Here is a 57,671-nt window from a genome sequence, read left to right as displayed (position 1 = left end):
GAAGATTGTCGTTACTTTCTCTCTTTACTCTGTAGTTCATGGAGATTTTAGAGTTGGGTGAGCTGTCATCATTCGGTCCAAACATCATTAAAGCCGGCCACCAGAAACGGTTTAGCGAAGCCTGAGCCATTTCTTTCTGTTGTTTGGTACCACGACAAAGCGCCATCAGGATCTCATATCCTTGTCTTTGGTGGAAAGATTCTTCTTTACAGATTTTCACCATCGCTCTTGAATAGGGACCATAAGAATTTCCCATCAGCATTACCTGGTTCATGATGGCTGCACCATCTACCAACCAGCCGATGGCACCGATATCTGCCCAGCTCAACGTCGGATAATTAAAAATACTTGAGTATTTCGCTTTCCCTTCCAACATATCTTCGTAAGTAGCATCTCTATCCGCTCGGATTGTTCCGTTTCCTAATGTTTCAGTGGCAGAATACAGGTATAAACCGTGCCCTGCTTCATCCTGAACTTTAGCCAAAAGAGCCATTTTCCTTCTTAATGAAGGGGCTCTGGAAATCCAGTTGGCTTCCGGCAACATTCCAACAATCTCAGAATGGGCATGCTGTGAAATCTGACGAACCAATAATTTTCTGTAATCATCAGGCATTACATCTTTGGGTTCTACTTTATTTTCGTCGTGAACGTATTGAACAAATTTTTCTAAGTCCATTTCTTTTGTTTTTTGTACTAAAGTAAAATGTCAGCTGTACAATGTATTTTCGATCTACTTTTTACATTATACATTTTACACTTTACAAAAAATTAAACATCATAATTAAGCATCACCACATTCGTTGTCGGGTGACATTGACAGGTAAGAACGTAACCTCGGGCTACTTCATCTTCGGTAAGCGCGTAGTTTTTCTCCATAAAAACTTCTCCTTCTAAAACTTCCGCCTTACACGTACAACAAACTCCTCCTTTGCAAGCAAAAGGTACTGGAAGATTGTCTTTCAATGCTTTATCTAAGATACTCTCTTTTTTAGAATTTAAGTGGAACGAATATTCATCATCATCGATAATGACCGTTACCATACTTTCAATATTGGCAATAGCCTTAAATTCGTCACTCATCTCCTCCGTATTTTCTTCGTCAGGAGCCGTGAAGTATTCAAATAAAACCTGGATAGCAGGTACTTTTTTATCTTTTTTAAGGTAATCGGCAATTCCTTTAATCATTTCTGAGGGTCCACAAATAAAATAAGTGGATTCTTTTACATCAATATCGGTGTATCTCTCAAATAACTGATCTAGTTTTTCGGCAGAAATTCGTCCTTCAAAAACGGGATCTTCATGCTTCTCACGGCTTACCAGGTAAACGACCTTAAGTCTTCCGTTAAAATGCTCAACTAATTTATCTATTTCCCCTTTTCTCAAAACATGATTCATGCTTCTGTTACTGTAAAACAAATAGGCATTACTGTTAGGTTCCTGATAAAGGCTTTCTTTAATATTGGATAAAACAGGAGTGATCCCGCTTCCCGCTGCAAGACCTACATAGGTTTTCACATTGGTAGGATGATAAGAAGTATTAAAACCACCCATCGGAGGCATTACTTCCAGCATTTCATCCATATGAAGATGTTCGTTGAAATATCCTGATACCTTTCCGCCTTCTAATAATTTCACCAAAACTTCCAGCGTATTGCTTTTTTCACTTGGAGCATTACAGATAGAGTAAGAACGTCTTTCTTCGTTTCCGTTGATCACCATTCGGAAATTAAGGTACTGTCCCTGTTTGAATCTGAACTTGTCTTTCAGTTCTTCAGGAATTTCCACAGCCACATTGACGGCTTCCGGAGTATCTTTCTGAACTCTAACTGTTTTAAGTTTATAAAATGAATTCATTATTTTTTTAGTATTCTATTAATTTTTCCACCTTCGCACTTCGGCAAACTGTCCTGGGTATGAACTTTTACTTTTGTAGTAATCCCTACCCGTTTTTTTATTTCGCTTTCTATATTTTTTCCAAAGGTCCCGACAAATTTAAAATATTCATCGGTATTTGTTTCTAATCTTTGATCTTTTACAAAGTCATCATCAATTTCTATATCAATATCCAGTGCTACGCACATATGTTCCTTTTCAATAGGGGTCAGATAATAATTAGGAACAACTCCTTTTACATATGAAAATGCATCTTCAATCTGGCTTGGATAAACATTTACCCCTCTTACAATCAGCATATCATCTGCCCTGCCAACAATTGGTTTCATTTTCACCATTGTTCTTTTGGCATTTTCATCATAGTAAAGACTTGTAATATCATTGGTCCAGTAGCGTAAAAGAGGCATTGCTTTTTTCGTTAACGTTGTAATCACCAATACTCCTTCTTCACCGAATGGAACCGGTTGTTTGGTCACCGGATCTAAAATTTCAGGATAAAAATGATCTTCCCAAATATAAGAACCTCCTTTTTCCTCAAAATCTTCCATTGAAACTCCGGGACCTATAATTTCACTTAACCCATAAATATTCGTGGCATGAACTCCTAACCTCTCTTCAATATGTCCTCTGATAATTTCTGTCCAGGGCTCTGAACCCAACACCGCATATTGAAGACTGATTTCATCGGCTGATATTCCCCTGTTGGCAAATTCATCAGCAATAGTGAGTGCATAAGATGGTGAACAACAGATTACTTCCGGTTTAAAATCCATAATCAGATCTACCTGTCTGGCTGTCATTCCTCCTGAAATGGGAAGAACACTCATTCCCAGTTTCTCAGCCCCATAATGGAGGCCAAGCCCTCCTGTGAAAATCCCATACCCATATGCATTATGCAACTGCATCCCTGGTCTGGCACCTGCAGCATACAGAGATCTTGCTACGACCTCACTGAAAAGATCTACATCTTCTTTGGTATACCCCACAACAGTAGGTTTTCCTGTAGTTCCGCTTGAACAGTGGATTCTCTGCAGTTCATTTTTAGGAACCGTAAACAATCCAAACGGATAATGATCTCTCAAGTCCTGTTTGTACGTAATAGGAAGTTTCGTGATATCTTCTATTGTCCTTATATCCTGCGGAGATATTTTTAATTCATCGAATTTTCTTTTATAAAATTCTGACTTCTCCTCAAGATAACCCATTAACCCTGTTAACCGGTCGGATTGAAGCTGTCTCAACTGACCCAGCTCCAGATATTCAACTGAAAAACCCATAAAACTAACTAACATTTGTTAGGTGTAAATTTAAAAAGATTTTGTTAGCTGACAAAATTTTTATGATTTTTATCATATTTTGAATGATTCTAAATAACAACACACGAATGATTCCCTTTATTTAGACCAAAAAATTACAGAAGTTTTGAATATTAAAGCTTTACCAAGACAAAATAGACCATTGAGAAGAACATTATAAGCTTAAAAAAAATAAGGAGTAGTAAAATAAATATTGCTATTCAGAGCGAGACGAGTAGAAAGACGGAATTTATCTCCTATTTTTTCCAGCTCTAAACTCCTGTAGAGTTACAAAGATCCATTGATCAAATATGTAAATAAAGGACAACTATTGTTTCTGGTTACCTAATAGCCCAAAAAGTATCTTCTCTCTGATTTCATCTATAATTGCATCGGTAGAATCACTGTTTCTTTTGAACCAGAAATAAGAATTGTTGAGGGTGTGGAGAATAAATCTCGTGGTAAAAGACGGAGATTTCAGCTCCCAGTTTTCAGCCTGGTAAATTTCAGAAATAAGTTCCTCCACTTCCTGTTGATAGCTTCTTCTCAATTCCACAAACTCAGGAAGTCTTTCTTCAAGATGTCTCCATTCGTTGGAATAAATATGGGTCACATCACGGTTCTCCAGGACCACCGACAAATGTTTATCCAGAAATAGGTTAAGCTTTTCTTTAGGAGGAATATTTGTATTTTTTACTTCCTGAAGCTCATCGAAAAATTCTTGGGCAATGCCAAAGCAAATCCATTCCAAAATTTCTTCCTTTGAACGGATATGTGCATACAGTGATGCGGCCTTAATATTGAGTTTTGTAGCCAGATCTCTTACTGAACTGCCCATATATCCTTTCTCTTTGAAAAGTTCTACAGCTACGTTTAATATTCTTCTTTGTTTTTCTTTAAGCTCCATCTGGTAAAATGCAAAAGTAGTTATTCTCAAAATAATACGCCGGAATTTAACACAGACATCGGATAAATAAGTAGATTTTCCCATCGATCTTTAAAGATATTCCACTCCCGGTATGACGTATTGTTCACCATTCCAAAGAAAAATATGAAGGATCGGAAATTTTGTCAAGTTAATTTTACGTTAAAAATGCCGAATTCGGAAATTTTGTCCTATTTTTTTGTAAATTTAATAATTGAACGATTTTTGTGATACAGTCATCGAATAAATGATTAAATAATTGATGGCATTAAGAAGCCAAGCCTTAAAATTTGGTTTCTTGATGTTTTTTAGAACTTAACTTTAAACGAATCAACCAAAAATATACATAGAATATGAACTTAAACCAATATACTGTAAAATCACAGGAAGCCATTCAGGCAGCTCAACAAGTTGCTCTGGAATTAGGCAATCAAAGTATCGAACCTCAACATATACTTGAAGGGATCTTTCAGGTAGATGAAAATATATCACCTTTCTTACTAAAAAAATCTGAAGCAGATGCTAATCTGGTAAGAGAGCGTAACCGTGAAAATTTAGAAAAACTTCCAAAAGTACAGGGAGGAAACATTTACCTTTCTCAATCTGCAAATAAAGTATTGCTGGACGCACCCAACATCGCCAAAAAAATGGACGATGAATATGTAACCATTGAACATTTATGGCTCTCTCTTTTAGAGACGAGCTCGGAAGTATCCAAAATGTTGAAGGATATGGGTGTTACCAAAAAATTGCTGGAAGGAGGTATTAAAGAATTAAGAAAAGGGAGCAAAGCTACTTCTGCCAGCTCGGAAGAAACATACCAGTCCTTAAATAAATATGCTAAAAACTTTAATGAATTAGCAGCTGAAGGAAAACTGGACCCGGTGATCGGGCGTGATGAAGAAATCAGAAGGGTTTTACAGATCCTTTCCAGAAGAACAAAAAATAACCCAATCCTTATCGGTGAACCGGGAGTTGGTAAAACAGCCATTGCTGAAGGGATCGCTCACAGAATTATCAGTGGTGATGTCCCTGAAAATCTAATGGATAAAACATTATTTTCACTGGACATGGGAGCATTGATCGCCGGAGCCAAATATAAAGGTGAATTTGAAGAGCGTTTAAAATCTGTAGTAAATGAAGTCAGCAAATCTGACGGACAGATCATCCTTTTCATCGATGAGATCCACACATTGGTAGGTGCCGGAGGTGGCGAAGGCGCAATGGATGCTGCCAATATCCTGAAACCGGCTTTGGCAAGAGGAGAATTGAGAGCTATCGGAGCCACTACCTTAAATGAATATCAGAAATATTTTGAGAAGGATAAAGCGTTGGAAAGACGTTTCCAGAAGGTAATGGTAGAAGAACCGGATACAGAATCTGCAATTTCCATTCTTAGGGGTATTAAAGATAAATATGAGGCGCATCACAAGGTAAGAATCAAAGATGAAGCGATTATTGCTGCTGTGGAAATGTCTCAAAGATATATTTCAGACAGATTCTTACCGGATAAAGCAATCGACCTTATAGATGAGGCTTCTGCTAAATTGAGAATGGAGATCAATTCCAAACCGGAAGAACTGGATGTACTGGACAGAAAATTAATGCAGATGGAAATTGAATTGGCAGCCATCTCAAGAGAAGGCAATGAGACCAAAATCAATCATTTGAAAGAGGATATTGCTAAAATTTCTGAACAGAGAAATGAAATCAATGCCAAATGGCTGAAAGAGAAGCAGAAAAGTGAGGATTTAACTCAGGTTAAAAAAGAGATTGAATCTTTAAAATTAGAAGCGGAAAGAGCGTCCAGAACTGGAGACTATGCAAAAGTAGCGGAAATACAATATGGAAAACTCCGTGAAAAAGAAGAGCAGCTGGAAAAACTGGAACTTGAAATGCAGAATCATCAGAATGAGCTGATCAAAGAAGAAGTCACCGCTGAAAACATTTCTGAAGTCATTGGAAAATGGACAGGAATCCCTGTCACCAAGCTATTACAATCGGAAAGAGCTAAATTATTGAATCTTGAAGCTGAACTTCACCATAGAGTTGTAGGTCAGGATGAAGCGATCCAGGCTGTAGCGGATGCCATCAGAAGAAACAGAGCAGGATTGAGCGATGACAAAAAACCTATCGGATCATTCTTATTCTTAGGAACCACAGGTGTTGGTAAGACTGAGCTGGCAAAAGCATTAGCAGAATTCTTATTCGACGATGAAAACAACATGACCAGAATTGATATGAGTGAATATCAGGAACGTCACAGTGTTTCAAGATTAGTGGGAGCGCCTCCGGGATATGTAGGTTATGATGAAGGAGGACAGCTGACAGAAGCGGTAAGAAGAAGACCTTATTCTGTAGTGCTTCTGGATGAGATAGAAAAAGCACATCCTGATGTTTTCAATACCCTGTTACAGGTTTTGGACGATGGACGTCTTACAGATAATAAAGGCCGTGTAGTGAATTTTAAAAACTCTATTATCATTATGACCTCCAATTTGGGTTCACATCTGATCCAGGAGAATTTTGAAAATATTACAGAGGAAAACCAGGACGAAATTGTAGATAAAACGAAAGACGAGGTCTTTGATTTACTGAAACAAACTTTACGCCCGGAATTCCTGAACAGAATTGATGAGATTGTACTCTTCCAGCCTCTAAGAAAAAAAGAGATCGGAAAAATCGTTCAGTATCAGCTGAGAGGATTCAATGACATGCTGGCAAAACGTAACATCATCATGACATTCACTCAGGATGCGGTTGATTATCTGATGGAGAAAGGTTACGATCCTGCTTTCGGAGCAAGACCTCTAAAAAGAGTTATCCAACAGGATGTACTGAATAAACTATCTAAAGAGATCCTTGCCGGAAATGTAAATGACGGAGATAGAATCACATTAGATTTCTTTGAAGAAACAGGTCTTGTTTTCAGACCTACCGAACAATAAAGTAGTTTTTTTTCATATACATTATTTTTGTAAGTAAGTGCTGTAGAATTCTCTGCAGCACTTATTTTTTTATCCTGGTTTTGATCTAATTTTATTATCTTCAACAACCAAATACTAATGATTAATTTAAGCCCAATCTAAGAATCTGTAAAATATTTTCACATCATACATGACAATTCCCCAAATACTTTATGAAACCATCCTTTGGGTAGAAGGAGCCACGGCACTCATCGCACTATTCTATTATCATCGTGAAAAAGAGCAGCATTGGAAGTATTTTTGCCTCTATCTTATCATCATTTTCCTGTGTGAGGTGTTCGGAAAATACAGTCCACGTTTTATAGACTACGACAGTCCAAAATTTTATAATTATTTTGTGATTCCTCTGGAGTTTATATTTTTTTATTGGCTCTATGCAGCAAAGACTTTTGGAAAACCCAAACTTTTTTATATCCTATCTCTGCTCTACCTGCTGTCATTTATCCCCAATGAAATTTTTCTTGATACCAAGAAGGAAATCTTTTCCATCAATTATACGCTTGGGTGTCTTATTTTAATGATTCTTGTGATTATGGAATATTATCATCAGGTGAATTCTTCCGAGATTATCAACTTTAGCAGAAACAGAATGTTTTACATCAATCTGGGAGTTACTTTATTCTACATCGGAACCATGCCATTCTGGACTTTTTACGCTCAGATAAGGCAGTATAAAGAAATCTGGGATATTTATTATTCTTACTTTCAAATTTCTCTTATTATCATGTACATCCTGTTTTCGGTTTCGCTGATACGGGGAAAACAGAAACCTGGCCTCTTGTAAAATCACAGGGAAAGATCAAAAAATTATCTTTTTGTTTATTTTTATCCAAATAATGTGAATTATCATTACATTTACCATAATAATCTAACTAAACCAAAATCAACATGAAAAAATTAAAAAGAGATGAATTAAAGAAAATTGACGGTGGAGTCCTTACATCCATCATCATGTGTGACGAATTCTGGAATTGCCCTACCGGTTTATGCTGCACGGCAGGACTGGTTTGCAAGGACCGAACGAAATATCCTTGTATATAAATCTAAGCCGGAGATTACCTCCGGTTTTTTTGTACCCTTATGAGAACTTCGATATTTATTTACGCATAGTATCATTCATATGCAACCCGTAAAAACACGGTAAAAATAACAGTATAATCCCTTATTTATTAGTATTTTTTCTACCATATTTTTTCCGAAATTTGCAGATACACTAACATTTTTTATAAATACTAAGTTATGGAAGCAGAATCTACTAATGAATATGGACCAAAATCCGGCAGAATGTCAAATGGTTTAATTAAGACTTTAATAGAGAATTACCGCCAGAATCATTTGAGTGCAATTAACGAGACTTTGGGGATACAAGATGCCCATTCAATCTGGTTTGACCTTCCTAAATTAAAAAAGTTCATTGCAATGATAGAAGAAGAAGCCATGAAAAAGACTCCCAATGCAACTGAGGAAGATTTAGGAATCAGATTTTATTATGCCGCTTATCCAAAGCTTGAAAACTGGAATATAATGGAATCCCATCCCGTATCTGAAGAGTATGCCGGAAGACATACCCTGGTCATGATTCCTACGGTAAAAAAAACAGATGAAGAAGGAGAAATCCACCACTATGATTTCAATACCTTGGATCAATCTATCAATTTAGCATTAACTGCCAGAAGAGGGGGTAAAGAGGAAGATCCTATTGGAGAAAATAACGGACAACTTATTCCTCCATCCAATCCAATAGCTGAATATTTTTAATACTTAATTGATGATTTTATAGAATATGACCGATTTCCAAGAATTTGTAAGCAAAAGTATGCTTTGGGCCGAAGGACTTGCTGCGGTGGTATCGCTTTTGTATTATAATCGTGTAAAAAACCAATATTGGATTTTCTTCATATTCTATTTGGTTTTTATTTTTCTTGGAGAAGCCTATGGTAGATGGGGAAAGTTCCCCTATTTTTCCAAATCCTACTATTATAATTACTTTTTGATGCCTATCCAGTTTATATTTTTTTACTGGTTATATGCCGCAAAATCTTTAGGAAAGCCCAAATTATTTTTTGTATTATCCGTTTTATACCTGCTTTCATTCATCCCCAACGAATTGTATTTTTCGGGAAGTAAAATAGTATTTGCATTTAATTATACCTTTGGTTGTCTTATTTTAATGCTTCTTGTAGTGATGGAATATTATAAGCAAATTAATTCACAGGACATTCTTAATTTTAGTAAAAACAGGATGTTTTATATTAACCTGGGGGTAACACTTTCCTATATTGGAACATTACCTTTCATGGCCCTGTTCTCTGTTTTGATTAATTATATGGAAATCTGGAATATTTATTTCAGTTATTTTCTGATCTCAGGTGTAGTAATGTATCTTTTATTTGCAAGTTCATTTATATGGGGAAAACAGAACTCTTAATCGTCATTATTTTATTTAATATATTTTTTGTGATGTTTATCGTTGCAGTGGCTATCTATATCAGAAATTACAGGCAGCGTAAAAAAGAATATCTGAATGAAATTGAAATAAAAAATGAGATCCATCAAAAGGAGCTTCTGGCTACCCAGCTGGAAATCCAACAGGCCACTATGCAGCAGATCGGAAGAGAACTTCATGACAATATCGGTCAAAAACTGACATTGGTAAGTCTCTATACCCAGCAAATGCTTTATGAGAATAAAGTTCCGGAAGCCAGTGAAAGAATTGAGCAGGTTTCCCAGATTATCAACCAGTCTTTACAGGATCTCCGCAGCCTTTCCAAAACATTAACGGATGATAATATCAACCAAAAAGAAATAAAAACCTTAATCCAGGAAGAGGTAGACATTACTAATTCTTTTAAAAAATGTACGGTAAGTTTTAACTACAACTTTGATCAGCTTGATTTAGGTTTTGTTCACAAAAATGTACTGCTCAGAATCACTCAGGAATTTATTCAGAACAGTATAAAACATTCGGACTGTAAAAATATTTTTATTACATTAAATACTTCCGAAGATATCCTTTGGGAACTTTCCATTCATGATGATGGGATTGGATTTGACACCAGCCAGACAGCATCTAATGGGATTGGCCTCACCAACATGAAAAACAGGGCAAAAATCATCGGTGCCGACTTTCATTTTGAAAGCCAGAAAAACACAGGAACGTATCTTCATATTATTTTAAAAAAGCAATCATGAAAAAAACAATTGTAATTGTTGATGACCATATACTTATTGCCAAAGCACTGGAAGGTATTATTGGTAATTTTAATGAGTTTGAGGTCATCTATGTCTGTGAAAACGGAAAAGACCTGATTCAGAAATTTGAAGAAGGCAACAAAATCCCCGATATCATACTGTTAGATATCAGTATGCCCATTATGAATGGTTTTGAAACCGCTACCTGGCTTACGAAAAACCATCCTGATATCAAAATAATGGCCCTCAGCATGCAGGGTGATGACAATAGTGTCATTAAAATGATTAAAAGTGGCGCAAAAGGCTATCTGCTAAAAAACACACATCCAAAAGATCTTGAAACAGCACTTATAAGGTTAAATTCCGACGGCTTCTTCTATCCGGATTGGGCTTCAAAAATTATATTCTCTACGCTTAATAAAGATATGAGCTCAGAAATCACTATAAAAATTAGCGAAAGGGAGAAGGAATTCCTGAAATACACGGTTACCGAGCTCAGTTACAAGGAAATTGCAGACAGAATGTGCTGCAGCCCAAGGACAGTAGAAAGCTACCGTGATCAGCTTTGTGAAAAACTGGATTTAAAAACCCGTGTAGGACTTGCCGTTTTTGCGATCAAAAATGGTTTTGGCAGCTAAGGCAAAATAAAAATATTCTTTCAAATAAATAATAATGACAATTATTTACATTAAAAACACCCCATCTTGTGAAATATAAAAAACGCAATACTCTATTTTGGTTAAAATTCAACAAAAAGCCGATTTGAAGATTAAATACACAATTAAAATAGCGATTAAATAACGATTTATTAAATAATCATCAAAATAATTTGCATATCAATTTCAAATAATATAATTTCACATCCTCAAACAAAAAAGACGATATGAAAAAACTATTATTCGGAGCTATTGTACTAAGCTTCATGTCAGCCTGTAACAGTGACAACATTTCAAACCAAACAGAAGAATCTCAAAATTCAGCAAATTCTTCAGCCCCAACAGCATCAAAAAGATTTTGTCCTTCAGAAGAAATGAGACAGGAAGCATTGCAAAAAGACCCGGCACTCAGACAAAGAGTTGCAGATATTGAAGCTAATGCAGAAAAATTTGCAGCTAACCTAAAATTAGGAAAAGTTCTTGCAGACGGCTCTGTTGAAATCCCTGTAGTAGTGAATGTTTTATATAAAACTGCAGCAGAAAATGTTTCAGATGCCAGAATCGCAGAGCAAATTGCTGTATTAAATGCTGATTACAGTGGTACAAATACCGATATTTCAAAAATACCTACAGAATTTCAGACTGTAAAATCCGGAGATGTTAAAGTAAAATTCAAACTGGTAAATACCATAAGAAAATCTACTACCAAATCTTCGTGGAGTGCTGCAGACAGAACAGCAAATACTATGAAAAAAACGTCTACAGGAGGTATTGATGCAACTAATCCTACTAACTATTTTAATATTTGGGTAGTAGGCAGTATGCCAGATGGTCAATATCAGGTTCTAGGATATGCAACTTTTCCTGAATCAGCAGGTCTCTGGAATGATGGTGTAGTAATCGCCGCTCCTTATTTTGGAAAAACAGGAGCTTCTTCTCCTTTTAACCTAGGAAGAACTGCTACTCATGAAGTAGGACACTATTTAGGACTTAGACACATTTGGGGAGATGCCAATTGTGGAAATGACCTGATTGCCGACACTCCAACTCAAACCAGAGATAATGCAGGAAAACCAACCTATCCGCTTTATAATACTTGTGGCGGAGTGCAAAGATCTGTAATGTTTATGAATTATATGGATTATGTAGATGATGCAGCCATGTTTATGTTCTCAGCAGGCCAAAAAACAAAAATGCAGTCTGTAGTGGCATCATCAGGTCCAAGAACAGGATTAAGAGTTTTATAATAAAATAAATCTAAATACCATTCTAATTAATATTTGTAAATCCATCTCAATTGAGATGGATTTTTTATTTCAAGTGATTTAAATTCCTAAAAACCACAATGATAAAAAAGTCATTATCCACCAGCTAAAAAATGTAGATAATGATCATGACAAACTTTACGGAACAATTAGCTTCCTTTCCAACAGTATGAAATGAATCTACCATGTGATTAAATTTTCAATAAAAAATCAAAAACAATAGTATTTTTTTTAGTTAAAAAACACAAAAAAGTGAAATATAAAAACGAAATTATTAAAATTGATTAAAATTCAATTTTAATTAAATTTAATTAAGATAATCACAACCATTAGAAGTAAAGATTAATGATAATTAAATAAATTAAGAAATAATTTGCACATTAAGTTTATTTAATATAAATTCACAAACTCAAAACCAAAATAATATAATATGAAAAAACTTCTTTTTGGAGCTGGAATTCTATTTCTGGCTTCTTGTAACAACGATGTCAATTCTGTAACAGAACAACAGGACACGCAACCTCAGGAAACTGCCAACAGAAGATCCTGCCCTTCCGATGAAATGAGAAACAAAATTCTAAGTACCGATCCTGCAGCCAGAGCGAGAGTTAACGCTATTGAAGAGTTTACAGAACAACGTCTTAACGATATAAAAGTAGGTAAAGTATTAGCAGATGGCACTGTAGAAATCCCTGTAGTTTTCAATGTTGTATACAACACAAGCAGTGAAAATGTATCCGATGCAAGACTACAATCCCAGATTGATGTACTGAACAGAGATTACGGAGCTACGAATGCAGATAACAGCAATACCCCATCAGAATTCGTTCCTGTAAAGGCCGGAGATACTAAAATCAGATTCAGATTGGCTAAAACAGTGAGAAAACAAAGCAGTACAACGCTTTGGAATCCTGATGACAATAAGATGAAATCGGCAAGCACAGGGATTGCAGCTACTACTCCGGACAACTATCTAAACATTTGGGTAGTAAATAAAATGACAGGGGGTACTCTTGGATATGCTTATTATCCGGGAACTATTACAGGTTCTTTAGATGGTGTAGTAATAGCTGCTCCTTATATAGGAACTGGTTCAGGAACCTCAGCACCTTTCAATTTGGGAAGAACAGCCACTCATGAAGTGGGGCATTATTTAAATCTCCCTCACCTTTGGGGTTCTTCAGATGCAGGCTGCCAGACAGATTATTCTAATGACACTCCTGTTTCGCCTGGTCCAAATTACGGAACACCTTCTTATCCTCTTAGCCGTGCTTGTGGTGGAGTAAGCCGTTCTCAAATCTTCATGAACTATATGGATTATGTAGATGACAAGATCATGGTAATGTTTACAACCAATCAAAAACAAAGAATGCAGGCTGTAGTTTCAGCATCAGGACCAAGATCAGGTTTAAGACTGTACTAAATTATCAATATATTAAGATTTGCTTAAAAAAAATCTATCCCAATTTAGGGATGGATTTTTTTTTTACTTTTATGCGGTTTTAAACTTCAGGACAAATAAGGATGAAAAAAATAATATCAGCAGCGGGTCTGTTTTTACATTTGTGTTGTTATCATGCACAAGATACTGTTCAGTCCAGAAATCTTCAAAAAGATATTTCATTAATCAGTTCCGATATACCTGTTGACAATAAAACGCCATTTTTCAAGAAAGAATGGGTGAAAAAATCTGTAGCTCCGGCCATACTTTTTACAGCGGCGGCGGCAACCTGGGGAGAGAAAGAAAATATCCGCGAAGTCCGAAACCGCTATCTTCCAACATTCAAGGCAAAGTACGATGATTATTTGCAATATGCCCCCGCCGTAGCCGTTTACGGACTAAAACTTTCCGGAGTAAAGGGACGGAATAATATAGGAAGGGCTACACTTTCTTATGTTACCAGTTTAGCCATTATGGGTATAGTAGTAAACTCCATCAAATATACAGCAAAAGTGGAACGACCGGACGGTTCTAAAAACAATTCATTTCCATCCGGCCACTCTGCAATGGCTTTTACCAATGCAAGCTTTCTGCATAAAGAATATGGAATGGTAAACCCTGCGTACAGTATTGGAGGATATAGTGCCGCTACCCTTACAGCACTTGGACGGAATTTAAACAACAGACATTGGCTCCCTGATGTATTGGCAGGTGCCGGAATAGGTATTATATCTACGGAATTAGGCTACTTTTTTATAGATAAAATGTATAAAAACAAAGGGGATAATTTAAGTCTTTTATCGAGGATACAGGGAAATGACTACCCTTCTTTTCTAGCTATAAAATTGGGTACAGCACTGGGTACAACAAATTTCCTGAAAGAATCTGATCTTGACAATAAAAAACAAGTAGGTTTTGAAGGCGGATTGGAAGGAGCTTATTTCTTTTCAAAAAAATGGGGTATCGGAGCCGACATCAGCTTTAGCAGTTTTCCTGTGAAGCCCCTGAGAGAAACTTTAGATGACGGAGAAAATTTTGGAGATTATAGTATCATTACCCAATCTTTAGGTTTTCTGGGTGCCGGGATAGGGCCTTATTTTTCTCATGAGTTTTCAGACAAATGGCAATTTACCCTAAAAGCGACTGCCGGATATGCAGCCACTGCAAGCGGAAAAGTATTTATAAAAAGCGACAGCATAGATACTCCAACTCATGAGCTTCCTATTGCCCGCTATAAACCTAAGCCCGCTTTCCGGTGGAATGCAGGAACTTCCCTTACCTATAAATTCAATCCAGGAATAGGGCTTACATTATATGCCGATTACAACCAGATAAAATCTACCATCAGATATCATTTTAGTGATGACATAAAAGAGAATGATGAATTAAATGAAGAGCTTAATCATGTTATTGCTAAAGAAAGAATCAATTATATCACGTTAGGTTTACGGTTAACAGCGTATTTTTAAAATAAAAAAGCCTTCAATAATATGAAGGCTTTTACTTTTATAGTGTTTTACTGTTATCTCCCGGAGTGTAATCCATAAAAAGATCTCCATCCAGCTGTACCGATTTTACTTTTTTCTTGATCGGAATCACAAGATCAGTCAGCTTTTGGTCTTTCTCCCAAATGGAAGGTGAAAAATGCAGCTTCTCTGTTGTTCCATCCTCATAAGACAGAATAGCATCAAACGGAATAGCAAATCCTCCTATATTGATAACATTTACAGTAAGCAGGTCATTCATCTGGGAAACGCCTGCCACTTTTAGATCTATATAATTATTGGTATAAAACCAGTTATGGAAAAACCAGTTCAGATTTTTTCCGGACCCTGTGTTCATAGAATTAAAATAATCCCAGGGAACAGGGTGTTTACCATTCCAGTTATCCATATAATGAAGCAATGCTTTTTTAAACAATTCGTCTCCCAGATAATCTTTTAAGGCAAGATAGGATAAAGACGCTTTTACATAAGAATTATTCCCATAGCCAGAACCGCTTACCTGTGTACTCATTGTGATCACCGGTTGATCCTGCTCTGCGGAAGGATCATTAATCCACCTTTTTACACGAAAGTTTTTATAAAATTCTTTTGCTTTCCCTTCACCGTTTTCATCAATCCCGATAAGATATTCCAGTGTTGTTGCCCATCCTTCGTCCATAAAAGCATATCTCGTTTCATTAATTCCCATATAAAAAGGAAAATAGGTATGAGCAATTTCATGATCGGCTGTAAGTCTTGCATCCTGAAGGTCATCTGGGATACTGGTATCATTAATCATCATTGGATATTCCATATCAGCATATCCCTGAATAGCAGTCATGACATTATAAGGATATTCCACTCCTGGCCATTTTTTCGAAAACCAGTCCAGGTTATAGCGCATCCATCCCACATATTGTTCGAAATCTTTTGCTCCGGCTTTGTATCCTGCCTGGACACTCGCTCTTTTTGTTTTCAGCTGAACACTGGCCGCATCCCATACATAATGATTACTTAATGCAAAACAAAAATCAGTAATATGATTCGCTTTAAACTTCCAAACATTCCATTTATTCTGTCTGGTTACTTTCCCGGACTTCATTTCCTGCTCTGTTGCAATATGTATCAGCTTATCACTCTTCAGGGAAGCTTTATATCTTTTTAAATATTCCGGCTGAAGGACAGCATCGGGATTCAGAAAATCCCCGGTTGCCCAGACTACATAATTTTTGGGTGCTGTAATAGCAAAACTATAGTCATTAAAATCATTATAAAACTCCTGCCTGTCTGAATGGGGAAGCATATCCCATCCATTATAATCATCATATACAGAAATTCTTGGGAAAGAATAAGCTACATAAAAAGTTTCAGGATCTATCTGTCCCTCTCTTCCACTCTGTACTGAAAGCGGGTATTCCCATTCTATTTTAACTTCAGCTTTAGCCTTTGATTTTAAAGCTGATTTCAATTTCACTTTTTCAACAGTTCCCCAATCATCACTATCAATATCATACTTTTCACCATTTACAATAAATGATTTGATCTTGAGTCCGGAAGATAAAAAATCCTTAGAGACTGTTCCGGATCTTGGAGATTGTGGTTTATGAAGGTTATTAACAAACCTGATAGCCAATTCATTAAGGTTATCCGTGCTATTATTAGTATAAACAATTGTTTCTTTTCCTGAAACTGTTTTTGTATTGGCATCTACCTTTACTTCAACATTATAAATCCCTTTATTCTGCCAATAGTTTTTACCCGGCGCTCCCGAAATGTCGCGCGTTCCTTTTTCGTAGGCTTTCTTGATATTTCTCGGCATATATAACTCCTGTGCAGAAAGCTGGAACAATGAAACCACCACCATCACACCGGAAAAAATTCTCTTCATAACTATCTTTTTTAAGATTGGTATCAAAAATAGCGAAAATGTGACATAGAGCAGCAAATTCTTTAATAAGAATATCTAATAATAACCGCATATTGTTTAATTATTTACAATCTCTCCTGTTCTTCTGTCTTCTTAATTGTCTTAGCATTCTTTACAGACTGGTTTCCAAAATTGAACTTCAAAGAAAAAGTAAAACCTTGTGTATCACTATAATCCAGGAAATAATTATCCTGATTAGCATATTGAGTACTCACTTTCTGCCCCATAGTTCTGAAGATATCATTGAATATAAAACTGGCATCAAGCTTTTTGTTAAAGAACTTTCTGTTCATTACAAAATAAGCAGTCCAGGCATTCGAAATTCTAAAGGTTCCCTGTATTCCCGGAGAATAGTAACGGTGACCTACTTCCAGCTTCCAGTCATTGCTTTTATCCAGTGTGAAGCTTGTAGAAACATTGGAAACCCAGTTCCATACCTTATTTTTGTACAGTATTCCGTCGGTACCTTTAAAATAATTTTCATTATGTTCCAGATTTTCGGACAGAATAAGATTCCACCATGGTTTTATCTGAAAATTCTTATATAAACTCAGTCCGAAAGCTTCCCCTTTTTCAATATTGGTAAAATAGTAGATCAAACTGTTGGTACTGGGCTCCTGGAAGGAAATTTCCATAGAAGGATAGATCTCTTTTCGGTAGTATAGATCGAGATTCCATTCTTTCCAGGAATAGGTAAAGTTAAGATTATGAGTAATGGTTGCCTTTAATTTGGGATCTCCCTGATAATAAGAGAAAAGATTATAATAAGACTTTGCAGGATTCAGCCATGAATAGGTAGGCCTGCTGATGCGTTTGCCGTAGGAAAATCCAAATTCCTGTTTATTTTCCGTAGTATATTGTGTATAAAAAGTGGGGAAAAGATTCCAGTATTTATTTTTATTCCGGTCATAAGGTTCAGAAACAATTCCCTCCAGATCGGTCATTTCTGCACGAAGTCCGGCTTTGAAGTTCCATTTTCCGATAGTGTATCCCAAAGAAGAATAAACGGCAAAATTGTGTTCCTTATAATCAAAAATACTGCTTTTATCTGGCCTGTACTGCAGCATTCCATTTTCATTATCGGAAAAATCCAATCTGCTGTTTGTTTTTACAAAACTGTATTTCACTCCGGATTCCAGGTCAAATTTTTCATTTTTCCAGTGATAATCTGCCTGTGTGGAATACAGCTGAACATCAGTTTTATTTTGAGTCATAAAATTCTCTTCTCTCGGAGACTGTCCTGCAAAATTCAGGGAAGTGATCACATTTTGATACTTATCGGCATTGTTTCCTGTAAAATAATTGATCCATGAAAGGCTGCTTTTTTTGTTCAATTTCCTATCCACCTGAAAGCTTAAAGAATTATTAATACTGCGGTTTTGGTGATCATTGATTGTGGTATAATCAGATTCAGCAATATTCTGATTATTATAGATTATTGTAGGGACATTGTATATTCCGTGAGATTTTGGAGAGAAAAACCCTGAATAGTTGAGGCTTAAGCTGGTCAAACTGTCCAGCTCATATTCCACATTAAAATTCAGGGTATTCTGGTTATAGTTTTTATCCTTCCTGTTCATCGTACTTACCCATCTCTTCTGGCTTTCCAGATAATTGACATAATCTGTTCCTTCCCTATAGTAAGTACCCATCCCTTTATAATAACTCGCCATCACGGAGAGTTTATCTTTTTTATAATATTGAGAAAGTCCGAAAACACCTTTTGCGTACTGTGTCTGCACATATTTTGAAGAGAGAATTCCCCGGTAACCTTCAATCTTGTTTTTTTTCATAATAATATTCAGTACCGCACTCCCTGATGCCTCATACTTTGCAGGCGGATTAGTGATTACTTCTACAGACTTCACCTCATCTCCCTGCGTATTTTCCAAAAGATTTTTCAGTTCATCACCGGTCAGCATCACCTTTTTATCATTAATAGTCACCAAAATCCCGGTACTCCCCTTTACAGCAAGTACATTATTATTAACCGTTACATTAGGTGTATTTTTCAAAATCTCCCAGGCATTGAGTGATGAGATATTACTGTTCTCCACATTAAACTCCAGACGGTCTACTTTTCTTTTCACCAAAGGCTTCCGCTTGGTCATCACCACCTCTCCTATTTCTTGAGACTCTTTTTTCATGATGATATGTAGCGGCTCAGGCTTTTGCAGATCCAGTTTCTTTTCAAATAAAGAGTATCCTTCATTTTTTATTACCAGTCTCACATATTGTTCAGAGATATTTTCCAGCGTAAAATTACCGTTACCATCCGTCTTTAAAGTTTTGATTAATTCATTCCTGGAATTATACAGTTCCACCTGTACTGTGGAAAGCTTTTCATTTTCCGTGTTCTCAACCGTTCCCAAAAGTTTTTGCTTTTGAGCCAGCATCAACATGGGCAAGCACAGAAAAAAAAGAAATTTATACATGATAACATTTAATTTAAAATGATATAAAACAAGATTGTCCTATTGTTTTATGGGACAAAACTCCGAATTGAGCAGGGAAATTTCGGTTAACAGGAGGTTAATGATGGGTTAACGGTTATTTTTCTGTTTTCCTCTTTACAGGAGGCACGAAAAACACACTGAATCATGGGTTAATGAAAGGTTAATATCAAAATATATATCCCCGAAAATAGCTAAAGCTTTATCTTTGTTTTAATGATGTCCAAAAGCAAATACCTTATTCCTCTATTCGCTACGTTGTTCCTGATTTTATTGGGAATCCAGGTGTTTTTTATTTACAAAACCTATCAGGTAAAAGAAAGGGATATCTATAGGTCTATTCAGGAAGGCTTATCCAATTACACCGATAAACTGGAGGATGTCAGTACAAAAGAGATGAAAGATGATTCTCTTCAGAGTATTATTATCAAATATCATGATAAGGAAATCAGCAAAAAAGAGTTTTTAACCCATTTTTTGGCCAACAGACAACCTACCAGAGAAAAGCTAAACCGTTATATCAGCAGCCGTTTCAAAAAAGAAGGCTATGACATTTCTGCAAAAATTCAATACTATTCCATCATACATCTCCCAGACAGCACCAAAATAATTGATCAGCCTATCGTTATTTATGAGACAAAAAATAAGGTTAAAAATTCTAAAATCTCAACAACCAGCAGCTGGGAAACCTCTTCTACCCAAAGGAATGACAGTAACAATAAAGAAATTGAAAGAAAAAATACTTTCCTGGTCAAAAGCAAAACTGAATTTGAAATTGCCAATATCAAGATTATTGTTTTTAAAGAACTTACTTTATTGATTATTTGCTGTATTATCCTGCTTGCAAGCGTTCTTCTGCTGTATATTTTCACCGTTAAGAACCTGATCAGACAGCAAAAACAGGTAGAGGTACTTCACACCGTAGTAGACAATATCTCACACGAATTCAAAACCCCAATTGCCACCTTAAAAATAGCCGCTAAAACCCTAAAGAAAGATTGGAACCCGGAAACGCTTCCCCTTATTGACCGGCAGATTTACAGACTTGAGACCCTTATGTCCCAACTTCACAAAGATGAAATACCGGATAAAGTGACTGCTGTAAAGCCTGAAGATTGGAACTTCTTTATTCAGGATCTGGCCTTCACCTATTCTACTGCAGATTTTACACTTGAAAATAATATATCACAGGAACTTCCGTTTGATAAAAATCTGATGGAAACCGTTATTAAAAATCTCTGTGAGAACAGTGTAAAGTATGGTGCCTCCAATATAAAAGTTAATATCAGCAGTTCTCAACAGCATTTAGAAATTGAGGTTTCAGACAATGGCTTTGGTATGGAAACGAAAGAATTAAAAAATATTTTCGAAAAATTTTACAGAATACAGGCCAATAATATCCATAACAATAAAGGACTGGGACTGGGGCTGTATATCGTCAAAAGAATTGTTACCGAATATCATGGCAAAGTACAGGTTTCCAGCCAGCCTAAAGTGGGAACTACTTTTAAAATATCTATTCCTTATGAAAACTAAAATCCTTTTAGCAGAAGATGATCCAGATTTCGGAATGATCCTTAAACAATATCTTGAACTTGAAGATTTTGAAGTCAGCTGGTTTCAAAACCCTGAAGATATCGTACAAATTCTCCCTTCCGGACTTCCCTTCCATATCGGAATTCTGGATATTATGATGCCTAATATTGATGGTTTTTCTTTAGCCAAAATGATCCTGAAGGAAAAAAGTGACTTTCCACTGCTCTTTTTAACCGCCAAGAATCAGAAAATAGACCGGTTAACCGGATTGAAAATAGGAGCAGACGATTATATTGCCAAACCCTGCGACCCGGAGGAACTAACTTTGAGAATAAAAAACATACTGAAAAGAACCTTACCTACTGCTGTAGAAACATATATTAAAATTGGAGAATACTCTTTAGACACCAGTAAACTTCTACTTTCACACAGCGAGGGGAATATACGCCTTACCGTTCGGGAACAGGAACTTCTTGTCTATCTTTTGAAGCATAATCATACCACGATAACAAGAGACAATATCCTGGATAGCCTCTGGGAAACCAATGATTATTTTACAGGAAGAAGCCTTGATGTATTTATCAGCAGACTCAGAAAATATTTCAGCCATGACCAGGAAGTAAAAATCCAATCCCTTAGAGGAATTGGATTTGAAGTTGATTTTCCAACATATTAATTTTAGAAAGAAAGCTCAGTAATCACCGGAAAGTGGTCCGATGGATACAGCAGGTTCTCTCTTCTGTCATTGATGTGTCTATTTGATTTGATTTTGAAACCTTTTGTAAAAATATAATCAATCCTTTCTTTAGGTACTTCATTGACATTAAAGGCTGTAAAGGTTCCTACCGGGCCATAATGTTTTGTTTCCGAATGATAGAAACTGTCTTTCATATGTTGAGAAAGAATCTTAATAGGTTCTGTATCATCTGTCAGGTTAAAATCTCCACTTAAGGTGACAGGAAGGTTTTTTGGATTAAGTTCTTTGATCTTTTTTATAATTAATTCCGAAGACTTAACCCTTGCCACATTACCAACATGATCAAAATGAAGATTCATTGCTAAAAATTCTTTTTTAGATTTTCTATCCCTAAACACAGCATAAGTACAGATTCTGTTCAATGCTGCATCCCATCCTTTGGAAGGTTTCTCCGGAGTTTCAGATAACCAGAATGTTCCGGATTTTATCACATCCAGCCTGTTGGTATCATAAAAAATAGCAGAAAACTCCCCCTTTTCTTTTCCATCATCTCTTCCTACCCCGATATAGTCATAATTCTTCAATCCGCTTTTAATATCTTTCATCTGCTCAGGAAGTGCTTCCTGAACTCCAAAATAATCCGGGTGATAGTAGGTTAGTAAATCTGCTACATCCTGCTTTCTCTGAGGCCACGCATTCTCTTTATCCGATTCTACATTAAGCCGGATATTAAAACTCATCACTGTAAGATCCTGTGAAAATCCCAATACAAAAAGCATTAGGAGCATAATTGAAAATCTGAAATTCATAGTTTATTTTATCAATAAGAGACAAAAATAAGACTTCTCTGTGACAGGGAAGTCTTATTCGTATGATAATATTGTTAAATTAAGATTATTCTTTATTGAATTTGAATTCTCTTCCTCCTTCTGTAAGCGTAATCATCTTTTTATCTTTACTGAAAACAACGGTCAGCTCAGCGGGGTCAAAAGTGAATTTATTATCCCCTACATATTCAAAAGGAAATTCCGGCTGCCCCATTACACTTCCCAAAAGTTGTCCGTTCTTCTCCACAAATGTGATCTTAAAATTGATCTCTTTGCTTGCATATGATCCTGTAAAATCTTTTGCATTAATTTTTTCCACAGGTTTTGCATCAGAAGATGCCCAAGTATTGTTTTTCGCATTAATATCGGGAACCACAGCATTCGGATCCAGTTTTACCTCATCTATTTCCTTCGCAGCCTCTACTTTGAAAGTCCATTCTGTATTTCTTTTCCAGACTTCCACAGGTATTTTTACCGTTTTCAGCGTTCCATCCTTGAATTTTACCTGAACAGTAGTAGGCATGGGTAGCTGTCCTAAATTTTCGACAGTCACCTCAGCCCCGTTCTTAAAATCGCCATTGATATATTTTACATTTTTAACCGCCTGATCAATTTTCCACTTATTAAAAAACCAACCTCTCCAAAACCAGTTCAGCTCTTCTCCGGAAACATTCTCCATCGTATGGAAGAAATCCCAGGGAGTAGGATGTTTAAAAGCCCAACGGTTGATATAAGTTCGGAATGCCTTATCAAATTTTTCAGGCCCCAAAATGGCTTCTCTTAAAACTGATAATCCTGTACCTGGTTTATAATAGGCTAAAGCGGCAATATTTCTTTCCTTCATATTATCCGGTCCCACCATTATAGGCTCCAGATTATCACCCATCAGATAGCTTCCTGAGCGGGCAAGGTTTGGTTTTTTATAATATTCTCCTTTATTAAAAGCTTCCGTTGACAGTCCGTTGATGAAAGTATTAAACCCTTCATCCATCCATGCAAATAATCTTTCATTAGAACCTACGATCATAGGAAACCAATTATGTCCAAATTCATGATCGGTAACCCCCCAAAGACTTTCTCCTTTTGAATCCATATGACAGAATACAATTCCGGGATATTCCATTCCGCCTTCATTTCCTGCAACATTAGTAGCTGCCGGATAAGTATATTCGTACCATTTATTTGAGTAGTGCTCTATAGCAGCCTTGGTATATTCCGTAGATCTTCCCCATGCTTTATCTCCTGCGCTTTCTGCAGGATATGCAGAAATAGCCAGTGACTTCTTCCCGCTTGGGAGATTGATTCTTGATGCATCTATGATAAACCCTGAAGATGATGCCCAGGCAAAATCCCTTGCCTGTACAATTTTAAACTTCCATGTTTTTGTTCCGGCCGTTTTATTTTTGCCAATTTCAGATTCAGAATGAATCATTACTGTTTTATCACTGTTTCTGGCTTCATTCCATCTGTTGATTTCCTCCTTAGTATAAACTTCTTTCTCATTAAGAAGCTCACCGGAGGCGACCACATAGTGATTAGCAGGTACTGTAATATTCGCTGTAATATTTCCATATTCCAAATAAAACTCCGATGCTCCAAGATAAGGCATCGTATTCCATCCCAATACATCATCGTAAACGCACATTCTTGGATACCACTGTGCCATGGTAAATATTTTACCATTTTTTGTATCCTGAACCCCCATTCTGTCTGACCCGTATTCCGGAGAGATAAAAGAATATTCAATGGCAATTTTTGCTTTACCTCCTTTTGCTTTCAGTTCCTTAGGAAGGTCAATCTGCATTCTTGTATCTGTAATGGTGTATTGTACTTCTTTACCGTCCAGTTTTACCGATTTAATATGATATCCTCCATTCAGTTCCTCACCATGGGCTCCGTTTCGGCTTCCTGACATAGGAACTACTCCATTTCCCCGGGAATCTTTTGCAAATAAATTCTGATCCAGCTGTAACCAAAGAAAATTCAATGCATCAGGACTGTTATTCGTGTAAGTGATTTCAGCAGTACCTGCAATTTCTTTTTTATCTTCATTCAGACTGACATTCATATGATAGTCTGCTGAATTCTGCCAATAAGCATGACCGGGCTGACCACTTGCAGAACGGGTTTCCGTACCTGTCTGAGGATAAAAAAATGGCTTAAAGGCCTCTACATAATCATATTTGGGGGCTTCCTGTGCATATACAGATCCTGAAAAAAGGAAAAATGCAACTGCAGAAACCAGGGTTGGAAGTTTACAATTCATTTAATTATTTTATACATAGGTAAAAAAAACTCCTGAAATTGTTACAAATTCAGGAGTCTTTTATTTATTTTTTTTATTTAATTTGATTTTTTAGACTTAATCATGGCTTCTAAAGCATCCCACATTTCCTGAGGAATATCTTCCAGCATATTAAACTCTCCTGCTCCCTGAAGCCATTCGCCACCGTCGATAGTTACCACTTCACCATTCATATAAGCAGAATAATCTGAGACAAGGTAGGCTGCCAGGTTTGCCAATTCCTGATGCTCTCCCACTCTTCTCAAAGGTACTTTTTTCCTCATATCAAATTTTTCCTGTAAATCACCAGGCAACAGTCTGTCCCAGGCACCTTTTGTTGGGAAAGGTCCAGGCGCTATCGCATTAAAACGGATTCCATATTTCGCCCATTCTACAGCTAAAGATCTCGTCATAGCCAAAACACCTGCTTTAGCACACGCGGAAGGAACAACATAGGCAGACCCCGTCCAAGAATAAGTGGTCACAATATTTAAAACAGTCCCTGCATGTTTAGTATCTATCCAATGTTTGCCCACTGAAAGTGTACAGTTCTTTGTTCCTTTTAAAACGATATCTAAAATAGAATCAAAAGCAGAATGCGTTAATCTTTCTGTTGGAGAGATAAAGTTTCCGGCCGCATTATTCAAAAGGATATCTATTTTACCAAACTCTTTCAAGGTTGCCTCTTTCATTGCTTCCACTTCATCCCAGTTTCTCACATCACAAGCTACACATAGAACTTTCCCTCCTGTTTCCTCTTCCAGCTCCTTGGCAGTAGTCTGAAGTTTTTCAATATTTCGGGAAGTGATCACCACATTGGCTCCTAACTCAAGGAAATATTTAGTCATGGCTTTTCCAAGGCCACTTCCTCCTCCCGTTACAATCGCTACTTTATCTTTCAGTGCGCCTTCACGCAACATTGGTTGTGTATATAAATTCATGTATAATATTTTTCTAAAAATAATAAATATTGAACGGATTGTCCCTAAATTAAATTTATAAATAATGCCATAAATAATATTCTTTATTTTTTTAATTAATTTTAGGCCCTAATAATATCGTTGCTCATGAAAAATCCGGGAACTGTTCTTGTTCTATCATTGTTATTTTGTAGTTCAAACTTTAGTGCTCAAAAGTTTGAAAAGTTATACCAATATGTAAATCCGCTCATCGGAACTGAAAAAATGGGACACACTTATCCCGGTGCAACTGCACCGTTCGGAGCAGTGCAGCTAAGCCCGGAAACCGATACCATTTCCTATGAACTCAATGGAAAATACAATGGTGATGTTTATAAATATTGTGCAGGATACCGCTATGAAGACAAAACAATTACAGGATTCAGTTCCACACACTTCAGCGGAACAGGACATTCTGATCTCGGAGATTTCCTTATCATGCCTACCGTCGGAAAACTGCAATTGAACCCCGGAACATCTTCTCATCCTGAAAGCGGTTACAGAAGCAGGTTTTCCCATCAGAATGAAAAAGCAGAAGCTGGATATTACAAAGTAAAACTCGATGACTATAATATTCTGGCAGAACTAACATCGACGACAAGAACCGGAGTTCACCGCTATACATTTCCTAAATCGGATCAATCCCACATCATCCTGGATCTAATGGCCGGAATTTATAATTATGACAGTAAAAATGTCTGGACTTATGTTCGGGTAGAAAATGGGAATACAATAACAGGATATCGTCAGACAAACGGCTGGGCAAGAACCAGAACTGTTTATTTTGCGATGACATTTTCAAAACCTTTTAAATCATATGGTCAGAAAAATTATGATGGAACACAGGTGTATAAAGGATTTTGGAGAAAATTTAACCAAACGGAAAACTTTCCGGAAATCGCTGGTAAAAATCTGAAAATGTATTTTGATTTTGACACCAATGAAAATGAAGCCATCGAAGTAAAACTGGCTATTTCTCCTGTAAGTCAAGTTAATGCCCTGGAAAATCTGGAAAAAGAAACCGGAAATTTATCTTTTGATCAGGTAAGAGCAAAAACTCAGGAAGATTGGAATAAGGAATTAAACAAGATTGTCATTCAGGGATCTGAAACTGAAAAAACTAACTTTTACACTGCCATGTACCATACTTTCATTAATCCGACAGTCTATATGGATGTCAACGGAGAATATAAAGGATTGGATCAGAATACTCATAAGGCAGAAGGTTTTACAAATTATACCACTTTCTCATTATGGGATACCTATCGCGCCCTTCATCCTTTTTTCAATATCATTCAGCCTAAGCGAAATAATGATATGGTAAAATCGATGATAGCCCATTATGACCAGTTTTCGATGAAAATGCTTCCCATATGGTCTCATTATGCAAATGACAACTGGTGTATGAGTGGCTATCACAGTGTAAGCGTTGTCGCGGATGCCATTATTAAAGGAAATTATACAGGTAATCCTAAAGAAGCTCTTAAAGCCTGTGTGGAAACTGCCAATAAAAGGAATTATGAAGGTATAGGTCAGTATATTGATTTGGGGTACATCCCAGCTGAAAAAAATGGAACTTCAGTTTCAAATACATTAGAATATGCTTATGATGACTGGGCAATTGCTCAGCTGGCAAAACATTTGGGTGAAACAGAAATTTATAATCAATTCATCAAACGTTCTGAAAACTGGAAAAATAATTTCGACGCAACCATCGGGTTTATGCGTCCGCGTCTGGCTGACGGAAGTTTCAAAAAAGATTTTGATGTATTAAGTACACATGGACAGGGTTTCATTGAAGGGAATTCCTGGAACTACAGCTTCTTTGTTCCCCAGAATCCTGATGAACTGATTAAAATGATAGGAGGCAGGAAAAAATTTGCCTCAAAACTGGATGAGTTGTTCACAATGCATTTGCCGGATGCATTTTTTGCAGATACGGAAGATATTACCCGGGAAGGAATCATCGGAGGATATGTACATGGCAACGAGCCGGCACACCATGTTGCCTATTTTTATAACTGGGCAGGACAACCCTGGAAAACTCAGTCACAAGTTCGACGTATTTTAGAAATGCAGTATAAAGCTACTCCTGATGGACTGGGAGGTAATGACGATACGGGGCAAATGAGTGCATGGTATATTCTGAGCTCACTTGGCTTTTACCCTGTTGCTCCCGGTTCAGAAGATTATGCAATCGGAAGCCCGGCCGTTGACCAGGCAGTCTTACATTTGGAAAACGGGAAAACCTTTGAGATAGAAGCAGTCAACCAAAGCCAAAAGAATGTATATGTTCAGAAAATTCTTTTAAACGGAAAAGAAATTAAAAATTTCACCTTAAAACATGCCGAGATCATGAATGGAGGGAAACTTACGTTTTATATGAGTAATAAAGCAAGGAAGTAACCGTTTCATAAAACCATCTATTATTCGTGGTTAATAAGTACAAACGTTCTCAGATTAAGCGAATTGAGTAGATGATTGTAAAAAATACACAGGCTCTTACCCTGTAAAAAAGGCTGCATTTAGCAGTCTTTTTTTGATTTTATATTCTGGGCTATCGCAGGTTTGGGCTAAAGCCAATGGATATTATAAAATTAAAAAGCGGGCTAAAGCCCGCTTCTATTGATATATTTATCACTAAATATCTTTCACAGTTTTACCTTTGGGGTATTACTTCTGAACTTCAAAAAGCAAACGCTCTCCAAACTTTTCTTCTGCAATTTTTCCGTTATCATACACCAAATGTCCGTTGACAAAAGTATGAGTTACCTTGGAATGGAAATTCATCCCTTCTAATGGGCTCCAACCGCATTTGTACAATAAATTATCTTTAGCAACCGTCCAGTTTTCATCCAGATCCACTACTACCAGGTCTGCTTTATAACCTTCTTTCACAAAACCTCTCTTCTCAACTCTGAAAAGGATAGCTGGATTATGACACATTTTTTCAACAATCTGCTCAAGAGATATTTTACCATTTCTATAATTCTCCAGCATCACTACCAATGAGTGCTGTACCAAAGGTGCTCCTGAAGGACATTTTGTATATACATTCTGTTTTTCTTCTGCAGTATGCGGTGCATGATCGGTAGCAATCACATCAATTCTACCATCCAATAAAGCCTCCCAAAGACCGTCTTTATCTTTTTGTGTTTTTACAGCAGGATTCCATTTAATTAAACCTCCTCTTGTTTCATAATCTTCATTGGTAAAGGTTAAATGATGAACACAAACCTCAGCGGTAATCTTCTTTTCTTTTAATGGAATATCATTTCTGAAAAGACTCATTTCCTTAGCTGTTGAAAGATGGAATACATGAAGTCGGGCTCCTGTTTTCTCTGCCAGCTCAATAGCTTTTGAAGAAGATTTATAACAAGCTTCCTCACTTCGTATCAAATGATGAAATTTTACAGGAATATCCTCCCCATATTCATCCAGATATTTTTGTGTATTAGCTCTGATAGTGGCTTCATCTTCACAATGAACAGCAATAAGCATTTTTGTGTTGCTGAAAATATTTTCCAGTGTTTCAGGATTATCAACCAGCATATTTCCTGTGGATGAGCCTAAGAATAGCTTAATTCCGGGAACATTTCGGGGATCGGTTTTTAAAACTTCTTCAAGGTTATCATTAGTTCCTCCCATCATGAAACCATAATTCGCATAAGCTTTCCGGGAGGCAATTTCATATTTATCAGCTAATAATTCCTGTGTAACAGCATTGGGAACGGTATTCGGTTGATCTATAAAACTGGTTATTCCACCGGCAATAGCTGCTCTCGATTCACTTTCTATATCTCCTTTATGAGTCAGCCCCGGATCACGAAAGTGTACCTGATCATCAATAACGCCCGGAAGAAGATATTTTCCTGAACCGTCAATGATCTGATCTGCATCTTCAGAAATACCAGTGCCTATTTTAGAAATTAAATCATTTTCTATTAAGATATCGCTTTCAAAGACCTGGCCTTCGTTGACGATTTTTACGTTTTTGATAAGAACTTTCATTTCAATTTATTTCCCGGTAAAATTAAGATTTTATGTTTTAATTACCTTCAAAATCACAAAACGAATACTTAAAGTTTTACATTTGTAAAAAATTTCGACTTTGTACAAGAAACTATTAGGACAAACAATCATCTACGGAGCAGGAGCTATAGCACCCAGAATAATTCTATTCATCCTTAATCCACTTTTGATCTATAAAATTCCCAATGAAGGTTTTGCAATTTTCACACAGCTTTACGCATGGATTTCATTTGTTAATATTATCCTTTCTTTCGGTTTTGAAACAGCGTATTTCCGATTTTCGGCTGAAGAAGGTAATGAAAAAAGAACCTTCAACACTTCGTTTTGGTTTTTGTTTTCAACTTCCAGCATTTTTCTGCTGCTATGTTATTTATTTAACCAACCGATTGCTGATTATTTAGGGTATCATGATAACCCTGAGTATATTAAATGGTTTGCTTTAATTGCTTTCTTCGATAATTTGCTGGTGATTCCTTTTGCATGGCTGCGTTTCCATAACAAACCTATCAAATATTCTGCAGTAAGAGTTGTTCAGGCTATATTCCAGGCTGTTTTTACAGCGGCATTATTCTTCTGGATTCCGGAAAACATATCAAAAAGTTTTGGTCTGGACCAAAATGTCGATTATCCGTTCTTTAGTAATTTAGCAGGAAGTGCTTTAGGTTTTTTATTATTATTTCCCATTATTCTAAAGGTAAGATTCCAGTTCGTAACCTCTTTGTTTGGACGTATGATTCGGTATTCATTTCCACTTATGTTAGCCGGTTTGGCTTTTATGGTCAATGAAAACTTTGATAAGTCAATTCAAAGAAATCATATTTCGGATGAAGAAGCCGGTGCTTATGGCGGCTGTTATAAATTGGCTGTACTGATGACATTATTTGTTACAGCTTATCGTATGGGTATTGAGCCTTTCTTCTTTAAACAAATGGATAAAGGTGATGCTAAAAAAACCTATGCTAAAGTAGCCGAATACTTTGCCTTTTTTGCCTGTGCTGTAGCCTTAGGAATTATTGCCAATATTGCATGGCTGAAAGATGTTTTTATCCCCAACAAATCTTATTGGATCGCAATAGACATTATCCCGATTATTGTCGTTGCCAACCTTTGCTTCGGAATATATTATAACTTTTCCACCTGGTATAAAGTAACAGACAGAACCAGCGTAGGAACCATAATTTCATGGATTGGAGCGTGCATTAACATTGCTTTAAATTACCTGGCACTAAACTATTATCACAGCATGATTGGCTCTGCATGGGCAACTTTTGGAGCCTATGTCATTATGATGATTATTTCTTATGTATTAGGTCAAAAATACTATCCGATACCTTACAGAATGAAGAAAATGTCGTTCTTTTTGATACTACTTGGAGCTTTTAGTTTTATCATTGTAAGATACCTCAACTATAATATCATCACAAGCAATTTATTATTTTTGATCTTCGTAGGAATTTTACTGTATTCTGAAAAAAATATTATTTTATCAAGAATCAGAAAGAATTAAACTTTGGTCTCTATTTTGATGCTTACAAAGCCTGAAAAACATTAAACAAAGCCATAAGCATGATAAATATTACGTTATAAAAACGTTTTAATTATTATCTTTAGCAAAAGGAATAAACTTAAACAAAACTTACTTATATAATTTATGAAAATTATTGTTCCAATGGCTGGACGTGGTTCCAGATTACGTCCACATACACTGACTGTTCCAAAACCTCTTATTCCTATTGCAGGAAAACCTATTGTACAGAGATTGGTAGAAGATATTGCTAAGGTAGCAGGAGAAGATATTGAAGAGGTAGCTTTTATCATCGGAGATTTTGGTCCTGAGATCGAAAGATCCCTTATTCAGATTGCTGAAAAGCTGGGAGCAAAAGGAAGTATATACTACCAGAATGACCCTCTGGGAACAGCACACGCTATAAAATGTGCTGAACAGTCTATGCAAGGAGATGTAGTGATTGCATTTGCAGATACTCTTTTCCGTGCAGATTTCCAGCTGGATAAAAACTCTGACGGGGTGATCTGGGTGAAAAGCGTAGAAGATCCATCTGCTTTTGGGGTGGTAAAATTAGATAATTACGGTTTCATTACTGATTTCGTTGAAAAGCCACAGACTTTTGTTTCAGATCTTGCCATCATTGGGATCTATTACTTCAACAGTGCTGAAAAGCTAATGAATGAAATCAATTATATCATGGATAATGATATTAAAAATGGTGGTGAATACCAACTGACTACAGCTCTGGAAAACCTTAGAGCGAAAGGGGCCAAGTTTACATTAGGAAAAGTAAACGACTGGATGGACTGCGGAAACAAGAATGCTACAGTAGAGACCAACAGTAAAATCCTAGCCTATGAAACTGAGGCAATGGCACACCATCCTGCTTCAGCAAGCATTGAAAACTCATTGATTATTCCACCTTGTTTTATTGGAGAAAATGTAAAAATTTCTAACTCTAAAATAGGACCTGGTGTTTCGTTAGGAAACAATACTGTAATTGTAAACTCTAATATTGAGCATTCCCTTATTCAGGAGAATACAAAAATCAACCACGGAAACCTTTCGAATTCTATGATTGGTAATTCTGCTCAGTATTTCGGGGTAGCGAGAGAAATTTCCTTAGGAGATTATTCCGTTTTGGATTTTCTATCTAAATAAATAAGATCAGAAATTATTTAACATAAATATAATATCATCAAACCACACAAAACATCTTGTGTGGTTTGGCGTTAATATTGCAACGTATTTTTTAATTGAAAAGATAAATACATGAAAAATTGGATTCCACTCCTTTTATTACTTCTTGCCTTATCATCCTGTAAAACAAGAAATGCCATTAAAAATAATAATGGCAACGCACAGGACAGTATTACCACTGCAGAAAATAATAAAAGTCCAAAAGATGTAAATGAACCGGTGAGCGATAAACTCACTTTTTTCGAGCATGTATTAATCCCACCAAAGTTTGAGCAGATCAAGATCGACAGTAAAGTCCGTGTAGAAACCGGAAGTTTTATACCTACCCTGGATGCAACCGTATATATCGAAAATGATAAAAAAGTATGGATGAACTTAAGGGCTGTATTCCTGAATGTGGCAAGAGGAATTGCCACTCCGGAAGGGATAAAAGGTCAGGATAAAGTAAACAAGGTCTATATTGATTCTGATTTTGATTATCTTAATAATCTATTGAATGTTAATTTCATCGACTATAAATCTTTGGAGAAAATACTGATGGGCAGAACTTTTGTAAAGATCAGTGACTCACAATTTACCCTGACTCAAAATGCACAGGGATATAAAATGGCCTCCAAGGTCAATCAGAAAATTGTCACTGACGAAAAAAACAGGGAGTATAAAATTGTCCTGCAATATGACACGAACTATGATTTACTGAGCGTAAACCTTAAAGATGTTTTATCTCCGGATGAGCTGGAAATTTCTTACAGTGACTGGAATGAATATGAAGGAATCCGCCTTCCAAAAAATGTTAAAATAATTATAAAAGGCTCAAAATCTAGTCAGATTTTAATGGAAAATACGAAATTTGACTTTTCGAGGATGGAAACAGCTTATTCTGTACCATCCAGTTATAAGAAAATTGAGATTAAATGATTAAAAAATTTAGCTTTTTAATAGGTATTTTGGTGTTCGGACTGCACCAGGGACAGCAGAATAAAGAACAGCTGCAAAAACAGAATGCCGAACTTAAAAAACAAATTGCACAAATAAATTCAGATTTAGCCAAAACCCGAAGCGAATCTAAACTTTCTTTAGCCTATCTCACCAACGTTAATCAAAAGTTAGTTTTAAGAGAAAAGGTTTACAATAATACCCAGAAAGAAAAAAGATTTATCGAAGATGATATCTACCTGCGCCAGCTGGAGATCAATCGTCAGAATAAGGAATTGGCAGTTCTGAGAAAAAATTATGCTGAAGTTCTTGTAAATGCTTATAAAAACAAAGGTGTACAAAATAAAGTAACCTTTATCCTTTCTTCCAAGAATTTAGGAGAAGCTATACGTAGAGTACAGTACCTGAAACAATATTCTGATTATCAGGATAAGAAAGCTGCCGAAATCACTGATGCAGCCAATCAGATCAAAAAAACAATTGCACAAAGACAAAACTCGGTAAAAGCAAAAGAAAATCTGTTGATCAACCAACAAAAAGATCTTGCAACGATTAATGCAGAAAGGGCACAAAAGGAACAGCTTGTTACTGAATTCAAAAAGAACGAGTCGAAACTTACGGTTGAGCTTAAACAAAAACAGGTTCAGTCTAAAGCCCTTGAAGGACAGATCAGAGCAATTATTGCTGAGGAAATAAGAATAGCAAAGGCTGAAGAAGAAGCAAGAAGAAAAGCGGAAGCCGAAAAAATCCGTTTAGCCAAAATCGCTGCAGAAAGAGAGAAGGCGAGAATTGAAGCCGAAGCTAAAGCCAGAGCCGAAGCGCTGGAAAGAGAAAGAAGATTGGCTGAAGCTGAAGCTAAAAGAGCTGCTGAGTTAGCCGCAAAAAGAGCTGAAGAAGAAAGAAAGCGTAATGAAGAGGCCGCCAAAGTAGAAGCCAGTGCGAGAGATGAAGCTAAAAGATTAGCCGCTAAAAAAGCATCAGATGAAGCTGCTGCTAAATCACGGGAAGCTGCCAATAAGCTGGCTGCCGCAAAAGCAGCAGAAGCTGCTCTTGCCAAGAGAAAAGAAGAAGATAAAAAAGCTGCGGAAACAAAGGCCATGACAAGCTATGGGGTTTCTACTTCTACCGGAAGCAGTTTTGCAGACAACAGAGGAAGACTTGGTTATCCTGCAGACAGAGCGGGACAAATCACCCACCGTTTCGGAAGACAGCCACACCCTGTTTTCAAAAATATTACAGAAGAAAATAACGGAATAAAAATTTCTGTTCCTGCCGGTACGCGTGCTAAATCTGTGTACCCAGGGTCAGTATCTTCAGTACTGGCAAACAATGATGGAACCAAAACTGTTATTGTAAAACACGGAAGCTATTTTACTATTTATTCCAACTTAGGAAATGTAAGCGTTTCTAAAGGACAACAGGTTTCTTCAGGGACTCCTGTAGGCACAGTAGCCCAGGATTTTGACGGTTCCTATACCCTTGATTTCCAAGTATGGAACGGAAGTACACCAGTTGATCCATTAGGTTGGATTTCATATTAAAAAAAGCTTAACTTTGTAAAAATTTTAAGAGATGAATACAATAACAATACTAGCCTTATCTTGGCAGCATATCCTTATCGTAGCAGTACTTTTGGTATTACTATTTGGAGGAAAGAAAATTCCGGAATTAATGAGAGGAGTAGGTTCAGGAATCAAAGAATTTAAAGATGCGGTAAAAGAAGAAGATAAACCAGGTTCTGAAAATAAAACTTCTTCTACAAATAATAATTCTTCCAGTAACTAATATTCCTTACGATTAATGAATTTCACTGAGACTGCATGGAAAGTCTTCAATCAATGTATTGAAGACTATCACGTGTCTGATAACGTTAACTCTCTAATTAATAACCCGTTCGAAATAGATAGTTTGGAACGGATTTTGTATGCAAAGAACTGGATTGATACCGTTCAATGGCATTTGGAAGATATAATTAGGGATGAAAATATTGATCCGGCTGAGGCTCTTCAATTGAAGAGAACAATAGACGCCTCCAATCAGAAAAGAACTGATCTGGTAGAATATATTGACAGTTGGTTCCTTACAAAGTTTGAAAATATAACTCCTAAACCTGAAGCAAAAATAAATACAGAAACTCCCGCTTGGGCAGTAGACAGATTATCAATTCTTGCTCTAAAGGTTTATCATATGTCACTGGAAGCGAATAGAGAATCTGCTTCTGACGAGCACCGCAAAAATTGCCAGGCTAAACTGGATGTACTGCTTACTCAGAGAGAAGATCTATCAACTTCCATAGATCAGTTGCTTGCTGACATTGAAAACGGTAATATTAAGATGAAAGTGTACAAACAAATGAAAATGTACAACGATGAAAGTCTTAATCCAATCCTTTATCAAAAAGGGCAACAGAAATGAAAAAACGATTTTTTTTTGGAGTACTAATTATAATAATAACTTCTTCCTGCGCAACGGAAAAGCTTAACCTTTCCCCGCTGTCGAATAATTTTTATAGTGAAACAAAAGGTTCTGATTCTGACAGAGGCTCAAAAAAGAGTTTCAATATCAATATCAAGGAAAATATAAACGCTTCTGAAATTTCAAATATAATTTCAACCTTTCCTAAATTTAAAAGTAATGGGTTGAATGATGAAATAACAAGCTTGAAATACAGCCTTCAGAACTATTTATATGCCATTGATGCGAATAACTCTGCCGGAAAGAGCAGAGCCCTTAAAAGCTTCGAAAAATCATATAAGAAAATACAAAAGCAAAGACAAAATCTTGATAGAGATGATGATGAGGTTCTCAACAGATACCTGGTTCGTTTAAAAACCAATATTTCTGTTATTGAAGATGCTTTACCAGGAAGTTAAAACAATTAACTATTAATGATCAAAACTCAGGCGGAGGCCAATGTTCCTACCGAACATGGCAATTTCCGAATGATAGCTTTCTCTGAAAATGAAAACGACTGGATGCCTCACATGGCTATTATCGCAGAAAACACAGATTTTTCAAAACCTGTTAATGTGCGTTTCCATTCAGAATGTATTACAGGAGAAGTTTTCCATTCAAAAAAGTGTGAATGCGGCCAGCAATTAGACGCCGCTATGAAATATATCCATGAAAATGGAGGAATTATTGTCTATCTTCGTCAGGAAGGCAGAAATATTGGAATTATCAATAAACTAAAGGCGTATTCATTACAGGAAAAAGGTCTAGACACTGTTCAGGCCAACCTTGAACTAGGACTTCCTGCTGATGACAGAAACTTTGGAGTAGCTATTGAAATCCTGAATCTATTAGAGGTAAAAGATATCAACCTGCTTACCAACAATCCTGAAAAGGTAAAATATGTGGTAGACAGTAATATTCACCTTAATTCACGGATTCCTTTACAAATTCCGGCTAATGAAATAAGCAAAGGCTATTTACAGACTAAAAAAGATTTCTTTGGACATCTCCTTGATGACAATGATAATTAAGATAAAACAGGCTTCAGAATCTATCTGAAGCTTTTTTATTTTTCTAAGACATACCTTATTTCATCACATGAGGCTCTGCACCTTTTTTGAGGAGCTTTCTGCCAACAAAAAAGAAATAGCTACACTTGGCTTCATCTTATTAGAGTTGATCCATTTTTCATATAAATCAAAAGCTCCAGGATTTCTCCCAGAGCTTTCTTTAATTATAAAAAACTGAAAAGATATTTCTTAATTTACTCTTGTAGATGAAACATTAGAATCATTAAGATTATAATATTTTACTACTGCGTTATAATCGCTATAATCTACAGGTGGAGTTGCATTAGCTGATTTTAGGTTATTACCTGAAACAGCTGGAACTAATACAATTCTGAATCTTTGGTTATTTAACCAGTTGGTTTTCTCTGTAGAAGTTGTACCAGTAGTTAAATCAAAGTTCCAATTTTCTAATCTTACCTGTACATTCTGAGTATCAAAAACAAAATTGTATTCAAATACTCTATTCGTAGGCATGCCTGTTACATTGTCTAACACTACCGTTTTAGGAATTTGTTGCCATGCACCTCCGGCATCTCTATAAACCAGTACTACATCTGTATTCTGAATAGCAATACCTTGCTTGAATGCAAAATTATTACTGCTATTAAATGTACCTGTAACATCTTTTATCTGGGCATTGACCGTATTTTGTACGACAACATCATCTTTGTTATCACAACTGAAAGACAAAAAGCCAACTCCAGCTAATAATATAAATGGAAGAATTTTTTTCATTTCTATTTAAAGTTTAGTTATTATTTATATTGCGTATTCAAATCATATACCAAAAATTTAAAAAACATTGTTTTCGTCATTTTTTTAATTGTATTTTTGTTCTTATTCAAAAAGTCATGAAGAAAATAGTATATACTTCACTCTTTATTGTTGCACTGATAAGCCCAAAGATTAAAGCTCAGTATCAGCCCAAAAACACATCTCAGGAAGATTTGAAAAAGGCACAGCAATGGGTAGAAAAAACGTATAAAAATCTTTCTCAGGATGAAAAACTGGGACAACTCTTTATTGTTGCATTATATACTAATAAAGGAGAGGATTATATCAATCAGGTAAGAAATATTGTTACAGCTGATAAAATAGGTGGTTTGATCTTAATGCAGGACGATGCAGCTAGAGAAATCAACCTTGTCAATGAGTTTCAGCAGAAGTCCAAAGTTCCGTTGATGATCGGAATGGATGCTGAATGGGGGCTGTTCCAAAGAATAGCAACTGCCCACAAATTTCCTTGGGCAATGACATTAGGGGCAATTCAGGATAAGAATTTAATTTACCAGATGTCTGCAAAAATTGCAGAAGATTGCCACAGGATGGGTATTAACTGGGATTTTGCTCCGGTAGTAGATGTCAATACGAATCCAAACAATCCTATCATTGGTAACAGAAGCTTTGGATCAGAAGTCAATAATGTGATTGGATCTGCTCTATCCTATTCTAATGGTCTTCAGGACAACAATATATTAGCTGCAATCAAACATTTCCCCGGTCATGGTGACACCAATACAGATTCACACCTTGATCTTCCCGTTGTTTCTCATAACCTCAGCAGGCTTAATACTATAGAATTAGCACCATTCAAAGCATTAATGGATAAAGGAATCGGTGGTGTAATGGTTGCTCATTTATATGTTCCGAGTTTAGAATCAGGGAAAGGAATTCCAGCTTCAGTCTCTAAAAATATCATTACAGGTTTATTGAAAGACCAATTAGGGTATAAAGGATTAATCATCACAGATGCTCTCAATATGGGTGCTGTAGCCAATAAATACAAACCGGGAGAACTGGATGCCATGGCCTTCAGCGCAGGAAATGACATTATGCTTTTCTCACAGGGCGTCTCTGAAGGTAAAAAACTGATTCAGAAAGCCATAGATAAAGGAGAAATCCCTCAATCCCGGGTGGAAGAAAGTGTAAAGAAGATTTTGCTTACAAAATACTTTTTAGGACTGACTCAATACACCCCCAAAAGTCCTGATAACATCAATGCTGACCTGAATAATGATTCTCATAAAACATTAGTTCAGAATTTATATGCCAATGCCTTAACTTTATTAAAGGATGATCAAAAACTTCTTCCTGTTGCCGGGAAACAGATTTATTATGTTCCTTTGGAAGAAGCCCCTTACCAAACTTTTGCCAATAGAATGGGGTCAAATGTCATTATAAAAAAAGCAAGCGAAATCAATACAATTCCGGCAGGTTCTACTGTAGTTGTAGGCTTTCATAAGGACAACTCTACGGCTTACAAGCCTTACAAAATATCAGCAGAGTCTAAGAAAACGCTTAGTGATCTGACAAGAAATCAAAAAGTAATCCTCAATGTATTTGGAAGTGCTTATGCTTTAAAAGACATTGATATTTCAAAAGTATCAACGGTTCTTGTTTCTTATGAAAACAATGATGATTCTATGAATGCGACAGCCGATGCTTTGAACGGAAAAACAAAAATATGGGGAAGACTTCCTGTACTGGTAAATGACCAATTACAACCAGGCATGGGTATAGATCTTACCCCTACTCTATCTTTAACAACATCAAAACAACAATAATCTAATGAAAATAGGCATACTTTGCTATCCAACATATGGTGGAAGCGGAATTGTAGCAACAGAATTGGGAATGTCACTTGCCAATAAAGGATATGAAGTGCATTTCATCAGTTCTGCACTTCCTGCAAGATTAGACATTACCAATCCAAATATTTTCTTTCACAGGGTAAATGTTCAAACTTATCCCCTTTTCCAATATCAGCCTTATGATATTGCGTTAAGTTCTATGATCTACCGGGTTGTCAATCTTTATAAGCTTGACTTGCTTCACGCTCATTATGCCATTCCTTATGCCTATGCAGCATTTACAGCTAAACAAATGCTTCGTGAGGATAATAATGATATTCCTTTGGTAACAACTCTTCACGGAACAGATATTACCCTTGTGGGGCAACATCCAAGTTATAAACATGCTGTAGAGTTTTCGATCAATCAGTCGGATGCAATTACTTCGGTTTCCGAAAGTCTGAAAAAAGATACCCTTCAGTTTTTTAATATCAAAAAGGAAATACAGGTTATTACCAATTTTATTGACAATTCTGAATTTGATGACTGTTCTGAATGTCAAAGAACACAGTTTGCAAATCCGGATGAAAAAATACTGATCCATGTCTCAAACCTTCGTCCTGTGAAGCGTGTAGAAGAGGTACTTCAGATTTTTAAAAACGTAAATAAAAAGGTAAAGTCAAAACTGATCATCATTGGAGAAGGTCCTGATATGGAAAAAGTAAACCAATTTCTGGAAGAAAATCCTGATCTTATCTCCAAAATACGTCTTTTAGGTAAGGTTAATGATCTTTATAAAATATTACAGCTTTCAGATGTATTTTTACTGCCTTCGGAGCAGGAAAGCTTTGGGTTAGCCGCTCTTGAAGCAATGGCAGCTTACACCCCTGTAATCAGCTCCAATGCCGGAGGAATTCCTGAAGTAAATATTCAGGGTGAAACCGGTTATTTAGCAGAAATCGGGAATGTGGAAGCTATGAGTAACTATACCATTAAGCTATTGAGTAACGACGATCTTTTATCCCAAATGAAAGAAAATGCAAAAGAACAGGCTATAAAATTCGATTTGAAAAACATACTTCCTATTTATGAGGAAATGTACAGAACAACCATAGAAAATTTTAAAAAGGAACTAACGAAAGTATAGTATTCTTTTAAAAGGTATGTGGACATATAAATTAAGGCTCAGATGATTATCTGAGCCTTTTATATGGACTATTTCTTTATTTATTTTTTAGTATGAATTATCTATCTGTTTGCAAATAAGGATCCTTATAATCTTTAACTAAAATGAAGGAAAAAATATAAAAAAACAAGTAAGGAATTTCTTTTATAAATATATTTTCTACACCGCTTTAAATATATAGAATGCCTGTCATAAATTTTAAAAAGGAGCTGATAAGAGTAGTATTTTTCTGCTATATTTATTGTTATACTTATGGCAGAAAAATTACTTCAATATCTTTGGAACTATAAGATTTTCCAAAATTTTGACTTCAAGGATATTGAGGGGAACTCTGTTGAGATCATTAGTTTTGGAAAATGGAATAAAGATGCTGGTCCGGATTTTCTGGATGCTAAAATTAAGACAAACGGTCTGGTTATCGCCGGGAATATAGAACTTCACGTCCGTTCTTCTGATTGGATTTTCCACAACCATTCTCCGGATCCCAATTATCAAAATATCATACTTCACGTTGTTTTCCAGCATGACCTGGAGATCAGCGAACATACTGAAAAAAACGTCCCTACCTTAGAACTGAACAAGTATATTGATGAAAGTGTAATACATAAGTATGAAAAATTCATTGATGGCAACCAGTTTATAGCCTGTGAAAAAATTTTTGACTGCAACAAAATTCCGGTTCATTTTCACGAAGGAAACATTCTGAAAAAATTGGACGAAAAATCTCTTGAACTTGAACATAACTTATCTCATCACAAAAATAATTTCGAAGCTGTTTTATTTCACAGCCTTGCCTACTCTTTCGGATTAAAAGTGAATGCTCATATTTTCAGACAGATTGCCGAAAGTATTGATTTCAGTATCATTAATAAAATCCGGCAAAATCATCTGCAGCTGGAAGCTTTATTCTTTGGAATTTCCGGATGGCTTGATATTCCTCTGGACGGGCAGATGAAAATATGGAAAAGAGAGTTTGATTTTCTTACAACCAAGTTTATGCTATCCGATTTAAAACTCCATCCCAAGTTTTTAAGATTAAGACCTCCCAACTTTCCGACAATCCGTCTCTCCCAATTGGCAGACCTTTACAACAGACATCAGAATTTATTTTCAAAAATAATCAGTGTTAGAAATGCTGATCAGCTTTATGAAGTTTTTCAGCCTGTAAAAGCTTCTGAATATTGGGACTGTCATTTCAATTTCGGAGCCATTTCAAAACCTACTCCCAAAATATTGAGTAAGGATTTTATTGATCTCCTCATTTTAAATACTGTACTTCCGTTAAAATATACTTACCACCGGTATCACAATGAAGAAATAGCCGATGAAATTCTGGAATTCTACACGCATATTACTGCAGAAAAAAATTCAGTGATAAGCGGATGGAAAAATCTGGGTCTCGATATAAAGAATGCATTGGAAAGCCAGAGCCTGATTTATCACTACAAACATTCCTGTGAAGAAAAAAATTGCTTAACTTGCAGTATTGGATTTAAACTATTAAAAGAATCTTGAAATGCTGAGTAATATCCGTCATAAAATGGAGAGAGAATGGTTTGGTGTTCTTACAAGAACAGGAGCTAAACTGGGAATACCTGTATCTAAATTAAGGGTTTTCTTCATCTACTCTACTTTTGCTACCGCCGGTTTTTTCTTTCTCATTTATTTGGGATTGGCATTTACTTTGTGGATTAAAGATATTTTTATCACAAGAAGACCAAGCGTCTTTGATTTATAATTATGGAATTTTTACCGATTATTAATGCTGAGGATGATAGAGTTCAGGAAATCTATAATTCTTATATCAGCACGTTTCCTGTAGACGAACAAAGAGATAGAGAACAGTTTCTGGAACTATTTTCAAATCCACAGACAAAAATCATGTCTGTTGTTCACGAATCTGAAGCTATTGGCTATCTCATCTTATGGGAAATGAGCTCTTTTGTTTTTGTAGAACATTTTGAAGTTTTTGAAGCCTTCAGAAGTAAAAAACTGGGCTCACATATTATGGGATATCTATTGGAAACCTATCCTAAAATCATTTTGGAAATTGAACCTGCAGATTTGAGTGAGGATGCGCAACGCCGTTATTCCTTCTATCAACGAAACAGTTTCAGCCTGATTGATACTAACCACATACAGCCCAGCTATGGTGAAGGAAAACAGTCTTTACACCTATGGCTGCTTGCCAACTATGCTCCTGAGAATGTAGAGGAGCTTAAAAATGAAATTTGTGATATTGTATATCCTTAACATAAGAACGCCGGAATATTTCCGGCGTTTATTTTTATATTGGTTACAGATTGCTAAAAGGATTTTTGCATATGTCATTTTTAATTGTGCAACATTATCTACCTAAGCAATTGATATTTCTAATTCACTTGATATTCCAGCTTTATGGTAATACTGGCTTCTTTATCTTTGGAAGAAGTATTGAAAGTACCTCCATATGAATAATCTTCATTGGAATTGGGAGCAGTGATCTGAATAACTCCCATTGTTGCTTTTTTAAGATTCCCCAGGCTACTACCTGAGTTTTCCGCAATTTTTTCAGCCCGTTCTTTAGCATCTTTTGTCGCACTGGCTATCATTTCCTGCTTTACAGTCGCTAACTTGGTATAAAAATAAGAAGGTGAAGAAGAGGTAAACTCAATTCCACGATTGATAATTTCGGTAATATTTCTCGAAAGGTTTTCAATTTTAGCCACTTCCTTACTTTCAATAGAAACTTTTTGAGTCAGGTTGTATCCCGAAAACTCACCCTGTACATAATTTCCATTGGAATCGTTATAACTTCTAAACTGCTTCTGAATATCTACCGATGAAAATACAATTTCAGCTTGCTTAATTCCTTTTGAAAGAAGATAATCATTGATCACCTTTCTGTCCAAAGCCAATTCATCATAAGCTGATTTAAGATCCATATTGTTTTTGGAAAAACTTCCGGACCAGGTAATAAGATCGGAAACAAACTGTTTTGTTCCCAGACCTGTAACGGAGATGGTATTTTCAGATTTATTTCTGTTTTTGATAGCATTTCCTAAAAAGCCAAGCCCTATTACAAAACCTAAAGCCCCTATTGCTACTGCAATACTATTTTTATTCATAAGATTTGTGGATTTGATTGATTTAATATCAGTATTGCATCAATTACCATTCCAATATTTTAAGATTTTCTTAACATTATTTACCACTCTTCTTCAGCCTCTCAACATACAAAGGAATGGTTTCTTCCAGCCTCAGCAGAACACCCGATAGATTTTTTGCTTTTACATAGGTACGTACCTGAGGTTTGGCAACAAATGAAAATTCTATAAATTCTGAGATTCTATCTGCCGGAATTCCGACTTTTGTAAAATAATCATCTTCCACTCTATCTCTAATCCAGGCAATATGTTCCTGTAAATCATCATATCTGTACAACCTTTTTTGTTTTCGGGCTTTACCACTTATCAGATCATAAGCTCCCTGAACATTCAGGTTTCCTAAAAGTATGGGCAGCAGAACCTGCTTCACTTCTGCTGGTTTTTCTCTCATTTTTCCAACAGGCTGTGGTAAACCTACTGCATCCCGAACTATTTCTCCTTTGTCTGCTTTAGCCACAATTCTGGAATCCTGTTCAAGATCACCGGTCAGTCTTTTTACGATTTTCACTTCTTCTATTTCTTTGGGAATCTGAAATAGCTGTATTAACAGCTGAGAATTAACTCCATCTGTAAGAACTCTTTTAGACTGTCTTCTGAAATCTTCTTTTACAAACCTGAGTTCATCATTTGAAGATGCTTCAATAGAAAACATTCCCAATGAATTGGAATATACTTTTTTATCGGTAGACATATTGATGACCGTTACTCCACTTAAATCTTCATTATTATCATCAATAATTCTTCCTGTTATCATTTGTTGAGAAAACAGAGCATTACACAGAAAAAGGAATAAAAGAAAAATTCTTTTCCTCCAAAAAACATTTATATTCTCAACAGTAGTAACCAATCTTTATTTAAAATTTTATCTGATTTATTTTTCCCAGCTATCCAGTTTATGCAGCTTTCGGTATTCTCCAAAGGCCACTTTTATTTCATATTCTACCACATCATTTTGAAAATCCTTCCTGTAGTTTTTTGCCAGCATCCTGGTTTTATTGGCATAGAGAAGGAATCTGTCAATCTGCTCTTCATCCATACCATATTTTTTCAGAAAATCCAGATTGATTTCACTTTTTACTCTGGTAAGAAAGTTTTGAGTTTCATTATAATCTGCTTTAGTGATCTTCGGTTTTGATGCCTTCTTAATGATCCCTGAAATAGCTTTAAAAACGCCAGCTACATTTACCTGACCGGCATTAAAATCATGTCCGGTAAATGTTTTGGAGATCGTATGATCCGGCATAGGCTCATTGAGGGGGCTTTTCATATACATTGTTATATCAGATTTTAAGGCCTTTAATTTTCCGGATTCACTTAAATACTTAGAGTCTTTTGCCAGATTTCCTGTGGGCTTATAAACAATCTCCACTTCAGGGATCTGTATTTCCATTCTTTTCAGAATTATATGTAACGGTGAGGCTAAATCTTCTTTTGTAATCTTCTTTTCAAAACGATAATAGCCTTCTTTTACAAATCTGACTTCATCATTTTCCGAAGCATCAATGGTAAACTTTCCCGACATAGTGCTAAGGGAGCTTTTCTGAGCAGAAATATTTATTATTAAAACAGGATTTACATGTATAGTACTGCCGTCTGTAATTTGCCCTGTAATGCTCTGTTGTGAGAACAATTTTCCGGCCACAAATAAAAATATCCAGCACAATTTAACGAAAGTCTTCATATAAGGTTATTTTTGAGTCTGCGGTGCCCGGTAGGATGATATTCTGGTGAGTACAAAACGCTGAAACCTGTTCAGATCAGCATCACTGCAGAAACCATATTTTAAAATTTTCTTCCTTTCAAAACCACCCGCAAGAACGTAAGAAATAAAATGATCAATCTGAGACTTATCTATTTTTAAGTTGGCAAAATAGTCTTCACCCAGGCTCGCCTCGAGATACTTCATTAAATCGATATCATCCCATTGATTTTTTACTTTTCCTATTGAAAATCCTTGTCCCTTTGGCTGTACAAACTCTCCTGCTCTTGCAGCGAGTATTCTGGGATCAGACTTTTGGGCAATATACTTCCCTATTTCGCTAGACAATTTTTCAACCTTTTTAGGTTTGTTATATATTTTGGAATCTATTTTTAAATTTCCGGTGAGCCCTTGTTTCACTTCAACTTCAGGAATCTGTATGGTAACTCTCACTAAACTGACATTCAATGGAGATTGGATATTTTCCTGAGACACGATATGGGCTAAACGCTCATAGCCAGGTTTTATAAAGCGTAATTCATCTCCTGCTTTTCCGGAAATCATAAAATGTCCGTCACTGTTAGAGAGTACCAGTTCGTCCGTTCTGATATTGATTACGTTGACATCCTGTATTTCGGAACTTCCCTCTGAAGTTACTTTACCGAAGATATAACTTTGAGCACTGGCGGTAATGGAAGAAATAAGAAATAAAAAAAAGAATAGTTTAAGTTTCACGGGCTGTTTTTATAAAGCAAAGCTAAAATTATTTTTAAATTATTCCACAAGTTTAACCACAGTTAACGCCTTTTAGTATTTCTTTTCGATTTTTGCTGTTGAAACTGTTAAATAGCAGAAGCGAATTGTTAAAATTTCTTTTAAATTTTAGCTAACTTGCAGTCTCAATTCTACTTTTCACAATGCAAAATTCTTATACAGTCATCAATGCTTCTGCAGGATCAGGGAAAACATATGCTCTGGTTCAGAGACTGCTGATGATTTGTCTCCGTTATCCTAATCAACACCAATCGATCAGGAATATCCTCGCTCTGACATTTACCAATAAAGCAGCGAATGAGATGAAGGAAAGAATTCTGACATGGCTGGGAAATTTTTCCGCCACTAATTATACCGAAAATGCGGATCTTAAAAATATTCAAAAAGCTTTTGCTGAACAAGGATTAAAAATTACAATTGATGAACTCCATCTGCGTTCAAAAAAACTTTTGGACTATATCCTTCATAATTATTCTACACTGAATATCGGAACCATTGACCGTTTTAACTCAAGGCTGGTAAGAAGCTTTTCTTATGAATTGGGACTGGCTAAAAATTTTAATCTTGAAATTGAGGCTGAGCCTTACCTGATTGAAGCAGTGGATAAAATGCTCGATCAGATTGGCGAAAACGAAACGATTTCCAATTCTTTCATGGATTATGTAGATTACAGTCTTGAAAACAATGAAAGGATCAATCTCAACAAAAACCTGTATGACTCAGCAAAAGAATTTGTGAAAGATATTCATTACGAACATCTGAAAAGCAACAAAAGCTTTGATGATGCTCATTATGACACTATAAAAACCACGCTTCGTAAAGAGATTGTTCTTCATAAAAAACAGGCTGCAGAACTTGCTGCAAAATCTATTGAGCTATTTAAAGCCAGAAATATTGAGGTTGAAGATTTTGCCCAGGGAAAAAATGGGATTGGAGGCTTTTTCCTTAAGGTTATCGACTTTTATCAACAGAAAAGAGCAGGTTTTCCCTTTCCTACTACTCAGGAAGAATCTGTAGTTACCAATTACAGAAAAGGAGCTTCTTCAAAATCAAAACATAAGGAAGCTGATATTATAGAGATCCTTGATCAACTGCTTGACAACAGAATGCAGCTTATTCTGCTGTATATTGAAACCCAAAAGAAAGAAAAAATACTGTCGGCACTTCTTCCTTTAAAAGTTAATAAGGATATTCAGGATGAGCTCAGAAAGATTGAGGAAGAAAATGACCTGGTCCTGCTTTCAAAATTTAATATTCTGATCAATGAAAACCTTAAAGATGAGCCCTCCGCATTTATCTATGAAAAGGTAGGTTCACAGTTTCAACATTACTTTTTTGATGAATTTCAGGATACTTCGGAACTGCAGTGGCAGAATTTTGTTCCGTTAAGAGACCATAGTGTTTCTTCTGAAAATACTTCTTTTACACTGGTTGGAGATCCCAAGCAGAGTATTTATAGATTTCGTGGAGGAGAAAGTAAGCTGATGCTCGATATTATCAATAAGAAAGAGTTTTCTCCTAAAGAAGCTGATCTTCTGGTTCTAAAAGATAACTGGAGAAGTGCCAGAAATATTGTACAGTTTAACAATGAACTCTACCGCTTCCACTCCGGGGAACTGGAAGAGGAACACCAAAATATTTTTGGAACGGATGCCGAACAAACTCCAAAGTCTCCAATGGATGGAAGGGTAAAGGTAAACCTCATTGAAAATCTCACGAACGAAGAATTTTATGAGGATACTTCTGAGAAAATGCGAAAAGATATTCAGGAATGTCTGGATAATGGATTCAAATTTTCTGATATCACCATTCTCTGTCGTGGAAATTTTGATATTTTCAGCTATTCCCAAAAGCTGGGAAACTTAAAAGTAAACTACCGAGGTGAAGAGACCAATATAAAAACAATCTCCGATAAAGGACTTACCTTGGAACTTTCCAATACATTAAAAGCAGTTATTGAATTTCTAAGATGGGAAATAAATCCTAAGAATAAACACTGCCTGATCATGATGATGTATTATCTGAATACATTGGGCAAAATTCATATGGCTGATTTCACATTGGAGATGAAAGAAATTTTGGATATTGAAAGCCATGAAGAAATCCTTGAGGGTCTTAAAGAAAAATACTCATTACAGCTTAAACAGGATAACTTTCCAAGGTTTAATCTCTACAACTTTGTAGAATATTATATCAATGAATTTTCCGTTGAGAATAAAGAAACAGACTTCCTGCTCAACTTCATGGAAATGCTTTTTAATTTTACGCAAACAGCTGGGGTAAGTACAAAAGAATTTTTGAAATATTGGGATGAGGAGGCATCTTCCTATACCATTCAGGCTTCAGAGAATATTGATGCCATTCAGATTATGACCATTCACAAGTCTAAAGGACTGGAATTCCCTATTGTTTTTATTCCTATGATAAACAAAAACAGAGATAATGAGTTTACGAATTGGTTTGATACGCATGAAAATGATGCTTTAAAAGCAGTTAACATTAATCAGTTCAGTAAGAATCTGGAAGCCTATGACAGCGAAATTCAATTATTCAACAAGAAAAATTCTTATAAAAACCTGATTGACCGATTATGTCTTCAGTATGTTGCTACCACAAGGCCTGTTGAACAGCTATTCTTCTATCTTCAAAAGCCCAATAAGACTTCCAACAATCTGGAAATTTTAGAGTTTATTAAAACAAAAAATACGGATGAAGCTGATGAGTTTGATTTGTATGAAGTGAAACCTGAAATGCTGAAAAAGTATTCCAAAGACAAAAGCTCGCCTTTCAAAACCCAAAACATTCAGGATCTGAAGAATGTCAATGAAAAGACAACGTCCATAAAGATTGCCACTCCATCAAAAAATTATCAGGTAAGAAATGAAAAAGTAAGGATAGGACTTTTCGTTCACGAGCTTCTCTCAAAAATAAATACGGAAAAAGATATTTCAAAGGTACTGGAAGGTTATGCACTGGAAGGTCAGATTACCTTAGAGGAAAAAAATGAAATTCAGGGCACTCTACAGGAAATTGTACGGACCTATTCCGAGTTCTTTGATGAGAAATGGGAAGTAATTAACGAGAAAGACATCATGATTTCAGAAAATGGAGAAAGTTTTATTTTAAGACCGGACCGTATTTTAAAAAGTGATGAAGGGTATATCATTGTAGATTTCAAAACCGGGGAACAAAAAAGTAAAGATGAAGCTCAGGTGGAGGGATATAAAAATATTCTCGAAAGGCTGGGTAAAAAGGTTCTCAAAACTCAAATTATCTATTTATAAACCTCTCTAATGCCTTTATTCGCAGTAATATAATAGAATTGTCTTAAAAAAAACCATAAAATACAAAAGGTTTGATTATTTTTAGTCATTAAACATTAACCAGTCGTGTATTTGAATTGATAAAAGACAATAACTAACCATGAAAATATATTTAATCTCAGTCCTTATAAGTATTGTTATGATGATACTCTCTGCTGTTGCCATCTACAATATTGCAGATTATCTAGATCCCCCGGTAACAGATGACGGACATCCCTATATGCCCACAGAAAACATCGCAAAATCTATCATTGGCAGTTTGATAATAACAGCGATCACTTTTATCGCAGCGGTTAAAGTGCAGAGAGAAAGGCAGAAAAGATAAAAACCAACAAACTCTATTTCAAATAATTAAACTAAAAAGCTGCATCATCAGGAACTGGAAGTTTATATTTACTGTCCAGCTGATCATTTTACCTTATTCATTCTCTTACCTTTTGTCTATTATTTGGCATAAACCCACCCATAAGCTGCTATCTAATACAAACATTGAGATAATTGATTTTCAGACTTTATTTTCTTTGCTAGTGTCTTTTCGCCTTCTGTAGCATCGTTACCCTGATCAGCCATTATATCTTTTTACAGCCGACTTTAACCATAGAAATAAAAAACCGCTGTTCTGTTGAAAAGCGGTCTTATATTTTAAAAATAGCTGAGTACTAAGCAGCTGGATCAGGAGTAAAAACTCTTTGTGCCAATTCCTGGTCAAAAAGATATAATGCAGATGGGTTGTCGCAAACCATCTTAATCTTTGTCACATACTGCGAAGCACTTGCTTCTTCTTCTACCTGTTCGTTGATAAACCATTGTAGGAAAGATGTCGTTGCAAAATCACCTTCTTCGTTAGCATTCTTTACAATATTGAAAATACTTTTAGTAACAATTTTCTCATGTGCCAACGCCTTCTCGAAAATATCTGTTGCATTATCGAACTCATGAGGAGGTTTTGCAATTTCTCCAATGATAATTTCTCCCCCTACATCATTTAAATAATCAAACATTTTATCCGCATGCATCAACTCTTCTTTGCTTTGCACTCTGAAATAGTTGGCAATTCCATCTAAATCTTTTCCTGAAAACCAGGCAGACATTGAAAGATAGTATTGAGCAGCATATTGTTCGTGGGCAATTTGTTCGTTAATTAATTTTGCAATTTTTTCGCTAACCATAAGTATTAAATTTATATTCAAAAATAGGGAATAAATGCCCGAAATCAAAAGTTTTACCGAAAATTAATACAAAAAGGATGGAAAAACTCCCATCCTTTACACATTAAAAAACTACAATTACAAACTACTATTTTACTTCAGGAGTAGCTGTATTCATGGGCTTTTTCATCATTTTTCTATCTTTCATTGCTACTCTTCTCTGCTCCATCTTAGCTTTTCTGTCAGCCTGCCATTTATCATATTGTTGAGGAGTAAGAATCTGTTTCATATCAGCATCCATTTGTGCTCTTTTAGCCCTCATCTCATCCATCTTGGCCTGTCTGGTATCTTTATTTTTTTCAAAATCAGCCTTCATTTCAGCCTTTCTTTTTTCATGCAGATCTTTTATTTGTGCTACCTGTGATTGGTTAAGATTAAGGTCCTTCTGCATTTGTGCCAAATGCTCCTGTTCTTTTTGCTGTCTCTTTTGCTGCATCTCAGCTCTTCTTGCTTCTTTGTCCTGAGGAGTGGTTTGTTGTGCCATTGCAAAACTTCCCATTCCGATAAATGCTATTGCTAAAACTAATTTTTTCATCTTTAAAAATTTTAATTAATTGTTGTTACATCTTTTTGATTAACAATTAAAACACAAGTTAAATTAACATATTCATAAATAATGTTAAATTTTAATTAAAATAAATCAATAAAATGACAAAAAAAAGGACAGATTATAAAAACCTGCCCTTCACACCACTTAAATATAATATATGAAAATTAATTTCTTACCAAACTGCCTCTAAAGCCACCGCTATTACCACGGTTTTGCTGACTTGGTGCAGAACTTTCAGACTTTTGTCTAAAGCCTCCGCTATTTCCTCTGAAGCCTCCATTATTTTCTTTTCTGCTTTCACCACTATTGCCTCTGAAGCCGCCACTGTTTTCTTTTCTGGCATCGCCACTATTGCCTCTAAATCCTCCTCCATTGTTACCTCTGAAGCCTCCCGAATTATCAGAATTACCTCTGAAACCCCCATTATTTTCTTTTCTGACTTCGCCACTGTTTCCTCTGAATCCACCTCCGTTATTACCTCTGAAACCTCCGGAATTGTCATTATCCCTGAAACCTCCTGAATTGCTACCATCTCTTACAGGGCCTCTAAATCCGTTATTAGGTCTGCTATCTCTTCTGATGATATCAAAAGTAGGATTATCCATTCTACGGAATCTTGATCTGTCCATTCTGTAAATATTGATATTTACATTTCTGTATCTTGGCATTACAGCATATCTTGGTACATAATACGTTCTTCTGTAATTTTGGAAATAAATAATTGGGCTTGAGCCACGATAATAGTTATTTTGGAAAACGACAAAAACTCTAGGTCCTAAAATTCTTTCCAGTGCATAAAATCTGTCATAATACCATCTGTCCGGATTATATCTGTAAAAATTGTCCCAAGTAGTAAAACTTGAATACAGATTATTCAATCTCATAATCTGGTCGACTTGCCAACGATTTAATCTGTTTTGTACGAAAAAACCGTTCCAGTCAATATTAATAATACTATTTCTGTAATCGTTATAATAACTCTGATAATAATCGCCAGGATAATAATCCTGAGGATAGTTGTAGTAATAATCATCCGGAAAATAATTCCTGTCATCATCGTTGCTATAATAGCCATCTCCATTCTGATAATAACCATCATCTTCCCAACCATTATTCGGATATTGCTGAGCTAGCGTCAAGACGCCAAAGCCTAGAGCTAATCCCAAAAATATTTTTTTCATCTCTATAGTCGTTAATTGGTTAATATATAGCAGAATATCTTAATTCTATCTTTTTGATTCAAATAAAAAAAAGAAGTTAAATCATAAGATTAAACTTCTTTTAATATATTTTTAACTTACTGATAATCAGTAGTTAAATTTATCCTCTTCCACTATCTTTTATCCAGTGGGATATTTTTTCATTGAAAACTTGTTTTTCTTTTAGACTTTCCAGTTTTATATGCATTCTATATCGCCAATAATGTGGAAAAACAGCAGGATTATTGATTCTTTCGTTGTTAATATTTTTATTGGAAAGTTCTGCGTCTGTAGCAAAAAATTCCTGAATAGGGAAAATAGCCAGCATAGCATCATTGTATAGATGCTGCTTCATAATGATCTCAGCAAGATCAGGATTCAGATCTTCCGGAGCTTTTCCGTATTGGATCAACTGTTGGTTAAAATACTTCTGTGCCAAAACAGAATCTTCCTTCCACCATTGCCTTAATGTAGAACTGTCGTGGGAAGAGGCCGTAACCACATTCATATAGCCGGCATTCTTGGGATTATAGAATGGAATATTTTCTGAGGGCATACGCTGTACTTTCAGGGCAATAATAGCCAGTTCATCCATGACAATTGGTACACATGCAGGAACCATTCCGAGGTCCTCCCCGCAGATCAGCATTTTGGTGGCATTCAGAATTACAGGAAGTTTTTCCATGGCTTTTTCGTACCATAAATGGTCCTGTCTTCTAAAGAAATAGTCATGGTATAAATCGTAAATGCTTTTCTTTTCAGATTCCGGCAGGTATTTATACGATTCTGTATGATATACATTGAATCTCGGATGATAAACTAGCTCACCATTCCTTTCCTCCGTTAAAAATAACACATTGGCACAAAGGGAGATCAGCTGTTCTTCAAGCACTCCACCAGGATGCTTTTTAAAGAAATCGGCCAGCTTTCTCTGGGTATTAAATTCTTCCTTAAAAGAATAGGTGCCGTCCTGATTACGATCAATAAATTCAAGGGCTTTTTCACTATTATTTCCAAAGTAATCCCATAAGATCTGAGTATTGATAAATGGCTTACAGTATCTGTCAAAATTAAACGGAATCTGCCAGGCTTTAAATTCGTCAGCAACAATGGGAACAGCCGGATAAAAATATCCTAAAATACCCTGTACAGCTGAAATTGGCATTCTCCAGATTCTGAAAAAACCTAAAATATGATCAATTCTCATTGCATCAAAATATTGTTCCAATGCTTTGAACCTATTTTTCCACCATCTATAGTCATCCTCCTTCATCGCCTCCCAGTTGTAGGTAGGAAATTCCCAGTTCTGACCAAGCTCTGTAAACTGATCCGGTGGTGCTCCAGCCTGAAAATCCATACCGAATAATTCAGGTTCTGCCCATGCTTCTACAGAATATCTGTAAATACCTATAGGAAGATCTCCCTTTAAAGAAATACCAAGGTTATGGGCATAATCAACAGCATCTTTCAACTGTTTGTGAAGCTGATACTGTACCCAAGCATGAAGCATAGAACTATCATAGTCTTTACTTTTTGGAGTAAAAAACTGTAAGATTTTCCCAGCTATATATTTTTTGTGGGTTTTCCACTCATTAAAATTAGGAGTCTTATACTTATCTCTCAGCACGCAAAATGCAGCGTAAGGAACAAGCCAGGATTCATTGTCTTTTATAAATTTTTTAAAGCTACGGTCTTTATAAATATTTTCTTTTTCTGTATTGAAAACGGCTTTCAGATATTTCCATTTACCAGCAATCACCTTTTCATAATCAATAAGCTCAAGGGTATTTAATGCTTCTTTTTCAGACAGATAAGCATCAACTAGTTTTTCCGGTAAAGGAAAATCAAGTTTTTCAAGTGAAATATATTGTGGATGTAGAGCATACACTGATACTGCAGCATAAGGATAAGAATCTGTCCAGGAATAGTTCGCCGTAGTATCATTGATGGGTAAGATCTGAATAATTCCGAGATTAGTTTCCTGGGTCCAGTCTGCTAACTTCTTAATATCCGAAAACTCGCCAACCCCAAATCCTTCTTCACTTCTTAAGGAAAAGACGGGCACAGCTACTCCGGCATCATGATACATTTGATATGCCTTGAATTTAAAATAATGGTTAGAAACCATCTGAAGAACATCTGTAAAAGGATTAGCTACCGTAAATCTGTTCTCACCGGTTTCAATATCTATTACCCTTTTTTCTTTGACGTCATAAAGACAATATTTGAATTGAATAAATTCATTTTCCGGAATTTCAACAGAGGCTTCCCAAGCTCCAAAGTCAGTCTGGTACAAATGAACGGCATTATCTATATTCCAGCTTCCTAATGATTTTGTACTTCCAAACAATACAATTTTCCAATCAGAATTATAAATAGGAGCTTCCAACCTGAATAAATGCGTATGCTTTTTTAAGACAGGTACTTTCTCCGGAAGAAACCCATGCAATTTATTATATAGAATTTTATTATTTAAATAATGCTCAGGAAAGTTTTTATTATTCCACTCATCGAAAATAATAAACTCCTTATAATTATGTGGAAAATTAAGATGATGTAAAACAAACTCTTCTCTTAAAACACGAGCTTTTTCATCTACAAGCTGATATTTGTAAGAAATTGATTTGGAAAAGAAATCTACTTCACACTTCCATAATCCATTCTCTGCATAAAACATAGTATGAATATGGGCTGAAGCTCCTTCCTCACCAATAATTAATTGCAGATTTTCTCCGGCCTTTGCAACATAGCCTACATTAAAGTATAGCTTCATCTATATTTTTTTATAAAATTACATTTTAATATCGAAAGATAAAACTTATCGAATATCAAATAATCATTAAAAAACCTTCTCAAATTAATCTAAGAAGGTTCTATATTTTATGGACAAAATTTTTGTTCTCTAGAATTAAACTTATTCTGTCACCAAAATCTTTTTATTCAGTAATATTTTTCCTGATGCATCAACAATACTTATAATATAAGCACCACTCACAAGGTTTTTGAAATATACCTTATCTTGTAAAGAGCCATCTTTTACATTCAGGCTTTGTGTCATCACATTTTTTCCGGATATATCAAAAACATTAAAGTGAATAGTTCCTTTACTATTTTTATTGTTCATATAAACATTGACATAATGCTCATTAACTCTCGTTGGATAAACATCAATATTAGCTAATGTATTAACTGAAGAGGCCTTATCATTAGCAAAATATTTGCTGGCCAGATCATAAATGTGGAGATTTTGTTCTCCCGGAATCTGCTGTGCCTGCAGAGTCCCTAAATCCACTTCGTATAAAGGAGCTCCCTTTGCACTTGCAATAACAACTTTGCCCTTTGCATTCACAGCGCTGCCATTGACAGAATAGTTATCGGGAATACCTGCAATTTTACCTATAAACTTTGCTTTCAACTCTTTTATTGATACCTTAAAAACATTTCCGGATGCCGCAAAAATATAGAAATTATTATCTGTATCAGCAATCATATCTCCTCCAAAACCGGTTTCTATAGCAGTAAATGAATTTTTACCATTAGAACTGTCATCTTTTATAATTCCTAAGTCGTTTACCTCATATTGACCATTTCTATTCGTGATCTGCAAAAACTGTGTTCCTGCATTATTCACAGCATAAATATTGCCGTCATAACCGGCAGTCATCCTCGTTATATGAGAATTAATGTCACAGGACGAAGCCTTTCCTATATTATTTTCTATTAAAGTAATTTCCTTAGTTTCAGGATGCAAAATATAAACATTAGAAGAGAACATGGGTATGTACACCAAGTTATTATTAGAAGAATTATAAGCTAGTGCAGCCATCGTCGCAGCCTGAGAGTTATGGGAAGAATTTCTATCTTCCATTACCTTAGTTTTTCTGGTCTGTGAAAATACTTTAGCAGAAGATTCTGCTGTAAAGACTTTTTCGCCAGATAGTCCACTTGCAGGATCAATTACCCGAAAGTCATTAAAATTAATACTCTGGGTATCCTTTCCGGTTATCGCAAAGAAATCTTGCTGGGCATGAACATTCATACCTAATAATAATACAAATAGAGGGAGTAAATGTTTTTTCATAATATGTATATTCTAGAATTCGTAATCATTTTGGTTATGACTAAGTTACATAATTTTAAAATTGAAAAAACAAAAATACACCGGTATTTGAATAATATTTACAATAAATTAATCCAAACACTGATATTTTGAAAATAAAGGGGGCTATCAGTCAAAAAAGAATAATGATGAATGATGAGTTAAGAGTTAAGAGTTAAGAGTTGATAGTTAGGAGTGATGAATAATGAATGGTCAATGATTGACTTTTGATTGGAAAAGTTAGCTTATCCAGGATATGGATATTCAATAGGGACGGGCTTTAGCCCGTTCTGTAAAAATACAAAACAATCCATCGGCTTTAGCCCAAACATAAGTCAGCATAATTATCTTGTGTACGTTGCCATTCTTAAGTTTGGGCTAAAGCCCTATTGGAAAATCGTTTTTAGTAAATGGCTAAAGCCCATTTCTATTGAATAATGAAGTGAGTCCCAGAAATAATAAATGAGGAGTGATGAATGTAAATAGCGAATGTTCAATGATTGACTCTTTATTGGAAAAATTAGCTTATCCGGGATATGGATATTCAATAGGGACGGGCTTTAGCCCGTTCTTATAAAAATACAAAAACAATCCATTGGCTTTAGCCGAAACATAAGCCAGTATAATTATCTTGCGTACGTTGCCATTCTTGAGTTTGGGCTAAAAGCCCTATTGGAAAATCGTCTTTTGTAAATGGGCTAAAGCCCATTTCTATTGAATAATGAAATGAGTCCCAGAAATAATAAATGAGGAGTGATGAATGTAAATAGCGAATGTTCAAGGATTGATTCTTGATTGGAAAAATTAGTTTATCCAGGATATGGATATTCAGTAGGGACGGGCTTTAGCCCGTTCTTTGTAAAAATAGAAAAGAGTTCAGAGCTAAGGGTTGATAGT

48 protein-coding genes (1 of these 48 running past the window's edge) are annotated in these 57,671 nt (G+C 35.8%); 28 read left to right on the top strand and 20 right to left on the bottom strand.

All coding sequences use genetic code 11. The annotated features are described in order from the left end of the window. The 4 genes from paaA to B8967_RS21260 all read right to left on the bottom strand — a co-directional run. Positions 1-676, bottom strand: partial view of a 1,2-phenylacetyl-CoA epoxidase subunit PaaA gene (paaA, locus tag B8967_RS21275; protein WP_084087794.1) — the 5' portion only. It extends 263 nt beyond the left edge of the window; only the first 676 of its 939 coding nucleotides appear in the window; its start codon is at positions 674-676; its stop codon lies beyond the left edge, outside the window. Positions 677-768: 92 nt separating this feature from the next. Then, complete coding sequence (locus B8967_RS21270) at positions 769-1,854, bottom strand: 2Fe-2S iron-sulfur cluster-binding protein (protein ID WP_047496800.1); 1,086 nt, start codon at positions 1,852-1,854, stop codon at positions 769-771. Then, positions 1,854-3,170, bottom strand: coding sequence for a phenylacetate--CoA ligase family protein (locus B8967_RS21265; RefSeq protein WP_084087793.1), 1,317 nt, complete (start codon positions 3,168-3,170; stop codon positions 1,854-1,856). The genes B8967_RS21270 and B8967_RS21265 overlap by 1 nt, the downstream gene beginning before the upstream one ends. 346 nt (positions 3,171-3,516) lie before the next feature. After that, a complete protein-coding gene (locus tag B8967_RS21260) occupies positions 3,517-4,125 on the bottom strand; it encodes a TetR/AcrR family transcriptional regulator (protein ID WP_228406277.1) in 609 nt (202 codons plus the stop codon). Between the two features lie 341 nt (positions 4,126-4,466). Here B8967_RS21260 and clpB point away from each other — a divergent pair, with 341 nt between their 5' ends. The 10 genes from clpB (at position 4,467) to B8967_RS21215 (ending at position 15,123) form a co-directional block, all read left to right on the top strand. After that, positions 4,467-7,061, top strand: coding sequence for an ATP-dependent chaperone ClpB (gene clpB, locus B8967_RS21255; protein ID WP_084087792.1), 2,595 nt, complete (start codon positions 4,467-4,469; stop codon positions 7,059-7,061). 169 nt (positions 7,062-7,230) lie between these two features. Beyond that, positions 7,231-7,884, top strand: coding sequence for a hypothetical protein (locus tag B8967_RS21250; protein ID WP_047496808.1), 654 nt, complete (start codon positions 7,231-7,233; stop codon positions 7,882-7,884). 104 nt (positions 7,885-7,988) lie between these two features. Further along, positions 7,989-8,141: a hypothetical protein gene (locus B8967_RS22620; RefSeq protein WP_156126151.1), complete on the top strand. Its 153-nt coding sequence runs from the start codon at positions 7,989-7,991 to the stop codon at positions 8,139-8,141. 198 nt (positions 8,142-8,339) lie between these two features. Then, positions 8,340-8,858: a hypothetical protein gene (locus B8967_RS21245; RefSeq protein ID WP_084087791.1), complete on the top strand. Its 519-nt coding sequence runs from the start codon at positions 8,340-8,342 to the stop codon at positions 8,856-8,858. Between the two features lie 25 nt (positions 8,859-8,883). Beyond that, positions 8,884-9,528 (top strand): hypothetical protein, encoded by a 645-nt coding sequence (locus tag B8967_RS21240; RefSeq protein WP_084087790.1) that lies wholly within the window; start codon positions 8,884-8,886, stop codon positions 9,526-9,528. Further along, positions 9,507-10,292 (top strand): sensor histidine kinase, encoded by a 786-nt coding sequence (locus tag B8967_RS21235; RefSeq protein ID WP_047496817.1) that lies wholly within the window; start codon positions 9,507-9,509, stop codon positions 10,290-10,292. The genes B8967_RS21240 and B8967_RS21235 overlap by 22 nt, the downstream gene beginning before the upstream one ends. Further along, positions 10,289-10,930, top strand: a complete 642-nt coding sequence (locus tag B8967_RS21230; RefSeq protein ID WP_084087789.1) for a response regulator transcription factor — start codon at positions 10,289-10,291, stop codon at positions 10,928-10,930. The genes B8967_RS21235 and B8967_RS21230 overlap by 4 nt, the downstream gene beginning before the upstream one ends. Positions 10,931-11,175: 245 nt before the next feature. Then, a complete protein-coding gene (locus B8967_RS21225) occupies positions 11,176-12,195 on the top strand; it encodes a zinc metalloprotease (protein WP_084087788.1) in 1,020 nt (339 codons plus the stop codon). A 448-nt stretch (positions 12,196-12,643) separates the two neighbouring features. After that, positions 12,644-13,636, top strand: a complete 993-nt coding sequence (locus tag B8967_RS21220; RefSeq protein ID WP_084087787.1) for a zinc metalloprotease — start codon at positions 12,644-12,646, stop codon at positions 13,634-13,636. A 101-nt stretch (positions 13,637-13,737) separates the two neighbouring features. Next, positions 13,738-15,123: a phosphatase PAP2 family protein gene (locus tag B8967_RS21215; RefSeq protein ID WP_084087786.1), complete on the top strand. Its 1,386-nt coding sequence runs from the start codon at positions 13,738-13,740 to the stop codon at positions 15,121-15,123. A 37-nt stretch (positions 15,124-15,160) separates the two neighbouring features. Here the strand turns inward: B8967_RS21215 and B8967_RS21210 are convergent, their stop codons facing one another. Together B8967_RS21210 and B8967_RS21205 are read right to left on the bottom strand one after the other, a co-directional pair. Then, positions 15,161-17,026, bottom strand: coding sequence for a M1 family metallopeptidase (locus B8967_RS21210; protein ID WP_084087785.1), 1,866 nt, complete (start codon positions 17,024-17,026; stop codon positions 15,161-15,163). A 104-nt stretch (positions 17,027-17,130) separates the two neighbouring features. Further along, complete coding sequence (locus tag B8967_RS21205; protein WP_084087784.1) at positions 17,131-19,500, bottom strand: outer membrane beta-barrel family protein; 2,370 nt, start codon at positions 19,498-19,500, stop codon at positions 17,131-17,133. Between the two features lie 234 nt (positions 19,501-19,734). Here B8967_RS21205 and B8967_RS21200 point away from each other — a divergent pair, with 234 nt between their 5' ends. Further along, positions 19,735-21,054 (top strand): sensor histidine kinase, encoded by a 1,320-nt coding sequence (locus tag B8967_RS21200; RefSeq protein WP_084087783.1) that lies wholly within the window; start codon positions 19,735-19,737, stop codon positions 21,052-21,054. Next, on the top strand, positions 21,044-21,730 hold the full coding sequence (locus B8967_RS21195) for a response regulator transcription factor (protein WP_084087782.1): 687 nt from the start codon (positions 21,044-21,046) through the stop codon (positions 21,728-21,730). The genes B8967_RS21200 and B8967_RS21195 overlap by 11 nt, the downstream gene beginning before the upstream one ends. A 2-nt stretch (positions 21,731-21,732) precedes the next feature. On the opposite strand, the gene B8967_RS21190 is transcribed toward B8967_RS21195, so the two are convergent. From B8967_RS21190 to B8967_RS21180, 3 genes are all read right to left on the bottom strand, one after another. Beyond that, entirely contained in the window at positions 21,733-22,560 is an 828-nt protein-coding gene (locus tag B8967_RS21190; RefSeq protein WP_047494946.1) for an endonuclease/exonuclease/phosphatase family protein, read from the bottom strand. Between the two features lie 85 nt (positions 22,561-22,645). Further along, positions 22,646-24,844 carry a M1 family metallopeptidase gene (locus B8967_RS21185; RefSeq protein ID WP_084087781.1) on the bottom strand — a complete coding sequence of 733 codons (2,199 nt, stop codon included), beginning with the start codon at positions 24,842-24,844 and terminating at the stop codon, positions 22,646-22,648. A gap of 77 nt (positions 24,845-24,921) precedes the next feature. Continuing rightward, the gene (locus tag B8967_RS21180; protein WP_084087780.1) at positions 24,922-25,803 is read right to left on the bottom strand and encodes an SDR family oxidoreductase; all 882 of its coding nucleotides are present in this window, start codon (positions 25,801-25,803) and stop codon (positions 24,922-24,924) included. A 126-nt stretch (positions 25,804-25,929) separates the two neighbouring features. Here B8967_RS21180 and B8967_RS21175 point away from each other — a divergent pair, with 126 nt between their 5' ends. Next, positions 25,930-28,227 (top strand): GH92 family glycosyl hydrolase, encoded by a 2,298-nt coding sequence (locus B8967_RS21175; RefSeq protein ID WP_084087779.1) that lies wholly within the window; start codon positions 25,930-25,932, stop codon positions 28,225-28,227. A gap of 267 nt (positions 28,228-28,494) precedes the next feature. Here the strand turns inward: B8967_RS21175 and B8967_RS21170 are convergent, their stop codons facing one another. Then, entirely contained in the window at positions 28,495-29,832 is a 1,338-nt protein-coding gene (locus B8967_RS21170; protein ID WP_047494938.1) for a dihydroorotase, read from the bottom strand. A 100-nt stretch (positions 29,833-29,932) separates the two neighbouring features. Here B8967_RS21170 and B8967_RS21165 point away from each other — a divergent pair, with 100 nt between their 5' ends. The 8 genes from B8967_RS21165 to ribA all read left to right on the top strand — a co-directional run bounded on the left by B8967_RS21165 (position 29,933) and on the right by ribA (position 36,981). Continuing rightward, positions 29,933-31,360, top strand: a complete 1,428-nt coding sequence (locus tag B8967_RS21165; protein WP_084087778.1) for an oligosaccharide flippase family protein — start codon at positions 29,933-29,935, stop codon at positions 31,358-31,360. A gap of 144 nt (positions 31,361-31,504) precedes the next feature. Continuing rightward, complete coding sequence (locus tag B8967_RS21160) at positions 31,505-32,521, top strand: sugar phosphate nucleotidyltransferase (protein ID WP_047494930.1); 1,017 nt, start codon at positions 31,505-31,507, stop codon at positions 32,519-32,521. A gap of 111 nt (positions 32,522-32,632) precedes the next feature. Further along, positions 32,633-33,478: a lipoprotein insertase outer membrane protein LolB1 gene (locus B8967_RS21155; protein ID WP_084087777.1), complete on the top strand. Its 846-nt coding sequence runs from the start codon at positions 32,633-32,635 to the stop codon at positions 33,476-33,478. Beyond that, positions 33,475-35,037: a peptidoglycan DD-metalloendopeptidase family protein gene (locus B8967_RS21150; protein WP_084087776.1), complete on the top strand. Its 1,563-nt coding sequence runs from the start codon at positions 33,475-33,477 to the stop codon at positions 35,035-35,037. The genes B8967_RS21155 and B8967_RS21150 overlap by 4 nt, the downstream gene beginning before the upstream one ends. A 31-nt stretch (positions 35,038-35,068) precedes the next feature. After that, positions 35,069-35,281: a twin-arginine translocase TatA/TatE family subunit gene (locus B8967_RS21145; protein ID WP_047494921.1), complete on the top strand. Its 213-nt coding sequence runs from the start codon at positions 35,069-35,071 to the stop codon at positions 35,279-35,281. Positions 35,282-35,296: 15 nt separating this feature from the next. Then, positions 35,297-35,911, top strand: a complete 615-nt coding sequence (locus tag B8967_RS21140) for a DUF4254 domain-containing protein (protein WP_084087775.1) — start codon at positions 35,297-35,299, stop codon at positions 35,909-35,911. Beyond that, the gene (locus B8967_RS21135; protein ID WP_047494916.1) at positions 35,908-36,369 is read left to right on the top strand and encodes a hypothetical protein; all 462 of its coding nucleotides are present in this window, start codon (positions 35,908-35,910) and stop codon (positions 36,367-36,369) included. Before B8967_RS21140 ends, B8967_RS21135 begins: the two co-directional genes overlap by 4 nt. A 15-nt stretch (positions 36,370-36,384) precedes the next feature. Continuing rightward, positions 36,385-36,981, top strand: coding sequence for a GTP cyclohydrolase II (gene ribA / locus B8967_RS21130; protein WP_047494913.1), 597 nt, complete (start codon positions 36,385-36,387; stop codon positions 36,979-36,981). Positions 36,982-37,209: 228 nt separating this feature from the next. On the opposite strand, the gene B8967_RS21125 is transcribed toward ribA, so the two are convergent. Continuing rightward, complete coding sequence (locus tag B8967_RS21125; RefSeq protein ID WP_084087774.1) at positions 37,210-37,755, bottom strand: hypothetical protein; 546 nt, start codon at positions 37,753-37,755, stop codon at positions 37,210-37,212. Positions 37,756-37,871: 116 nt separating this feature from the next. Between B8967_RS21125 and B8967_RS21120 the strand changes: the two genes are divergently transcribed. From B8967_RS21120 to B8967_RS21100, 5 genes are all read left to right on the top strand, one after another. After that, the gene (locus tag B8967_RS21120; RefSeq protein ID WP_084087773.1) at positions 37,872-39,584 is read left to right on the top strand and encodes a glycoside hydrolase family 3 protein; all 1,713 of its coding nucleotides are present in this window, start codon (positions 37,872-37,874) and stop codon (positions 39,582-39,584) included. A gap of 4 nt (positions 39,585-39,588) precedes the next feature. Further along, a complete protein-coding gene (bshA, locus tag B8967_RS21115; protein WP_047494729.1) occupies positions 39,589-40,737 on the top strand; it encodes an N-acetyl-alpha-D-glucosaminyl L-malate synthase BshA in 1,149 nt (382 codons plus the stop codon). A 291-nt stretch (positions 40,738-41,028) separates the two neighbouring features. After that, positions 41,029-42,291 (top strand): DUF2851 family protein, encoded by a 1,263-nt coding sequence (locus tag B8967_RS21110; protein WP_084087772.1) that lies wholly within the window; start codon positions 41,029-41,031, stop codon positions 42,289-42,291. A 1-nt stretch (position 42,292) separates the two neighbouring features. After that, complete coding sequence (locus B8967_RS21105) at positions 42,293-42,514, top strand: PspC family transcriptional regulator (protein ID WP_047494723.1); 222 nt, start codon at positions 42,293-42,295, stop codon at positions 42,512-42,514. Between the two features lie 2 nt (positions 42,515-42,516). Continuing rightward, the gene (locus tag B8967_RS21100; RefSeq protein WP_047494720.1) at positions 42,517-43,029 is read left to right on the top strand and encodes a GNAT family N-acetyltransferase; all 513 of its coding nucleotides are present in this window, start codon (positions 42,517-42,519) and stop codon (positions 43,027-43,029) included. 119 nt (positions 43,030-43,148) lie between these two features. Here the strand turns inward: B8967_RS21100 and B8967_RS21095 are convergent, their stop codons facing one another. The 4 genes from B8967_RS21095 to B8967_RS21080 form a co-directional block, all read right to left on the bottom strand. Then, positions 43,149-43,883 (bottom strand): SIMPL domain-containing protein, encoded by a 735-nt coding sequence (locus tag B8967_RS21095; protein ID WP_047494717.1) that lies wholly within the window; start codon positions 43,881-43,883, stop codon positions 43,149-43,151. 76 nt (positions 43,884-43,959) lie between these two features. Continuing rightward, positions 43,960-44,676 (bottom strand): carboxypeptidase-like regulatory domain-containing protein, encoded by a 717-nt coding sequence (locus tag B8967_RS21090; protein ID WP_228406276.1) that lies wholly within the window; start codon positions 44,674-44,676, stop codon positions 43,960-43,962. 117 nt (positions 44,677-44,793) lie between these two features. Then, positions 44,794-45,603, bottom strand: a complete 810-nt coding sequence (locus tag B8967_RS21085) for a hypothetical protein (RefSeq protein WP_047494715.1) — start codon at positions 45,601-45,603, stop codon at positions 44,794-44,796. A gap of 6 nt (positions 45,604-45,609) precedes the next feature. Beyond that, positions 45,610-46,356, bottom strand: coding sequence for a hypothetical protein (locus B8967_RS21080; RefSeq protein ID WP_047494712.1), 747 nt, complete (start codon positions 46,354-46,356; stop codon positions 45,610-45,612). Positions 46,357-46,538: 182 nt separating this feature from the next. On the opposite strand from B8967_RS21080, the gene B8967_RS21075 reads away from it, so the two are divergent. Next, positions 46,539-49,679, top strand: a complete 3,141-nt coding sequence (locus B8967_RS21075) for a UvrD-helicase domain-containing protein (protein ID WP_084087771.1) — start codon at positions 46,539-46,541, stop codon at positions 49,677-49,679. 178 nt (positions 49,680-49,857) lie between these two features. After that, positions 49,858-50,043, top strand: coding sequence for a hypothetical protein (locus B8967_RS21070; RefSeq protein WP_143330567.1), 186 nt, complete (start codon positions 49,858-49,860; stop codon positions 50,041-50,043). 334 nt (positions 50,044-50,377) lie between these two features. Here the strand turns inward: B8967_RS21070 and B8967_RS21065 are convergent, their stop codons facing one another. The 5 genes from B8967_RS21065 to B8967_RS21045 all read right to left on the bottom strand — a co-directional run bounded on the left by B8967_RS21065 (position 50,378) and on the right by B8967_RS21045 (position 56,756). Next, positions 50,378-50,887 (bottom strand): ferritin, encoded by a 510-nt coding sequence (locus tag B8967_RS21065; RefSeq protein ID WP_047494702.1) that lies wholly within the window; start codon positions 50,885-50,887, stop codon positions 50,378-50,380. Between the two features lie 127 nt (positions 50,888-51,014). Next, complete coding sequence (locus B8967_RS21060; protein WP_084087770.1) at positions 51,015-51,461, bottom strand: hypothetical protein; 447 nt, start codon at positions 51,459-51,461, stop codon at positions 51,015-51,017. A 179-nt stretch (positions 51,462-51,640) separates the two neighbouring features. Then, entirely contained in the window at positions 51,641-52,657 is a 1,017-nt protein-coding gene (locus tag B8967_RS21055) for a hypothetical protein (protein ID WP_084087769.1), read from the bottom strand. Between the two features lie 139 nt (positions 52,658-52,796). Beyond that, a complete protein-coding gene (locus B8967_RS21050) occupies positions 52,797-55,448 on the bottom strand; it encodes a 4-alpha-glucanotransferase (protein ID WP_084087768.1) in 2,652 nt (883 codons plus the stop codon). Between the two features lie 141 nt (positions 55,449-55,589). Next, entirely contained in the window at positions 55,590-56,756 is a 1,167-nt protein-coding gene (locus B8967_RS21045) for a secretion protein (RefSeq protein WP_084087766.1), read from the bottom strand. Positions 56,757-57,671: the final 915 nt, after the last annotated feature.

The organism is Chryseobacterium sp. YR221 (assembly GCF_900176315.1).
Classification (GTDB): Bacteria; Bacteroidota; Bacteroidia; order Flavobacteriales; family Weeksellaceae; genus Chryseobacterium; species Chryseobacterium rhizosphaerae.
Note: the sequence above shows the minus strand (reverse complement) of the source record. Positions and strands in the feature narration are given on the sequence as shown.

Excerpts from the sequence above, each read along its gene's own strand:
- B8967_RS21270 (WP_047496800.1), bottom strand. The coding sequence starts at position 1,854 with ATGAATTCATTTTATAAACTTAAAACAGTTAGAGTTCAGAAAGATACT.
- B8967_RS21265 (WP_084087793.1), bottom strand. The coding sequence starts at position 3,170 with ATGGGTTTTTCAGTTGAATATCTGGAGCTGGGTCAGTTGAGACAGCTT.
- clpB (WP_084087792.1), top strand. The coding sequence starts at position 4,467 with ATGAACTTAAACCAATATACTGTAAAATCACAGGAAGCCATTCAGGCA.
- B8967_RS21250 (WP_047496808.1), top strand. The coding sequence starts at position 7,231 with ATGACAATTCCCCAAATACTTTATGAAACCATCCTTTGGGTAGAAGGA.
- B8967_RS22620 (WP_156126151.1), top strand. The coding sequence starts at position 7,989 with ATGAAAAAATTAAAAAGAGATGAATTAAAGAAAATTGACGGTGGAGTC.
- B8967_RS21245 (WP_084087791.1), top strand. The coding sequence starts at position 8,340 with ATGGAAGCAGAATCTACTAATGAATATGGACCAAAATCCGGCAGAATG.
- B8967_RS21240 (WP_084087790.1), top strand. The coding sequence starts at position 8,884 with ATGACCGATTTCCAAGAATTTGTAAGCAAAAGTATGCTTTGGGCCGAA.
- B8967_RS21235 (WP_047496817.1), top strand. The coding sequence starts at position 9,507 with ATGGGGAAAACAGAACTCTTAATCGTCATTATTTTATTTAATATATTT.
- B8967_RS21230 (WP_084087789.1), top strand. The coding sequence starts at position 10,289 with ATGAAAAAAACAATTGTAATTGTTGATGACCATATACTTATTGCCAAA.
- B8967_RS21225 (WP_084087788.1), top strand. The coding sequence starts at position 11,176 with ATGAAAAAACTATTATTCGGAGCTATTGTACTAAGCTTCATGTCAGCC.
- B8967_RS21220 (WP_084087787.1), top strand. The coding sequence starts at position 12,644 with ATGAAAAAACTTCTTTTTGGAGCTGGAATTCTATTTCTGGCTTCTTGT.
- B8967_RS21215 (WP_084087786.1), top strand. The coding sequence starts at position 13,738 with ATGAAAAAAATAATATCAGCAGCGGGTCTGTTTTTACATTTGTGTTGT.
- B8967_RS21210 (WP_084087785.1), bottom strand. The coding sequence starts at position 17,026 with ATGAAGAGAATTTTTTCCGGTGTGATGGTGGTGGTTTCATTGTTCCAG.
- B8967_RS21205 (WP_084087784.1), bottom strand. The coding sequence starts at position 19,500 with ATGTATAAATTTCTTTTTTTTCTGTGCTTGCCCATGTTGATGCTGGCT.
- B8967_RS21200 (WP_084087783.1), top strand. The coding sequence starts at position 19,735 with ATGATGTCCAAAAGCAAATACCTTATTCCTCTATTCGCTACGTTGTTC.
- B8967_RS21195 (WP_084087782.1), top strand. The coding sequence starts at position 21,044 with ATGAAAACTAAAATCCTTTTAGCAGAAGATGATCCAGATTTCGGAATG.
- B8967_RS21190 (WP_047494946.1), bottom strand. The coding sequence starts at position 22,560 with ATGAATTTCAGATTTTCAATTATGCTCCTAATGCTTTTTGTATTGGGA.
- B8967_RS21185 (WP_084087781.1), bottom strand. The coding sequence starts at position 24,844 with ATGAATTGTAAACTTCCAACCCTGGTTTCTGCAGTTGCATTTTTCCTT.
- B8967_RS21180 (WP_084087780.1), bottom strand. The coding sequence starts at position 25,803 with ATGAATTTATATACACAACCAATGTTGCGTGAAGGCGCACTGAAAGAT.
- B8967_RS21175 (WP_084087779.1), top strand. The coding sequence starts at position 25,930 with ATGAAAAATCCGGGAACTGTTCTTGTTCTATCATTGTTATTTTGTAGT.
- B8967_RS21170 (WP_047494938.1), bottom strand. The coding sequence starts at position 29,832 with ATGAAAGTTCTTATCAAAAACGTAAAAATCGTCAACGAAGGCCAGGTC.
- B8967_RS21160 (WP_047494930.1), top strand. The coding sequence starts at position 31,505 with ATGAAAATTATTGTTCCAATGGCTGGACGTGGTTCCAGATTACGTCCA.
- B8967_RS21155 (WP_084087777.1), top strand. The coding sequence starts at position 32,633 with ATGAAAAATTGGATTCCACTCCTTTTATTACTTCTTGCCTTATCATCC.
- B8967_RS21150 (WP_084087776.1), top strand. The coding sequence starts at position 33,475 with ATGATTAAAAAATTTAGCTTTTTAATAGGTATTTTGGTGTTCGGACTG.
- B8967_RS21145 (WP_047494921.1), top strand. The coding sequence starts at position 35,069 with ATGAATACAATAACAATACTAGCCTTATCTTGGCAGCATATCCTTATC.
- B8967_RS21140 (WP_084087775.1), top strand. The coding sequence starts at position 35,297 with ATGAATTTCACTGAGACTGCATGGAAAGTCTTCAATCAATGTATTGAA.
- B8967_RS21135 (WP_047494916.1), top strand. The coding sequence starts at position 35,908 with ATGAAAAAACGATTTTTTTTTGGAGTACTAATTATAATAATAACTTCT.
- ribA (WP_047494913.1), top strand. The coding sequence starts at position 36,385 with ATGATCAAAACTCAGGCGGAGGCCAATGTTCCTACCGAACATGGCAAT.
- B8967_RS21125 (WP_084087774.1), bottom strand. The coding sequence starts at position 37,755 with ATGAAAAAAATTCTTCCATTTATATTATTAGCTGGAGTTGGCTTTTTG.
- B8967_RS21120 (WP_084087773.1), top strand. The coding sequence starts at position 37,872 with ATGAAGAAAATAGTATATACTTCACTCTTTATTGTTGCACTGATAAGC.
- bshA (WP_047494729.1), top strand. The coding sequence starts at position 39,589 with ATGAAAATAGGCATACTTTGCTATCCAACATATGGTGGAAGCGGAATT.
- B8967_RS21110 (WP_084087772.1), top strand. The coding sequence starts at position 41,029 with ATGGCAGAAAAATTACTTCAATATCTTTGGAACTATAAGATTTTCCAA.
- B8967_RS21105 (WP_047494723.1), top strand. The coding sequence starts at position 42,293 with ATGCTGAGTAATATCCGTCATAAAATGGAGAGAGAATGGTTTGGTGTT.
- B8967_RS21100 (WP_047494720.1), top strand. The coding sequence starts at position 42,517 with ATGGAATTTTTACCGATTATTAATGCTGAGGATGATAGAGTTCAGGAA.
- B8967_RS21095 (WP_047494717.1), bottom strand. The coding sequence starts at position 43,883 with ATGAATAAAAATAGTATTGCAGTAGCAATAGGGGCTTTAGGTTTTGTA.
- B8967_RS21090 (WP_228406276.1), bottom strand. The coding sequence starts at position 44,676 with ATGATAACAGGAAGAATTATTGATGATAATAATGAAGATTTAAGTGGA.
- B8967_RS21085 (WP_047494715.1), bottom strand. The coding sequence starts at position 45,603 with ATGAAGACTTTCGTTAAATTGTGCTGGATATTTTTATTTGTGGCCGGA.
- B8967_RS21075 (WP_084087771.1), top strand. The coding sequence starts at position 46,539 with ATGCAAAATTCTTATACAGTCATCAATGCTTCTGCAGGATCAGGGAAA.
- B8967_RS21070 (WP_143330567.1), top strand. The coding sequence starts at position 49,858 with ATGATGATACTCTCTGCTGTTGCCATCTACAATATTGCAGATTATCTA.
- B8967_RS21065 (WP_047494702.1), bottom strand. The coding sequence starts at position 50,887 with ATGGTTAGCGAAAAAATTGCAAAATTAATTAACGAACAAATTGCCCAC.
- B8967_RS21060 (WP_084087770.1), bottom strand. The coding sequence starts at position 51,461 with ATGAAAAAATTAGTTTTAGCAATAGCATTTATCGGAATGGGAAGTTTT.
- B8967_RS21055 (WP_084087769.1), bottom strand. The coding sequence starts at position 52,657 with ATGAAAAAAATATTTTTGGGATTAGCTCTAGGCTTTGGCGTCTTGACG.
- B8967_RS21050 (WP_084087768.1), bottom strand. The coding sequence starts at position 55,448 with ATGAAGCTATACTTTAATGTAGGCTATGTTGCAAAGGCCGGAGAAAAT.
- B8967_RS21045 (WP_084087766.1), bottom strand. The coding sequence starts at position 56,756 with ATGAAAAAACATTTACTCCCTCTATTTGTATTATTATTAGGTATGAAT.